Genomic DNA, 57,671 nt, shown 5'->3' with positions numbered 1-57,671 from the left:
AGAAGCAGTTGCCCGCCGCCCTCACCCTGGCCGCCATCACCCTCCTCGGCACGTTCGCCGCCACGGCCACCGCCACCTCGACCGGCGCGGCCGCGCCCGCGCTGCCCGCCAGCTCGCCCTACCCCACTTCTTCCTGGTACTCCTCGTCCGGGACGTGGTCGTCCACCTACCCGACCTGGTCGTCGACGACCGACCCGACCTGGCCCACCTGGCCGTCGAGCAGCTCGACCTGGCCCACGTGGTCGTCGTCCAGTTCCGGCAGCGCCAGCCCGACCCGCACCACCACACCGAGCACGACGACCCCGTCAACAACAACCACGCCCAGCCCCAGCACGTCCAGACCCGTCAGCACCTCGCCCACCTGGTCCACCCCGTCGGAGAACATCCCGCCACCGCAGCCAGGGGAGGACTACGCCCGCGGCGGCACCGCCATCTCCTCCTAGTCCGACGGGACCACCGACAACGTCAAGGACGGCCGCACCGACACGTACTGGTCACCCGGGTACGGCCGCAAGACAACCGACAACCCGGAGTGGGTTTACGTCCGCTGGTTGCACTACCGCGAGATCACCCGGGTCGTCGTGCACACCTCGGCGGGCGCCCCGCTGCGCGACTTCGACATCCAGGTGCTCAACCAGTCCGAGAAGTGGTGGGACACGGTCCGCACCGTCGACTACGCCACCACGACCACCTTCACCGTGACCTTCCCACCACGCGTCGCCCGCGGGGTGCGCGTCGTGGCCAAGGTCGGTCCGTCCGACCAACCCGACCAGGTGCGGGTGGCCGAGATCCAGGCTTTCGCCCGCTAGGCGCTGCCCTGCAGGTCTGGTGCGTGGGATCGGTGATCCGCGTGGCTCCTGGGCGCACGGGCGGGAAGCCGCACGTATCGGGTTGTACTTGGGCTTTCCGCCCGCGCGGCCAGGAGCCGCGCGGGCGCGGATAGCGCCTAGAGCCGTCCCTCGACGCGGTCGGCCACCGCGTGCAGGTAAGGGCCGCGCAGGTGGTGGGCGCGCGCGTTGGCCGAGTCGCTCCCGTGCCGCGCCAACATCTCCGCCAAGCGGCCGCGCAGGGTGACCGGGCCGCCCTCGGGATCGGTGGTCTGGTCGGCGTAGGCGAGCGCGTCGGAGACCGGGCTGTCCTCGTGCGGGTAGGCCGACATCAGGTGCCCGAGGCCCTGCGCTTGGGCGGTGAAGCGGGCGCCGGAGTGGTGGGCCACCAACGCGACCAGTCTGCTCGGCCACCCCAGGGCGGACAGGTGGCGGGCGCCGTCGACCGGGTGGAAGCCGGTGTCGCGGGCCGCGTACCCGATGTCGTGCAGCCACGCGGCGGCGACGAGGAGGTCGCGGTCCGCGGCGCGCACGGTGCTCGCGACCCGCTCGGCGCGGTGGGCGACGCCGATGGTGTGGTGCCAACGGGTTCCCAGCGGGGCCAGCAGGGTCGCCGCGAGGTCGACCGCCGAGACGAGCAGGGCCGTGTCGGGCACTGCTCCAGGTTGCCCAGCCCACCGGGCCGGACGGCGGCATGATCGTTAACTCCGGTGGCCGCCGCCGTGAACGGTTGGCCACACCGGCTCCGCCCCCGACCGCGGGAAGCCACAGGCGCCAACTCCGCTCACCGCGGCGGACTTGTTGTGTGTGGCACCGGTTGCGGCGACATCCTCACCGCCGGGGTGCGGACCGATCCACCCGTCGTTCCCCCGCCGCGTCGCTCACCCTCGGCGGTGGCGCGGTGGGGCTAGCCGGAACCGTGAAGCGCACGCGCGTCCCACCACCCCGCGCGGCCTCCACCCAGATCCGCCCACCGTGGCGCTCCACGATCCGGCGGCACGTGCTGAGCCCGATCCCCGTCCCCTGGTAGTCCGCACCGGCGTCCGCCCGCTGGAACAACGCGAACACCCGTTCCCGAGCATCCGCCGGGATGCCGATCCCGTTGTCGCTGGTGGTGATCGTCACCGCGCCATCAGTCCACTCGGCAGCGACGTGCACCCGCGGGGTGACCCCTGCGGCGACGTACTTCACAGCGTTGCCAAGCAGGTTCGCCATCACCTGACGCAGCAGCGTCGGGTGACCGGGAACCGCGGGCAAGCGATCACGCGTGATCTCCACCCGCGCGCTACCGGCGCTCAGCTCGGCGGCGAGGTCGTCCACGATCCCGTCGAGGTCCACCTCGCGCAGGCCGAGCGACTCGTGCGAGGAGCGCGCGTGGGCGAGCAGGTCGTCGATCATGATCGTCATCCGGTTGGCGGCGCTGGAGATGGCCGTGAGGGCCTTGCGCTCGCCGGGGCCGCGGTCGGCGATCAGGTCCGACACCACCTCGGTGTAAGCGGTGATGGCGGTGAGCGGGGACTTCAGGTCGTGCGCGACCATGGCCGTGAACCGGTCCAGCTCGTCGTTGGCGGCGGCCAGTTCGCTGTTGGCCAGGGCGACGCGCTCGCGGGCGGCCTCGCGCTCGGTGACGTCGCGCAGGAAGGCGTGGAAGCGGCGTTCGCCGCGCCAGGTGAACGAGGCCAGGCTCAGCTCCACCAGCAGACCGCTGCCGTCGCGGCGGCGGGCGGGGACCTGGACCAGACCGTCGGTCAGGCTGGGGACGCCGGTCAGGGCGCGGGCGGCGAGGCTTTCGTTGTGCGACTGGGCCAGGCGCGCCGGGATGATGAGTTCGTCGAGGCGGCGGCCGGTGGCCTGCTCGGCGGTCCAGCCGAACATGGCCTCGGCGGCCGGGTTCCACGCGGTGACCGCGCCCTGGGCGTCGGCGACGATGAAGGCGTCCGGGGCGGTGTCGAGGATCGTGGCCAGCAGCCGCTCGCGGTCGGCGAGTTCCTGGCGCTGGGCGCGCTCGACGGTCACGTCGCTCATGGAGACCACGGCGCCAAGCGGGGTGCCGTCGGCGCGCTTGAGGGCGCGGCCGGTGCACACCACGCGGACCGGCTCGCGGCCGTGCGGGGCGATGACGATCTCGACGTCGGCGACCGAGCCGTCGCTCAGCGCGCGGCGCAGCGGGACGTCCTCGGGGGCGAGCGGGGTGACGCCGTCGGCGGCGTAGAGGCTGTAGCGGTGCGACCAGTCGGCCGGGTCCAGCTCGGGGTCGGGGTCCAGGCCGTGCCAGTCGCGGGAGGCGCGGTTGAACAGGGTGAGCCTGCCGTGCTCGTCGCACGCCACGATGGCGACGTCGATGGTCTCGTGGACCGCGCTGGTCAGCTCCTGGCGGGCCTCGAGGTCGCGCGCGTAGTCCTCGGCGAGCGAGCGGGCCGACTCGGCCTCGGCGGCCAGAGCGGTGGTGACCCTGGCGTGCTTGCGCCGCTCGAACAGGCCGAGCACGACCCGGGCGAGGTCCTGCAGCGCCGCGATCTGCGCGTCGGTGAAGTCCCTGGTCTCGGTGTCGAACGCGCACAGCGTGCCGAGCACGTGGCCCTCGCGGGTGATCAGCGGCACCGAGGCGTAGCCGCGGACCTTGGCGAGTGCGCCGGTGACCCAGGGGTTGTCGGCGAAGCGGTCGTCGAGGCTGGCGTCGGGCACGTGCACGGGCACGCCGGTGGTGACGACGGTCTCGCACATCGAGTCGGCGCGCGCGGAGTCGACGCCGTCGAAGCCGACGGTGGTCAGCTGGCACTGGCGGTGCTCGTCGAGCAGGTTCAGCGTCGCGGTCGGCACCCCGGCCACGTGGGCGGCCACCCGCACCACGGCCGACAGCTCGTCGTCAGCGGGCGCGTCGAGCACGCCGTACCCGTGCAACGCCGCCAACCGCGCGATCTCGCTCACCGCCTGCCCTCCCCGATCACGGTCCCCAGTGGGATTCCTGCTCACCTGTCATCGACCGGGACCCACCCCGACATGAACGTAATGAGCGCCACCGGATCGTGTGCCCCGGGCAACTGGAACACAACCGACAACGACCCGAACCCCACCGCAGCGGCGATATCCGGACCCGCGCACCGGTTGTGTGCCCGGCCGCTCACCCAGCGTCCACAACGACTTCGCACCGGCACAGCTGGCGCATCAGCACAGCGGCGGGAGTCGCGGTCATCCCGCAGGAGGACGCCGGGCAACGCGGCGCGTCGACAGGATCGTCCTATGTGGAGGAAATGGACCCTCGCGGTCCCGGTCGCCCTCGTCGGCGCGGTGCTCACCGCCGCCCCGGCCGCGGCGACCGGGGGGATCGCGTGGCAGGAATGCGCGGCCGCCGAGTGCGGCGAGGTACGGGTACCGCTGGACTGGTCGCGTCCGGGCGGGGAGAAGATCACGCTGGCGGTGAGCCGGTTGCGGGCGACCGACCCGGCCAGGCGGATCGGGGTGCTGCTGATCAACCCGGGTGGGCCGGGCGGCCCGGGGCGGGCGCTGGTGCGCGACCACGGGGCCGAGTTGTTCCCCGCCGACCTGCGGGCGCGCTTCGACATCATCGGCCTCGACCCGCGCGGTGTCGGCGAGAGCAGGCCCGCGATCGCCTGCCCGGTGCCGCCGAACGACCCGGCGGTGACGCAGTTCCCGAGCACCCGCGCGGAGTACGACCGCTTGATCGGCTACAACCGCCGGGTCGCCGCGGGCTGCCGGGCGGCGACCGGGCCGCTCATCGATCACGTCGACACGGTCAGCGCGGCCCGCGACATCGATGTCGTGCGCTCGGCCCTGGGTGAGCAGAAGATCAGTTGGCTGGGGCTGTCGTACGGGTCGCTGCTGGGCGCGACCTACGCCGGGATGTACCCGAACCGGGTGCGCGCCGCGGTGCTCGACGGCGCGTTGGACCACACGATCGGCAGCCGCAGGCTGGCCGTCGACGAGGCCAGGGCGACCGAGGACGTGTTCGGCGCGTTCGCGCGGTGGTGCGCGGCGGAAACCTCGTGCGCCCTGCACGGCCGGGACGTGCGGGCGGAGTACAGCGCGTTGCTCGACAGCGGGGTCGGCGGGTTGACCCCGGAGCAGATCGGTTACTCCGCCTACGGCCTGCTCAGCCTCACCGACTACTGGCCGGACCTGGCGACCGCGATCCGCGACCGCGCGGGGTTCGAAGAGGGCGGCAGCGCGCCCGCGTACCGGGTGATCGCCTGCCACGACTTCCCCAGCGACATCCGCTCGTTCGCCGACATGTCGGCGCGCGTGGCGGAGGTGCGCCGGGTGGCGCCGACCACCCGCGGCCACGTCGAGGGCTGGGACGTGCAGGCGGGCTGCCTGGGCTGGCCCATCCCGGCGAAGAACCCGTGGGGTCCGACGCCGGTGCGCGGCGCGCCGCCGATCCTGGTGGTCAGCGGTGAGCACGACCCGGCGACCCCGCACTCCTGGGGGATCGGCCTCGCCTGCCAGATCTCGGGTTCCCGGCTGCTGACCTGGACGGGGGTGGGGCACACCGCGTACTTCAACGACACCGCGACCAGGCAGCGGGAGATCGACTACCTGCTGCGGCCGTGAGCTGATCCCTCGCTCGCTCCCACCCGGGGCGAGCGAGGGTTACGGCCGCTCCCCCAACGCCCAGCGGACCGCGTCCCCCAACTCCCGCACGACCGGCACGGCAAGACCTTCGGCACGGGTTTGACTGACTAGAGCGCCGCGAGTCGGGTGATAGAGCACGCAGGGAACGTCGCAAGCCTGGGCAGCGCGAATGTCGTCATCGCTATCCCCCACGATGAGCACGTCCTCAACGCCAACGGCGTCGAGATGCCTGCGCAGGTGGGGTTCTTTGCGTTGCAGCTCATCGGAACGCATGCCGTCCACTCGGTCGAAGAAGTGGGCGATCGCGTGGAACTGCGGTAAGGCAACCAGACGCTCATGCGGGTACATCGACAACAGTGACTGAGTCCTACCGGCGTCGCGCCACGCTGCTAGCGCCGCGATGGTGTGGGCGTGCAGCCTGGCCTGTTCGAGCAAGTCGGCGTAAGAGCGTTGAAAGTGCGCATTGAGGTCGAGTTGTTGTTGCGCTGTAAGAGCCTTGCCCGCCAAGCGTTCATAGAAGTCCGAGATGGGGCGGGTGAAGTTCTCCCGGTACCCGGTGACAGTGACTTCGGGCAGGCCGGTGCGGGAGAACGCCTCGATGGTGGCCCGCACCAAGGCGTCGCCGTCGTCGAAGAGGGTTCCGTTCCAGTCCCACACTATGTGGTCGATCCGCACGCGCGGCCCCCTTCCTCAGCCCCGGTCTGCGATCATGGTCGGGTGCGGCGAGCGCAGAACAGGGCCACGGCGGCCAACGTGCGCGGCTACTCGGGTGACGAGGTCGCGGGCTACCTGCGCGACCCCTACCACCGGCTGCGGCTGCGGCACGCGCTGGACATGCTCACCGAACACCTGCCCGCAGGCGCCGTGGTGGCCGACCTCGGCGCGGGTGGTGGCGAGGTAGGCGACCTGCTCGGGCGGCGCGGCCTGCGCCCCGTCGCTTGCGACGTGGTCGCCGAGGCGTGCCGGGCGGCGCTGCGGGCCGGTGTCGCGGCCGTGCGCCTGGACGTCGGGGCGCTGCTGCCGGTGCGGACCGGCTCGCTCGACGGCGTCCTCGCCGGGGAGATCATCGAGCACGTCTACGACCCGGCGCTGCTGCTGGCCGAGTGCCACCGGGTGCTGCGGCCGGGCGGGATCCTGGTGCTGACCACGCCCAACCTCGCGCCCGCGCAGGACCGGCTGCGGTTCCTGCTCGGTCAGGCGCCCCGGCAGGTCGACCCGTTCCACGAGTACCTGCACCTGCACATCCGCCCGTTCACCTACCCGCTGCTGGCCACCGGCCTGCGCGCGGCCGGGTTCGCGCCGTCGCCGCCGCGGTCCAACCACGTCGTCTGGCGGACCCGGCGCCGCGAGTTCCGCTCGCGCTGGGCCGCCCGCCGCTGGCCCACCCTCGGCGGCTCCCTCGTCGTCGCCGGGGTCCGGCTGGCGTGACCGGCTCAGAACGGCTCCTCCAGCGGCACCGCGCGCGCCTCGCGCAGCACCCCGTCGAGCTCGCCGACCTCGAAGCGGCACAGCCCGACCGCGTGCCAGAACTCGCCGGCCTGCGCTCCCTCCACTTTGTACCGGCCCTCCGGGGTCACCGCGGCCCACGCCTCGGGTAGCCCGATCATCGTCAACCGCAACCGGCGCTCGGCCACGTCCCACAGCCGGGTCGTGCCGTCGGCGGCGCCGCTGGCCAGCGTGCGGCCGTCCGGGCTGAACGCCAGCGACAGCACCCGCCGGGTGTGCCCGCTCAGCCGGGCCAGCACGGTCCCGGTCGCGGTGTCCCACAGGTAGATCACCGCGTCGTCGCCCGCGACGGCCAGCACCCGGCCGTCCTGGCTGAACGCCCCGGCCCACAGCCTGCCGCGCTGGGCGGTGAACACCCGGACCAGCGCGTGGTCGGCGACCCGCCACAGCACCGCGGTGCCGTCGTTGCTGACGCTGGCCAGCACCTGCCCGTCGGCGCTGAACCGGACGTCGTAGACCCGGTCGGTGTGCCCCTCCAGGGTGGCCAGGCAGGCGCCGGTCTCGCGGTCGAACAGCCGGACCTTCGAGTCGTCGCAGCCGGTGGCCACCAGCGAGCCGTCCGGGCTGAAGACGATCGAGCGGACCCGGCCGCGGTGCTCGAGCAGGACCAGCACCTCGCGCCCGGTCGCCTGCCACCACAGCCGGACCGTGTCGTCGTCGTTGGCGGTGGCCAGCACCTCGCCGTCCGGGGAGAACGCGCTGGCCCAGACGTACTCGGTCTCGACGTCGACCTCCTGGCCCGCGTGCCAGGTGCTCAGCTGCCACAGGTGCATGCCGCCGTCGTTGCTCGCGGTGGCCAGCAACGGCTTCACCGGGTTGAACACCGCACCGGTGAGCTGGTCGCCGCGGCCGGTGAGGACCTGGAGCCTGCGGCCGGTGACCGGGTCCCAGACCCGCACCACGCCGTCGTTGCCCGCCGCGGCGAGCAGGTCGCCCGCCGGGTTGAAGTGCACCTGGGTGACCCGGCGGCCGTGGCCGTGCACCTCGAACCGCTGCCTGCCGCTGACCGGGTCCCAGAGCCGGACCGTGCCGTCGCGGCCGGTCGTGGCCAGCTGCGCGGAGTCGGCGCGGAAGGCCAGCGGCCACACCGCGCCCCGGTGCGCGGCGAGCTCGTAGGTCTCCTGGCCGGTCGTGGTGTCCCACACGCGCACGGTGCCGTCGCTGTCGCCGCTGGCGAGCGTGCGACCGTCGGGGCTGAACGCGAGGTGGTAGACGTTGGTGGCGTGCCGGTGCTGCAAGACCTCCGAGGTAGGCCTACCGGTCGGGGGGATCTTCCAGAGCCGCACCGCGCCGGAGATGTCACCTGTCGCCAGGACGTCGAGTTCCGGGTGGAAGGTGGCCGCGTAGACGTGCCCGGTGTGTCCTTCGAGCCGGTGGGCCTCGGTGCCGGAGTCGACGTCCAGCAGCCGCAGGTGCGCGTGCTGGCCGCCGACCACGAGCAACCGCCCGTCCGGGCTGAAGTCCAGGGTGTAGACCGCCGCGCCGGGGCTGGCGAACCTATGCCGCTCGGTACCCGTCGCCAAGTCCCACAACCGCACCACACCGGACTCGTCCGCGGTGGCCAGCAGCGTGCCGCCCGGGTGGAAGGCGACCGCCCAAACCCGCTCGACGTGCCCGCCGAGCCGGTGCAGCTGCTCACCACCGGGCACCGAGCGCACGATGACCTCACCCGCGCCGTCGCCGTAAGCGACCACCGCGCCGTCCGGGGAGATCCGCAGCGGCCACACCGGCGCCGTGTGCCCGGCGCCGTCGGCGATCACCACGCCGGGCTCGCCGGTCGCCGGGTCCCAGAACCGGACGGTGCCGTCCGCGGCGACGGTGATCAGCGCGCTGTCCGGCGGGCCGAAGTCGACCGCGTACACCCGGTCCAGGTGGCCGTTGAGGGTGCGCAGCGGCAGGCCCTTCTCGGTGTCGCACAGCAGCACACCGCCGTCACCGCTGCCGACCGCGAGCAGCGAGCCGTCGGGGCTGTAGGCCAGCGGGCGGGGCAGCCGCCCGTCCTCGAAGCCGAACTGGACGCCGACCCCGGCGGGCCGCAGCCCGGTCAGCACCGGCTGCCCCGGCGTGATCGCGGCGGCCCGCAGTTCCCTGGCCGCGCGCAGCGCCGGGTCGGCGACCACGTTGATCAACGCGGCCCTGGTCCAGGTGCTGCCGGTGACCAGCACGCCGCGCAGGTCGGTCTCGGCGAGCCGGGCGCCGGTGAGGTCGGCCCCGGACAGGTCGGCGTCGCGCAGCACGGCCCGGTCCAGGCGGGCCCGGCGCAACCGGGCACCGCGCAGCGTCGCCCTGGCCAGCTTGGTGCCGATGAGCAGCGCATCGGTCAGGTCGGCGCCGGTGAGGTCCACCCCGGACAGGTCGCGGTGCGACAGGTCCTCCCCGCGCAGCACCGCCTCGCGCATGTCGGTCTTGGCCGGGGTGCGCAGCCGCTTGCTGATCTTGAGGGCGTTGGCGTCGGTGACCGGGTCGCCACCCGGGCGCGCCGCCCACTCGCGCAGCCGCCCCGGATCGCCGAGGTCGCACAGGAAGTCCACGGTGAGCTGGGAGAGCTTGCGGCGGCCGAGCAGGGCGGGCCTGCCGTCGCCGAGGCCGAGCTGGCGGGCGATCTCCTTGGCGACCAGCCACTCCATCACCGAGGCGTGGATGAACCCGAACAGGTCGTCGTCGGTGCGCACCAGCAGGCTGCCCGCGCCCACGGCGTGCGTGGCCTGCGGCGGCGACAGCGGCGTGTCGGCCAACCCGGCCAGCGCCTCGGCCACCTCGGCGACGTCGTCGAGGCGCAGCAGCACGTCGTTGGACTCCCACACCCGCAGCGCCAACGTGGTGACGGCGAAGCGCAGCTCGTCGATGGTGAGCCCCGCCTGCGCGCCGGGCGGGTGCGCGCGGCGGTGCTCGTGGGCGAGCCAGGAGGTGAGGATCTCCTCGTAGAGACCCGCGGCGCTGATGGTGTCGCGGGCGGCGACAGCGGCGAGCCGCTCCGGGTCCAGGCCCGCGACGAAGCTGAGCATCCGCGGGTTGCGCGACAGGCCGCCGAGGTCGTCGACCCGGCCGATCAGCTCGACCCGCTCCCGGGCGGCCTGCTCGTCGGCGCCGTAGCGGTTGAGCAGGTAGGCGTCGATCTGGCGCTGGCTGAAGTCCTCCAGCAGCAGGATGCGCCGCTGGGCCAGCGCGCCGACCAGCGCGCCGAGCGCGGTGCGGACCTGGGCGTCGTTCTGGAAGTGCTGGGTGCGGCTGGTGACCACGACCTTCGCCCGGCCCTCGGCCGCCGAGAGCAGGGTGGTGAGGTGGTCGGCGGCGCGGTCGTAGCTGACCCGGCTGGCCAGCTCGTCGAACCCGTCGAACAGCAGCACGACCCGGCCCTCGCGCAGCAGGTAGCGGAAGGCGCGCAGGTCGATGCGGGACTCGCCGTGGTTGGCCAGGTGCGCGGCGACCAGCCCGTCCACGCTGTGCGCCTTGTCCAGCGCGTGCAGCTCGATGAGGATCGGGGTGACCCCGGGCAGCCTGCTCGGCAGGGTCATCGCCAGGGTGCGCATGGCGAAGGTCTTGCCCCGGCCGAAGTCGCCCATCAGCAGCACGAACCGGCCCTCGTCGGCGGAGAGCAGCTCCAGCAGCTCCTCGACGACGTCCTCGCGCACGGCCGCGTCCGAGGCCGCCGTGCCCGCCGTCTCGCGGAAGCGCTGCGGCACGTAGAGCTCCGGCGGGTACACCCGGTCCTTGGCCAGCCGCTCGGTCTGCGCCGCGACGTACCCGCGCAGGTCGAGTAGCCCCTGGAACTCGGTGAAGCTGCGCACCCGGACCCCGTCGCGCAGCGCGTCGGACCGCAGCGTCAGGCCGGGGGTCGGTCCCTGGTAGACCAGCTCGGAGATCAGCTCCTCGGCGTTGCGCCTGCGGACCCTGGCCAGCGCGGCGACCTCGGCGGCGGTGGGTTCGCCGATGTGCGCGGCGATCAGGAACTGCGGCACCACGTCGCCGTCGGGGTAGCTGACCCGCAGCACCGGCGGGCGGCCGGGGAGCCTGCGGACCGCGGCGCGGGGGTGGCGGACCTCGATGACCTCGGTGATCCGGCGCAGCAACTGGTCGACCGGGTACTCGTCGTCGGTCGAGCGCGCGGGCGGCTCGCGGAACTGCGGACCGGCGCTGGACGGGGCGGTGAACGCCTGACCCGCCTCGCGCCAGGGCCGCTCGGTGTGGCCGACGCGGCGGGGGGTGTCGTCGAGCGACCAGCTCTGCGCGCCGTCACCGGTGAGGTGCAGCAACCGGGGACCCCCGCGCGGGGGGATCACGGCGAGACCGCCGGGTCCCGGCTCGATCTCGGCGGTTCCGGAACCCTCGCCGGTGAGCAGCAGGTTGAGGTGGTCGCCGAGGACGGCGTCGAACGCCTCGGCGTCGTCGAGGGCCGCGGCGCCCCTGGCCGACGGGGTGTGGCCGACCACGCCGATCCGCAGGTAACCGGCCTGTTCGTAGGCGGCGAGGGCGGTGGAGAACCAGGCGAGCTGCTCGGCGCCGAGGTGGCCGGGCTGCCCCGGGGTCAGGTGGGTGTGCACGACGGTCGAGTTGAGCGCGGCGACGGCCACGCGCAGGTCCGGGAGCTCGATGAGCGACCAGGGCTGGTTCGCGTCGAACACCGTGCCGCTCGGGTGGATCTCGCGGTGCAGGCGCTCGAAGTGCAGCCACTTGCTGAAGTACGGCGGTTCCGGGTCGATGCTCTCCGCGCGGCACTGCGCGAAATAGGCCTCGCAGGCGGGGCCGGTGATGTCGCCGCCGCCGGGCACGATCACCAGCCTGCCCGCGTCGATCCCCAGCAGGGACCGCAACCCGGTGAGGAAACCGCGGGCCTGCTCGAACTGTTCGCGGGTACCGGAGTCGGTGAGGCTGCCGCTGACGATGACCAGTTCCGGTGCAGGCAGTCCTGCCTCGCCGAGATGGGTCAACCGCGCGTCCAAAGTGGCCAGTCGATCGACCGGGTTCTCCCCGCCCGCGCCGAACCTGGGACCGGGGATGAACAGGACACCGAGTTCGTGGCGCGGACCGGCGGTGGGGGCCGTGGGCGGGAAGGTCGCCTTGGCGTGCTCGCGGCGCGGCGCGGGGATGCTCTCCCGCGGCGGTTCCGGTTGCGGGGCGGCCGTTCCGGGGTACCGCGGGTTGGCGCCGGGCTTGGCGCGGCCGGTCAGGGCGTGCTCGATGTTGCCGAGCAGCCGCGCCCTGGCCGACTCCGGGTCGTCGATGCCGACGAGGTCGACGAAGGTGATCGGGGCGAGCAGCCCGTCCGGGAAGATGTTCTCCACCCGCACCGGCAGCAGCAGTTTGGTGTCGGGGTGGTCGTGCGCGGCCTGCAACGCGGCCATCCACTCGAGCCTGCCGTACTGCGAGCGCATGTAGTCGTGCGAGAGCACGGCGATGAGCGCGCTGGACTCGCGGATTCCCCGGTCGATGAAGTCCAGGAAGTGCGTGCCGGGCACGAAGTCCCAGGCCTGGATCATCACCGAGTACCCGGCCGCCTCCAACTCGTGCGCGATCCAGGTCGCCCAGTCGTCGTCGGCCAGCGAGTAGCTGATGAAGAAGTCCACCGAGCCGGAGCGGGGCGGGCGGGGGCCGCGGACCGACGCGCGTGGGTTGGGCAACTGGGGCAAGGGTGAAGTGGATACAGCGGGCGGGACGGGCAGTGCGGAGAGAACGGGTGGGGACGGGCGGGTGGACCGGGCCAGCTGGGTCGGTTCGGGGGCCAGTTCGGTGACGGCCACGCCGAGGGCGACCGCGAGCACCGAGACCTCGCCGGGGGTGGCGCCCCGGGTGCCCGCCTCGATGGCGGTGATGGCCGCGCCGTCCAGGCCGTCCGCGCCGAGCCGGGCGCACTCGGTGGCCAGCCGGGCCACCGGCCACCCCTGCCGCCTGCGCGCCTCGGCGAGGCGTTGGGCCACATCCGACTCCACGGGGCTCACCCGGGCCTCCCATCATCCGACCCGCGCCGCGCGGGCACTGTCAGGAGTGCACTGTCCAGCGGACACGTCGGTCGTGTCGGACGCGTCGGACACGACCGGCGCGACGGACACAGCAGTCCGCTGAGCAGCGGGCGAAGAGGGGCCGCCCTGTCTGGCTATTCTCCGCGTGTCTGGCGCGAGGAATGGCTGTTGAGCCTACCGGTCGCATTTCCGCTATCGGATCCCCCGATCGGGGTCCCCGAAAAAGGTGCGGCCCCGAAAAAGGTGGTGCAGGTGCCGTAGCGGCTCATCCCGTAAACGGCGAGGCCGGGCAGGACACCGCTGAACTCGGCGGCGGGTGGCAGGTCGGAGAGGTCGATGCGGAACCCGGGGTCGACCGGCCAGGCGAGGGTGACGTGCGGGTTGAACCGGTCGGTCGCGCCGCCGTCCCACTGCTCGGTGATCTCGTCGAAGCCGAACCGGGTCAGTTGGGCGCGCCGGGCCGGGTCCTGCCGGGGGTCACCGATGAGCCCGGCGACGCTCTCGCCCGCGGGGTCGGTGTCGCGCAACCGGCCGCGCCGCAAGGGTTCGACGGCGTCGACGACCGCGCGCTGCAGCGAGATCCACTCGGCCGTCTTGCGGAAGTACACCTCCGGGGCGCCGACCGGGTTGTGCCGGTAGTACTCGCCCTCGGCGGTCAGGGCGGGCAGCCGGGCGGCCAGGTCGCGGGTGGCGGCCACGACCGCGTCGACCTCGGCCCGCTCGACCGCGAGCATGAACAGCGACACGTGCGGCGCGCACGGGCCTGCCTGGTCGAACGGGTCACCGAGGCGGAACCAGGACGGGCTGCCACCCGCCCGCATCCGCTCGGTGAGCCGGTCGCTCAGCGCCAGCGCGGTGTCGTCGAGGTGCCGTGGCAGGACCGCCACGATGTCGACCGTCTCCATCGGCGGAACTCCTCGGATCGGGAATCGCCCGGTACCCGCGGGGGCAGGCTTGCGGGGGTCAGGTTAGACCCAGGTTCGGATGCGCGACAGCCGTTCCGGATAAGTCGAATTCGCCGGTTTTCCCTCTAGTTTGCGACGTTCGAGGGACACAGTGGCCCGACCCAGGACGTCGACCGTGTCTCGACCCGCCCACGACGCGCCTGGCGGCGTTGCCGAAACGCCCAAGTACGCCCAGTACGAGGACGTTTCGGCGCCTTGCCAGCCACGCCGTGGACCCGCCGATACACGGCCAACGCCCTGGGTCGAGCCACTCGCCCATTCCGGGGACGCGCGGTGTGGTGTGGCAGCATGACGCGCATGCCAGACGAGCCGCTGGATGGCACGACCACCCGTCGGTTGCCGAAACTGCACGTGCTGGACTGGGTCGCGCTCGGCCTGCTGCTCGTGGGCGGGGTGTGCGTCCTGGTGGGGTTGCTGCCCGCGCACGACGCCGGTGCGACCGTCTCGCGGCTGGTGCCGCTGCTGCTGTTCCTCGGCTCGGTGATCATCCTGGCCGAGCTGACCGCCACCGCCGAGGTGTTCGACGTGGTGGCGACCCGGCTGTCGATCCTGGGCCGCGGCCGCTACGCCGTGCTGTTCCTGCTGTGCCTGGCGCTGGCCGCGGTGACCACGATGGGGCTCAACCTGGACACCACGGCGGTGTTGCTGACCCCGGTGCTGCTGGCGCTGGCGGCGAAGCTGCGGGTCGAGGCGCTGCCGCTGGCGATGACCACGGTGTGGCTGGCGAACACGGCGAGCCTGCTGCTGCCGGTGTCGAACCTGACGAACCTGCTGGCCGCCGACCGGGTCGCGTTGGCGCCCGCGCAGTTCGCCGCCCGGATGTGGGCGCCGCAACTGGCCGCGATCGTGGTGACCGGGGTGTTCCTGTGGGTGTGCTACTGGCGCCGAGCGGGTGAGGCGACGACCGGGTACGCCATCCCGCCCCGGCACGAGCCGCGCGACGCGGTGCTGTTCCGGGTCGCGGCGGCGGCGTGCCTGCTGTTCGTGGTGGGCATCCTCGCCGGGGTGCCGATCGGGATCGCGTCCTCGGTGGCGGCGGGGATCCTGGTCGTCGCGTTCGCGGTGCGGCGGCGCTCGGCGCTGCGGCCCGCTCTGTTGCCGTGGCGGCTGCTGGTGTTCGTGATCGGCCTGTTCCTGGTGGTGGAGACGGTGAACCGGCACGGGCTGGCCGACCTGGTGCACGCCATGATGGGTGATGCGGACGACGCCGCGGGGGCCGCCCGGGCGGCGGGCACGGGCGCGCTGCTGTCGAACCTGGTGAACAACCTGCCCGCCTACGTCGCGGGCGAATCCGTTGTGCCCCTTGGCAACCACAACCAGCTGCTGGCACTGCTGGTCGGCACGAACGTCGGCCCGATCGTGACGCCGTGGGCCTCCCTGGCGACCCTGCTCTGGTACGAGCGCTGCGTGTCCGCGGGTGTGCGGGTCCCGGTGCGCCGGTTCGTGTGGACCAGCGCAGGCCTGGCGGTCACCGCCTTGACCGCGACCGTCGCGACCCTGCTGCTCGTCAGCTAGCCGGGGACGCGGCCGTCGGCGATGGCGGCCAGGACGGCGACGGCCGCGTCGACGGTCTCCGCGCGGGTGCACGGGTGGCGCCGGACGCGGTGGCTGGTGGTGCGCAGGCCGCCCAGGGACAGGTCCACGACGTCGGTGGCGCTGCGGCCCAGGGCCACGGTGGCGACCAGGTCCTGGCCGCCGGGGATGACGGTCTCGTGGAACACACCGGCCGGTAGGCGGTAGCTCTCCCCCGCGCGGTGGGTGCTGGTGGCGGTGACGTGGGCGCGGACGTAGCGGGCGGTGGCCTCGATGGTGTCGCCGTCGGTGTCGCTGAGGACCTCGAACACCCGGTGCGTGGGGGTGGCGGCGTCGGCGACGCGGATGGTCTGGTTGCGCAGCTTGCCGACCAGCACCCAGCTCACCAGGTCCCAGCTGTGGCAGTGCGTCGGCGAGGTGGTCGGCGGCGCGACACCACGGCCGGGCTCCCACAGGTGCACGCACACCCCCTCGGCGCCGTCGCGGTGCACCGGCAGGCACAGGAAACCCAGCGGGTGCAGCACGGCCGTGACCGCCGCGGGTTCGGTGACCACGCGGTTGAGCGCGGCGCGCGCCCAGCTGAGCACCTGCTCGCCCGCGTCGCGCTCGATGGCGTCGGACAACTCGGAGTACAGCGTCATGGTGAACGCCCCGGAGTTAGGCTTGGAGTGGCGGCCAGCGTAGCAACGGGCGCGTGGGCGCTGGAAGGTCGCGCGCGGCACTGTCACGGTTCTGTCCGATACCGGCAAGTGGAACCCCGGGGGCGGGGCGGGCGTTGGAGGTGGCGTGAACACGGTCGAGCTGGTCCTGTCGCTGAGCATCCCCGCGGCGACCGCCGGCATGGTCGCGTTCGGCGTGTACGAGTTGCGCCGCCGCAAGAACCGCGGCGGTGACGGGGCGCCGGTGACCGCGACGTACGTCAACGAGTTCACCGCGATCTTCTACGGCACCAAGCGGATGGAGCTCGACCACCGCGACAGCATGTCGATGATGCGCGACGAGGACGCCCAGGGCGGCCGCCCGTGGGACCTCAGCGGCGGCATCACCATCGACCGCGGCGCGCTGGGGCGGGAGCGCACGCCCCCGCCCCCGCCCCAGCCGTGATCACCGCTGGAACGGCGTGATCAGCTCGGGCACCGTGTGCGGGACCCCGTTCTTGAGCACCCAGCGCACGTCGGCGAGCGCGGCCACGTCGGTGGTCGGGTCGCCACCGACGATGAGCAGGTCGGCGAGCTTGCCCGGTTCGACGGTCCCGAGGTCCGCCCCGACGCCGAGCTGCTTGGCGGGGTCCAGCGTCGCGGACCGCAGTGCCTGGAACGGGGTGACGCCGTACTTCACCATCGACCGCAGGTTCAGGTGCAGGCTGAGCGCGGTGGTGTCGAGCGGGGCGTCGGTCCCGGCGACGACGACCGCGCCTGCCGCCAGCAGCCGCTTGATCAGCTCGACGTCGCGGCGGGCCTGCGCCGGTGTCCCGTCGAGGAACCCGCACGGCCCCAACCCCTGCGCGCACAGCAGTTTCGCGTTGAGCGCCTGCTTGTCCTGCGTGGTGAACAGGGCCCGCACGCGGGGGTCGGTGACCATCGCCGGGTCGTCGGCGAGCAGCGTGCCCGCGCTGAACAGCGTTGAGCTGAACGGCATCCCGCCGCGCGCCGCGAGCTGCAGGACGTCCTCGTAGGGACCGCCGAGCGAGGACTCGCGGGCGAACCCGAACCCCCACTTCGACGGGCCGTACAGGTGTTCCTTCGAGTCGACGCCGTTGGCGACGGCCGGGTACAGGTAGTGCGACGTGGTCCCGACGCCCAGCCGGTGGGCGTACCCGGTGACCTTCGCCTGCCAGTCGACGCGGAAGCGCTCGTAGGTCTTGACCAGGTCGTAGTCGAGTTCCTTGATCCGGCTCAGTTCCAGGCCCAGTTGCCGCTCGTCGCGCACCGGGCGGGAGAACTCCCAGTTGACCCGGGTGCCCTCCAGCATCTCCCCGGTCATGAAGTACCGGGGTCCGACGCGGGTGCCCGCGGCCAGCGACTCGCGGTCCTCCACGGCCCGGTACACCGCGTCACCGGTCGAGCGGGTGGCGGTGATCCCGTAGGACAGCAGCAGCCGTCCTTGGCGGTCGCCGAAGGTCTTGGAGCGCATCTGCTGGTGGTTGTGCACGTCCACCAGGCCGGGGGTGACGGTCAGCTTGCTCGCGTCGATGAACCGGGCGCCGTCGCGGGGCCGGTCGGGTCGGTGCGGCTCGATCCGCCGGATGCGGTTGCCGACAACGGTGATGTCGACGTTGGTCTTCGGTTGCGCGTCGCGGCCGTCCCAGAGCCTGCCCGCGTGGATGATGATCCGGGTGTCCGGGCGTTGCTGGGTGTAGGTCAGCCGCAGCGGGACGTCCTTCACCACACCGTCCACTGTGGCCGTCCTCAGTGTCCCGTTGTGCAGGTGCAGCACGGTGCGGGAGTCGCCCGACCAGCTGGGGGCGTCGCTGGCCTCGGTGGTGATCCGCTTCGGGCGGCCGGTCGGGGTGCCGTCCGGGTCGACCGGCAGGACCCACAGCACGCTGTCCCTGGAGTAGGCCAGCCAGCGCCCGTCCGGGGAGAACACCGGCCCGTCGTCACCCCGGGTGGAGACCGAGCCCCCGGGGTCAACGATCTTGCTGGCGCCGGTCGCGAGGGTCACCAGCTGGATCTGGTTGCGCTCCGCGGCGTTCACCGCCAAGGCGAGGACCTTGCCGTCGGCCGACCAGCTCGGCTTCCCCGGCACGCTGAACGCCCCGGGCAGCACCGTGGTCACCGCGCCGGTCGCCACGTCCACGGTCAGCGTCTGGTTGGCGTGGTCCTGGAACGCCAGCGTCTTGCCGTCGGGCGACCACGCGGGGGCGAATTCAGCGCCGTCGATCGCGGTGATCCGCCGTTCCTGCCCGGACGCGATGTCGCGCACGTAGAGGTCTTCGGTGCCCGCCTTGTCGGAGGCGTAGGCGAGTTTGGTGCCGTCACGCGACCACGCCGGGTCGATCTCGTAGGCGTCGTCGTCGGTGAGCTTGCGCGGGGTTCCGCCGAGCGGGGAGAGCCACAGGTCGTTCAACGCCTTGAAGGCGACCGTGCGGCCGTCCGGGGACAAGGCAGGGCCAACGATGCCTTGGACGGGGCGTGGCTCGGTGTCGTCGAAGTCGCGGGCTTTCGGTTTGTAGCGGTCGCGGTGGAGGCGGAAGGTCGCGCGGAACGGGACGGTCTTGCTCTCGCCGGAGGCGGCCACCGTGGCGACGATCGCGCCGTTGGCGCCATAGACGAGCTCGGTCGGGGAGGACCAGCGGGCGGGGAAGGGGAACACGTCGGTGTGCGCTCCGACCTGCCGCACCACGCCCGCCTGCCACACCTGCAGCGTCCGACCGCCCGGGCCCGCGCGCAGGAAGGACAGCGACCTGCCGTCCGGCGACCAGGAGGGCGCGGCGACCTGTCCCTGCGTGGCGGGGACGAGGGTCGTGACGGCGCCGGTCGCGAGGTCGACGCTCTCGATGGTGTTGCCCTGCACGTAGGCGATGCTGCGGCCGTCGGGCGCCCAGGTCGGCTGGGTCTCGGCGGTGGTGGCCGTGGTGACGCGCCGGGGTTCGCCGCCGCGGGTGTCCACGGTCCAGATGTCCTCGCCGCCCGCGCGGTCGGAGGTGAAGGTGACGCGGGTGCCGTCCGGGGACCAGGCGGGGTAGGTGTCGTCGTGGTCACCGCGGGTCAGCGCCCGGGAAGACCGGCCGTCTTGGGTGAGCACGCGGATGTGGAACATGCCGTCGGCGAAGGACTGGACGGCGATCTGTTTGCCGTCCGGGGAGAACGACGGCCAGTACGGGTCGAGTGTGATGTCACCGATCGCGGTGGCGGTGCCGCCTTCTCGCGGCAGGGTAAACAGCTGACCTTGTAGGTCGAAGAGGATGCTGCCGTCGCGCGGCGAGGTCGCCACAGCGAGGTTGGTGCCCTCGGTGACGGTGACGTCAACTGTCTCCGTTGCGGGCGTCGGCGCCGGTTGGCTTGCCTGGGCTGTCGAGGTCGGTAGTGCGGTCGGAAGTACAGCGAGGGCGAACGCCATCGCCGCGCCACCGGCTCTGCGGGAGGTCGCGGGGGTCATGTCGCTCCAGGGCGCGCCCCGGCTGCCGGGGCCCGCACGGCCCCGGCGCCGGAGCGACTGGTCAGAGGCCGAATGCGAGCAGGACGTTGCCGTGGTCGGACGGGTAGCTGGGCCAGTACCCGGACTGGATGTAGAGCATGCCGTTGGCGACGACTGCGCCGCCGTTGCCGGAGATGGCGCTACCGCTGCCCGTTAGGCCGTTCACGCCTTGGAAGTCTCGGATCGTGTCGAACGTCCAGAGAACCTTGCCGTCTTTAGCGTCGTAGACCCGCATCTTGCCGTCGACGCTGCCTTCGTAGACAAGCCCAGGGCTGGATGTGACGGCTGGGGTATGGGCACGCTTGCAGACCGTGGGGTGCTGGGCAGCGCCACCTGTCGTGCAACCGTCGGCGGGGCTTTCGGTCTGCCATACGACATCGCCGTTGGTGGGGTTCAGCGCGAACAGGGTGCCCGGGTTGCCCCAGTTGGTCGCGACGTAGATGTTGCGGCCGTCGAAGCTGGTGCCCCACTGGATTCCGGATAGTCCGCCACCGGGCATGGGGACGGACAGTTGGCGTCGCCAGGTGGGGTTACCGGTGCGGGCGTCGAAGGCGTGGAAGACGCCGCTCTTCTGTCCGATGCCTACGTAGGTGCGACCGCGGACGTGGAACAGGGTGGGGATGGCGCCGAGGTCGTAGTCGAGCGCGGTGCCATCCTTCTGCCCGGGGCAATAGCCCTCGTTGTCGGGGAACCCGCACAGCAGACGCCAGGTGTCGGCCTTGGTGACCTGTTGCTTCCACTTGACCGCGCCGGAACGGGCATTGAGTGCCAGAAGCGTGTCGAAGTCGCCGGTGGTGCCCGAGTAGAGGTTGCCGGTGCCGACATAGAGGGTGCCGGTGCTCTCGTCGACGATCGGGCTGCTCCACACGCCCGCGCCTGCCGGTTCATACCGGGTCGCACCGCTGGGCCAGGTGCCGACGGCCTTGGGCTCGGGCACGGTGAAGTAGCGCCAGGCAAGGTCACCTGTGTTGGCGTCGAGTGCGTCGATGTGGCCGCGGAAGGTGCAACACGGGTAGTTGCGGTCTGGGCTGACGTTCTCACCACTAGAGGCACCGATGTAGATGCGGCCGTCGTGGTAGATGGGCGAACTTGTGTGCTGGCCCGCAGCGTGTGGCTCAGTGTCCTTGGCCCACACCAACTTGCCGGTTCGCTGCTCTAGCGCATAGACGTATCCGTTGGTGTCGCCGAAGTAGACCTTGCCCTTCGCTACCGCTGGACCATCGATGACCACCGCGCGCGGTGCGACGGTACTTAGGTCGAAGGACCAACGCGCAGCACCAGTACGCGCGTCTAGAGCATGGAACTTGCCGTCAGGGCTGCCGAAGTAGATGCCATCACCGACGACAGCAGGCTGACTCTTAGCCGGAAACCCGTTCTTGGGGTAAGCGAAGGCCCACTTCAGGCTCAGCTTGCCCGCGGTACGCGGGGTGATCCGACGCTCATCGGCGGCGAAACGGGACCCACCCTTGTCCCCCGTCCAGCTCGACCAATCACCGGGCCGGTGCCCACCACCCGCCGGGTCACCGGAGGCGGCGGTCTGGCCGCCGACCAGCAGCACGGCGATGGCGGACAACGCCAGCACGCGGCGTGTTCTCTGCGACACAGGCACTCCTCATGGGTCGTGCGCCACCGGAGGACTGCGCCAGCGGCGGATCCGGTCACTCGTCGGCCCAGTCTCGAACCGGGTCGGCGCGGCCGACCAATCACGCCGGGAGGATGGTCGAACGTTATCGACTGACCGAGTGACGGCCATCTTGGTGACCAACTGGCGAATCCGCTCCGGCGACCGAGGCGAGCGGGCGGGCGCCGCGGCCGCCCGCGCGGCCAACTGGGAAGAACAAGCACGGACAACTGGTTCCGGGGCGCGTCGAACCCGTTGCCGGAACGCGGTTTTTAGTCAACAAGTGGAGCCGAACGGGGGTTGACCCGGGGCACTCGGCACCGCGTTCCGACACCGGGTCCCCGGGCCGGGCGGACTCAGGTGGCGGAGAAGCCACCGTCCACGAAGATCATCTGACCGGTCACGTAGACCGCGGCGGCCGAGGAGAGGAAGACCGCGGCGCCCGCGAAGTCGGTGACCTCGCCGTTGCGGCCGACCATGGTGCGCGCGGCCAGGGCGGCGATCCGCTCCGGGGTGGAGTACAGGCCCTCGGTCAGCGGGGTCCGGACGAACCCCGGCGCGACCGAGTTGACGCACACGCCGTGGGCGGACCAGGCCTCGGCCTGGGAGCGGGTCAGCCCGGCCAGGCCCGCCTTGGCCGCACCGTAGGCGCCGCTGTTGCCGAACGCGCGGACCGCCTGCTGGGAGGTGACGTTGATGATCCGGCCCCAGCCCGCGGCGGCCATGAGCGGGCCGAACCGCTGCCCGAGCAGGAACGGGGCGTCGAGGTTGGCGCGCAGGGTCAGGTCCCAGTCGGCCTCGGTCAACTCCCCCAGCGGCGGCCGCAGGTTGATCGCGGCGGCGTTGACCAGGATGTCCGGGGCGCCGTGCCGCGCGAGGACCTCGTCGGCGACCCGGTGGACCTCGGCGCGGTCGGCCAGGTCGGCGCTGATCCAGTCGGCCGGGGCGTGCTCGCGCAGCTCAGCGGCGGTCCCCGCCAGGGTGTCGACGCGCCTGCCGACCACCAGCACCTCGGCGCCCGCCCGGCTCAGGGCCACCGCCATCCCCTTGCCGATGCCGGAGTTGCCGCCGGTGACGACGGCGCGGCGGCCGGTGAGGCCGAACAGGTGGTCTAGGTACTCGGACATGGTTCGCGGACTCCCGTGGCGGTCGCTCTAGGCGGTAGTACTTGTCGGTAGCAACGAGCCAGTATCGCACCGGGGAGGCACGTCTTGTCCGATCCACTGGTCATCAGCAACGGCATCGTGGTCACCATGAACGACGCGGGGGACGTCCTGCACGGCGGCACCGTCGTCATCGAGGGCGATCGGATCACCGGGATACACCCGGCGGGCGCGGAAGACGTACCCACCGAAGGCAGGATCATCGACGCCGAAGGCAAGGCAGTGCTACCGGGATTGATCGACCTGCACTACCACACAGCGCTCGGCAAGGGGTACAGCGATCATCTCCCCCTCTTGGAGTACCTGGAGACCTGTTGGTACCCGATCATCCGGGCGTTGGACCCGGAAGCGGCGTACTGGGCGGCTTTGGCGAGTTACAGTGAATCCCTTCGCTGCGGAGTCACGACCGTCAACGACATGTACCGGCAACTGGACTCATTAGGACGGGCAGCCCAAGAGATCGGCATCCGCGCCGTCCTGTCCAACGACGTCGCGGATGCCGAACACAACCTGGACACATTGGCGGACAACGAAACCGCCTACCAACAATGGCACGGCAAGGCCAACGGTCGGATCGAGGTCTATGTCGGCATCGAGTGGTTGCCCCTGGCATCGCCAGAACTCCTCGTCAACGCGCGCGGCCTGGCCGACGACCTGAACACCGGCATCCACATCCACCTGAACGAGTCCCTGGGCGAGGTCGAAACCGTGCGAGCCCGCTACGGCAGGCGACCGACGGAGTTGGCCTACGACACCGGCATCCTGGGCCCGGATTGCATCGCCGCGCACTGCGTGTGGCTGTCGGACACCGAGATCGCACTGATGCGGGAGACCGACACGAAGATCTCACACAACCCGACATCGAACGCCAAGCTGGGCAACGGAATCGCCCGCATACCAGAAATGCTGGCCGCCGGCCTCACAGTTGGCCTCGGCCACGACGCTGCGGAGTGCAACAACAGCCGCGACCTGTTCGAGGTGATGAAGTTCGGCTCCCTGATCCACCGAGCCAACCGAGTCGACGCCAGCCTGTTCCAGGCACCACACATGCTGTCCATGGCCACCCGCTCCGGCGCTCTAGCACTCGGCCACGACACCGGCTCTCTTGAGGTAGGCCGCAAAGCCGACGTAGTACTGGTCGACCTACACCACCAAGCATTCACCCCACTAGAGCCCGGCAACGCCGACCACCTGTACTCCCACCTGGTATTCGCCGCAGGCGGCCCCAACATCACCCACACAATCGTCAACGGCACCCTCCTCCTCAACGACGGCGTATTCACCACCATCGACGAGGACGAGGTCCTGGCCAAGGCAAACGAGTCATTCCTCCGCGTCCTTGAACGCATCCGCTAACCACCACCCCTCCCCAACCGTCGCCCCCGCCCCAGCCCCCCGCCAGGTCCGCCCAATCCACCTAGCCGACCACCGGACACTCTGAAGCTAAGGCAGCCAACCCAGCCCTTGGACACCCAGAACAGTCGGTGCCATCCCAGCCCCGCCGAGTCAGCCCTGCCAACCCAGCCCCTGGACACTCGAACCCAGCGGTGCCAACCCGCCCCTCATCAGGTCCGCCCCAACCCACCTGCTCAGCAGTCGGCCCCAGCGGTGCAAACCCAGCCCCCACCAGGTCCGCCTCAGCCCACCTACTCAGCGCCTGGACACTCGGACCCGGCGGTGCCAACCCAGCCCCCGTCAGGTCCGCCTCAGCCCACCTACTCAGCCCTTGGACACTCGGACCCGGCGGTGCCATCCCAGCCCGCCCTCGTCAGCCCACCTACCCAGCACCTGGACAGTCGGAGTCGCTGGTGCCAAATGCTCGATGGGGCGAACTTGTTTTGCGTGGGGGGACAACACCCGTAGCGTTTCCGCGCGGCAGGGCCTGCTTTTGGGCCCCTGCTTTGCGGTTCTGCGTCGGGTGTTGTAGGGGCCCCGCGCAAAACAAGTTCGCCCCATCGAGCTCGTCGCATTGTCGCGGATCGGGCCCGATGTTGCCGCCAGGCAACGAGGCGTCCCCCGGAGCCGAAGGCGGAGGCCCGAATCCCTTGCCCCGCACCCCCAACCACGGCCTACGCCAAGATCAACCTGATCGAAAGCCCCCAAATACACAGCTTACCGCGCAGCACCGACAAACCGAGCCCAGCAACCGGAGCCTGTGGACAACCAGAACCATTGTGGACAACCACAACCACGCCCACAAGATCATCCGCCACAAGAGCCCCCAATACACAGCCTACCGAGGAAGCCCGACAAACCGGCAGCACCAACCACCCCCCTGTGGACACCAGAAGACGTTGTGGGCACCAGCAGACGTTGTGGACAACCAACCACCACAACCCACTAACCTGTCCCCATGATCAATGGGAACCAATTCCTATCCACACTCTGGTCTGACATCGAGCACATCCACGCCGCCGTTCTTGCCCACCCCTTCATCACCGGCCTATCCGACGGAACCCTCCCCCGCGCCGCCTTCCGCCACTTCATCACCCAAGACGCGCACTACCTCCGCGACTACGCCCGCGTCCTGGCCCTCTGCGCCACCAAAGCCCACCACGACGCAGATGTCACCATGTTCGCCGCCCACAGCGCCAACGCCGTCGCAGCTGAGCAAGAACTCCACGCATCCCTCTTAGCTGAACTCGGCACATCCGCCACCGCCGCAGCAGCCGAACCCATCACTCCCACCACAGTCGCCTACACCAGCTACCTACTCGCCTCGGCGTACCGCGGCTCTTACGCCGAAGCAGTGGGCGCTGTCCTCCCCTGCTACTGGCTCTATGCCCGCGTAGGCGCCCACCTCCGCTCCGCAGGCTCCCCGGACCCCCTCTATGCCCGCTGGATCGACGCCTACGCCGACCCTGCCTTCCAATCCGTCACAGACCAGGTCTTGGCCGCCACCGCCCGCCTGGCTGAAGAGTCCTCCCCCGCCGAGCACGCCTTGATCCGCAAGCACAACCACACCGCAGGCCGCCACGAGTACCTCTTCTGGGACGCCGCTTGGCGCCTGGAGCAGTGGCCGGTCTAGCTAGCCACTAGTCACAGCGACCTGGCGAGCAGGCCGGGGAGGTCGGCGATGATGTGGTCCGGGCGGGTCTCGGCGGTCACCGGGGCGGAGCCGACCAGGATGGTGGGCAAGCCCGCTCTGCGACCGCCCAGGATGTCGGTGTCCGGGCGGTCGCCGATGACCACTGTCGTCAGTGGGCCGAGCCGCGATTGGGCCAGTCGGAAGATGGCGGGTTCGGGCTTGCCCACCGCGGTGGCGCTCTGGCCCAGAGCCGTCTCCACCGCAGCCAGGATCGCGCCGGTGGCGGGCCAAGGGCCGTCTGGCATGGGGAAGGTCGCGTCCCGGTTGGCGGCGAACAGCTCAGCGCCCGCAGCACCGGCTCGGCAAGCGGCGCGTAGTTCGGCGTAGGAAAAGTCGCTATGGCCTGCGACGAGGATGCGGTCGGCGGTAGAGGCATCGGCAGCAGATAGGACTACCCCGCCCGCGCGGGTCACCTCAGCCCGTAGCTCGGCCGATCCGATCACGTACACCGAAGCCCCGCCCTCGGCGACGCGTATTGCGGCCGCCCAGCCAGAGGTCACCACGGAATCGGCGGCCACGTCCAGCCCGAACCCCCGCAGCCGAGACGTGATGGAGGTTCGCGCGTACCGAGGCTCGTTGGTCAGGTACACCACCCTCTTACCCCGCCTGCTGAGTTCCCGGAGGGTGTCGACAGCGCCAGGCAGAGGTTCCCAGCCGAGGTGGACCACACCGTCGAGATCAACGATGTAGCCGTCGAATATGTCCGCGAGGCTCATGTGGATACAACGGCGACAACCCGCTCAGTGGGGTCTTCGCCGGGGGCCAAGGTCAGGTAGGTCACATTGGTGACCGTGTGCAGCCCGCGCACAAGGAACGCGTACTCCACCCCTTCCTCCAAGAGCAGCACGACAGGCTTACCGAGCGCGGAAGCCCAGCCGATCTCGATGTGGGTGCCTGGCGAGGCGGGAGAACCGGGGAACGCCACGAACACGTCGCTGGCGGTGATCTCGTCCAGGTCCAGCCGGGTGCACTCCGCCGGGGTCAGGAACTTCGCGCCCCACCCTTCGCGCCGGTGGGCGTTGTAAACCGTGTGACCAGCTGATTCCAGCCCAGCGATGATCGACTCCAACCGGGCGCGCTCGTCGGGGCGCATCACCCCGTCCGCGTCGACCAGTGCCTTGAACGGGCCACCCAGGAACACGACCGCCATCACTTCACCCCTGTCGCGATGAGGAACGGAGCGGCTACAGCCTCCGCGGGCCGCTCAACACCGAGCAACGTGCCGCCGACCAGGGCCCCGTGCTCGCGGGGGTCGAGCAGCGGGGTCGCGTACTCGACCGCGGCGAAACCCGCCCCGATCAGCACGTCGCCGTAAGTCGAACGGGGCCAGTGGTGGTCCGACAACTCCAGCACCCCGCCGCCGGGCTGGTTCAGCAGGACCCGCCGCCGCTGGCCCGTGGTGTACGACGCGCCCGGGTCGCCACTGCGGAAGGTGGCGAACTCGACGCCGGTGGTGTCGGGGTTGGTGTCCAGCACGGCGTAGCGGCCGCCGGGGCGCAGGACCCGGTGCACCTCGGCGGCGATGGCCCGGATCGCGTCGAGGTCGCCGATGTTGATGAACACGTAGCACGACATGGCCGCGTCCACGGCCCCGTCGGGCAGGAACCCGAGCTTGCCGGACTCGACGTGGTGGTAGTCCACCCTGGGGTGCGGTCTGCTGTCCTTGGCGATGCGCAGCATCCGCTCGGAGATGTCGACCGCGACCACGTCCACGTCGAACCCGCCCGCGGCCCGCAGCGCGACCTTGCCCGGACCGCAGCCGTAGTCGAGCACGGTGCGCACGTCGGGGTCGTCGAGCCGCAGCCCGCGGAAGACCTCGGGGTAGCCCAGTACCCGCTCCGGCAGGTCGTCGTAGGCGTCGAACCCGTCGGCGACCCCGGTGTCCTGCCTCCAGTCGGTGCCCAAACCGTCCCCTTAGCTCGTCGGCGCCGCGACCCGCGGCTGCCAGTGCGTGACCAGGTGTCGGTACAGCGGCGGCAGCGAGGACAGCAGGTCCCCGTCCACCACCTCGTTCGCGCGGACCCGCCGGTGCAGCTCGAGCAGCCGCGCCACGTCCGCCCAGTACTCCGGTAGATCCACAGTGGACCCGAGGTGGCCGCCGGTGCGCAGCGCCTCCTCGATCCGCAGCACTTCCCTGATGTGCGGCCAGTTGTCGCCCTCGGGCATGCTCGGGAACGACCACTCAGGGGCCGCGCGCCCGGCCGGGTCGGCCAGCACCGCGTCGACCCGCTCGGTGTCCGGGTCGTAGATGTGCAGCGACCCCACCGAGTGGACGTACTCCCCCACCCGCAACCCCAGCTCCCGCGGCATCACCTCCTGCGGGAAGGTGAACGAGAACACGTCGCTGCTCATCCCGCGGAACGCGTTCCCCCGGACCGTCGAAGTCCTACTCGGCAGGCACGTAGTCGTTGGTCACCAGCGGTCCGGCGTCGATGGGCCGTTTGACCATGCCCTCGGTGTGCAGCCAATCGGCGAACGACTGCCACTTCGCCGGGTCCATCCGACCGAACCCGCGCGGGTTGCGCAGCAGCGGGAGCGTCGCGGCCACCATCTTCTCGATGACCGCCGCGTCGTAGCCGGTCGCGACCTTGCTGATCGACGTGGTGGCGAAGCTGGGCTCCCCCTGCGCGGCGGCGACGCCCTTGCCGAGGGCGGCGACGAACCGCTTCACCGCGTCGCGGTACCCGGCGTCGTCGCGCAACCGGTCGCGGTTGGCCACCAGCACGAGCTCGTTGTACTCCGGCACCCCGGCGTCGGTCACCGGCACGATGAAGGGCTGCTTGCCCTCCTGCGCCAACTGCACGCCCTCGATGTTGCGGTAGGCACCGATGGTGGCGTCGACCTGCCCGGACAGCATGGCCGCCACCAGGTTTGAGCTGACGTTGACCTTCTTGACCGAGTTGAGGTCCACCCCGTGCTTGGCGGCGATCTGCTTGAGGTACACGTCATCGGAGGGCAACCCGGCGGTGCCGACGGTCTTGCCCGCCAGGTCCCCGGGTGACTTCACCGGCGAGGTCCCCACGGCCATCAACGAGTTCAGCGCGACCGGGACCAGCGCGGCGACGGCGACCAGCGGCAAGTCCTGCTCGGCGGCCATCAGCACGTCGGGCTCGTAGGAGATCCCGAGTTCGACCTGCTTGGCGGCGACGAGCTTGAGCGGGTCGGCCGGGTTGGACGGCGGGGTCAGCGTCACGTTGAGGTTCGCCGCGGTGAAGAACCCCTTGTCCTGGGCGGTGTAGAGGCCGACGTGGTCGGGGTTGGGGAACCAGTCCATCAGCACCCGCACCTCGGCGTTGCCGCCGGGCTGGGCGCTGTCCCCTTCCCCACACCCCGCCGCGAGCAGCGAGACGGCGAACACCGCCGCGGCCGCGCGTCGGACCACCTGTCGAGAAGCGCCGATCAAGGCGCTCACCTCCGGTTCCATCTGAGGGTGACGTTCTCCACCAGCCGCACGAGCAGGAAGAGGGCGACGGACTCGACGGTGAGCACCGCGATCGCGGCGAACACCAACGCGGTGCGCAGCTGCGGGGTGGCCTGCAGCATCACGAAACCGAGTCCGTCAGTCGAGCCGGACCACTCGCCGAACACCGCGCCGATCGGGGCGTAGGTGACCGCGACGCGCAGGCCGGAGAACAGCCGCGGTAGCGCGGAGGGGAACTCGACCTTGCTGAAGATCGCCCAGCGGGTGGCTGAGAGGGTCCGCATCAGCCGGGGCAGGTCGGGGTCGACCGAGCGCAGCCCGTCGAGGGTGTTGACGACGATCGGGAAGAAGCAGATCAACGCGACGATCACGAGCTTGGGCTCGACGCCGTAGCCGAACACGATCGCCAGGATCGGGGCCAGCACCACGATCGGCACCGTCTGCGAGGCGATGAGCAGCGGGAACACGGTCGTGCGCAGGATCGCCGAGAAGTGCAGCGCCACCGCGATCAGCAGCGCGACGACCACGGCCACCAGCAGGCCGAGCACGACCTCCGTGGTGGTGACGAGGGTGGCGGCGACGAGCAGCTCCCGGTCCTCGACGGCCGCGCGCACGATGGCGCTCGGCGCGGGGAACAGGTACGCGGGGACGTCGGCGAGCGCGGTCACCAACTCCCACAGGCCGATCAGCGCGACGACCAGCGCCGTCGCCGGTCCCCACGTGGCCACCGCGCCGCGCTGCTCGGGCCGCGCGCGAGTGGCGGGCCGCGGGGTGGTCGACACCCGGGTCACGCGCTGCCCTGCGCCAGGATGGACAGGATCCGCGCGCGCAGCGCGGTGAACGCCGGGTCGGCGATGGTCTCCGCGCGCGACACGCGCACGGGGAGGTCCACCTCGATCCTGGCCACCACGGTCGCCGGTCGCGGCGTCAGCACCACGACCTCGTGGCACAGCAACAGGGCTTCTTCGACGTCGTGGGTGACCAGGACCGCCGTGCGCGGCTCCACGGTGAGCACACCGCGCAGCCAGTCCTGCATGTCGGCGCGGGTGATGGCGTCCAAGCCGCCGAACGGCTCGTCGAGCAGCAGCACGTCCTTGTCAGCCACCAGGGTGCGCAGGAACGCCACGCGTTGCCGCATACCGCCGGACAACTCGTGTGGCCAGTGCTGTTCGAACCCACCCAGGTTGAACCGCTCGAACAGCGGCGCGACCCGGGCGCGCGCCTGTTTGCGCGGCACACCGCGGTTCTCCAGTGCCAGCGCGGCGTTGTCTATCGCGCGCCGCCACGGCAGCAGCAAATCCTTCTGCGGCATCAAAGCGCACGCGGCCAGCCTGCCCGCGGGCGCGGTCTCGGCGCCGACGCGGACGCTGCCGCCACCGGGTTCGGCCAGGCCTGCGATGAACGTCAACAGGGTGGACTTCCCGCAGCCGCTCGGCCCGATCACACCGAGGCTGCGCCGCGGTTCGACGGTGAACGCGATGTCGCGCAAGACATCCACGTCGCCGAAGCGGTGCGCGACCCCGTCAAGGCCGACCCCCGCCCCGTCCGGCGTCACCAACCGCGCCCCCTCAGCTCCGCGAACCCGGCATCACGGTCACCGTACGCGGTGTCCGGCCCACCCACCAGCGTCCGGCCCGCGTGATCGTGCCCACCCGGGTCACCGCGTTGGTCCTTGACGCCGCGGCCGCGGGTGTGCCGATCACGAGCTCTGCCACGCCCTGCCCCCGCCCCGCCCCGGTGCGCGGGCGGCGGACTCGGTCGACGCGGCGGGCGGGAACGTCCACGCTGGCACCATGAGCCGATTTCTCGAGTTGGACGGGTGCTTCAACTTCCGCGACCTGGGCGGGCACCGGACGGTGGACGGCCGTGCGGTCGCCACCGGGGTGTTGTTCCGCTCCGACGGGTTGCACCGGTTGAGCGAGACGGGGCGGGTGGCGTTCGCCGAGTTGGGCGTTGTCACGGTGCTGGACCTGCGGACGCAGCGGGAGGTCGAGCACAAGGCCTGGCGGCCCCCGCAGGGGTGGTCCGGCCGGTGGCGTCATGTGCCGCTGGTAGCGGAAACACCGGACTGGTCGACTGTGGCGCGGGATGCGTTGGACGACCCGGGGTACGCAGCTACGCACTACGCGGAGATCGCCGCCGAGGGCGCGGCCAACTTGCGTGCCTCGGTGGAGGCGTTGGTGGAGCCGGAAGGTCTACCTGCGGTGTTTCACTGTGCCGCTGGGAAGGACCGCACAGGGATTCTCGCGGCATTGATCCTGCGCCTGCTTGGTGTGCCCGTTGAGGACGTCGCCGATGACTACGCGCTAAGTGAAGAGGCCTCCGCGCGCTGGGCGGCGTCGGTAGCGGCAAGTGGTCACGATGACACTGCCGCGACCTGGCCCTACATTCCGCCGTCAATGCTGCGGTCCGAACGCGGCACCATGGTGGCCTTCTTGTCCGGCCTGGGACCGATCGAGGAGTACGCCAGGTCATTGGGTATCACTGACGACACGGTCGCCCGCCTGCGGAGCGCCCTGCTGCGCTGACCCGCTCCGCTGTGACCAACGGCGCTTGTCCACCGCGGCGTGGCGGATTTCCTTACCCGACAAAAGGACTGGGCTCACCGGGCGACGAGCGGCAGATTCTGTGAATGGTGCAACCCAGCACCACCAGATCGGCGTTTGATGGTGCGACAGGGTTGTCCTCAGGTAGGAGTGCGCATGCGCGATCACAGGCGAGGACTCCTCGCCGGGCTGGCGGTTCTGCTGGCCGCGGTAGGGGTTTTGCCGATGGGGGGCACGGCTTCGGCTCAGCCGTCGCCGTCCGTGGGGGATGTCGGGGGGAGTCGGTACCAGGTCACACTGGTGACCGGGGACCGCGTAGAGGCCGTCAAGGACAAGCAGGGACGGTGGAGTGTCGGGCTGACCCGCTCCGGGCCGGTCTCGCAGTACAGCACCTTCGCTAAGAAGCGCGGAAAGACCACTGACGTCTACCTGGTGCCTACGAAGGCGGCCAGGCTGGTGCAGGCGGGGGTGATCGACCAGGAACTGTTCAACATCACCGGGTTGATCCGGCAGCGCTTCGACGACAAGAACAGCAAGACACTGCCTCTTCTCGTGGAGTACGGGCAGGCCGCCGTTGCCGCTGCCGCACCGCGTGGTGCCGTGGTGGAGCGAACGCTACCGAGCCTCGGCTACAGCGCTCTCGCTGAGGACAAGGCCAACGCGAGCCTGTTCTGGTCGTCCGTCAGCGGCAACGGTGCCGCCGCGTCGTTGGCCGGTGGGCCCAAGAAGATCTGGCTGAACGCGCGGTTCACCGCCAACCTCGACCAGAGCGTGCCGCAGATCGGCGCGCCCGCGGCGTGGCAGGCGGGGCACACCGGCAAGGGTGTGACGGTCGCGGTGCTCGACACCGGGTACGACACCGGGCACCCCGACCTGGCCGGGAAGGTGACGCAAAGCAAGGACTTCAGCGGCAAGGGCAACGTCCAGGACGGCAACGGGCACGGAACGCACGTGGCGTCAACCGTGGCCGGTTCCGGTGCCGCCTCCGGCGGCAAGTTCAAGGGTGTCGCGCCGGACGCGTCGCTCGCGGTGGGCAAGGTCCTCGACGACGGCGGGTCGGGCTCCCTCGACGACGTCATCGCCGGGATGGAGTGGGCGTCCAGCGACGCCAAGGCGAAGGTCGTCAACCTCAGCCTCGGTAGCTACCCCACCGACGGCACGGACCCCGCCTCCCAGGTGGTGAACACGCTGACCGCGCGCAACGGCACGCTGTTCGTCATCGCCGCGGGCAACTACGGGTCTGACAACACCGTGAGCAGCCCCGCCTCGGCGGATTCGGCTCTAGCCGTCGGTAGCGTCACCAAGGGCGGTGAGCTGTCGGAGTTCTCCAGCCGCGGGCCGCGTCTGATCGACGGCGCGGTCAAGCCGGAGATCGCCGCTCCCGGCTCGGACATCGTCGCAGCGCGGGCTAAGGACACCAACCTCGGCGAGAACGTTGACGAGAACTACGCGCGGCTCTCAGGCACCTCTATGGCTACCCCGCACACGGCGGGCGCAGTGGCGATTTTGGCGCAGCAGCACCCGGACTGGACCGCAGCGAAGCTGAAGTCCGCCTTGGTGGGTACGGCGGCGCCCGTAGGCACTAACGGCGTGAACTCCGTCGGCGGTGGCCTCATCGACCTAGCGCGGGCCACGACCCAGGCTGTGCGGGCGGAGCAGGCAACGGTCAACGGCTACCTCAGGTGGCCGTCGACCGCGGTCGAGCAGCGGAAGGTGACCTACACCAACGACTCGACCACCCCGGTGACGCTGACGCTCGACCTGGCGTTGCGCGACAAGCAGGGCGTGGCGGCACCGGCGAAGCTGGCCAAGCTGTCGGCCAAGACGGTGACCGTCCCGGCGAAGGGATCCGCCGACGTCACGCTGACGTTGACCCCGCGTTCGGGCGCGCCCGCCGCCTACAGCGGCGTGCTCGCGGCGACGAGTTCGTCGGCGCAGGTCCGCACCCCGGTCGGGGTGTACGACGAGCCGGAGCACTACGACCTGGACGTGAAGTTCAAGGACCGCACCGGTGCCGACACCACCGCGGGTCACGCGTCGCTCATCAACCTCGACACCGGCGAGTGGGTGTTCGGCAACCCGGGCGACAAGCTGCGGGTCCGGCCGGGGACCTACGCGCTCAGCGGTTCCATCGAGACACCGCGCGCGGGCCAGCTGCCGATCCAAACGCTGTACAGCAACCCGAACCTCAAGGTCGGCAAGGCGAACAAGACGGTGACCTTCGACGCGCGCGAAGGCAAGCGCGTCTCGGCCAGCATCGACCAGCCCGAGGCCAGGGGCGGCGTCTGGACGAGCCGGTTCCAGTTCACGGTCAAGGACTCGCCGTACCCGTACTCGGAGCTGTGGGGCTTCGACCCCCGGTTCAACGAGGTCTACGCGTTCTCCACGCGCGGGGTGAGCAGCCCCGGCTTCGGCTACGCCGACAACTTCCGGCTCGAGCAGCCGGATGTGGAGCTGCACGGCGAGGGGAGCCAGTCGTTCGAGACGATCGCGGGCTGGCTGCGCGGATCGGCGGACTCGGCGCTCGATGACCGGCTGCCCGTCGTGCACGGCGGCGCGGGCACCCCGGAGGACCTGGCGAAGATCGACGCCAAGGGCAAGTTCGTGGTGGTGGAGGTACCTGCCACCACCACGCTCGACGAGGTGTACCAGCGTATTGCGGCAGTGAAGGTCGCAGGCGGCAAGTATGTCGGCATCCTGCCCTTGTTCAACACGAGCTTGAGTGCGCGTGCGCTGAGCGAAGACCCTTCTCCTGCTCTGCCTTCCGTCATCCTCTTTGAGGAGCCGGGTAAGAGGTTCGCCGACGCTGCCAAGGCCGGTGGGCTTACCGCGCGGTTCATCGCTCGCACGTCTAGCAAGCACCGCTACGAGCTGTCCTACCCAGCCACGGGCAAGGTTCCCGCGAACCTGACCTACAAGGAGAAGACGGCGAACCTGGCCGCGGTGCGAACGGCCTACTACGAGGGCACCGAGGCAGAGCCGCCGATCGCCTCAGCGTGGGTGGAAGGCCTCGGCGGTGAGATCGGCACCCAGTGGGGTCTCGGCGCGGTCGCCAAGGCTGAGCGCACCGAGTACTTCACGCCGGGCAAGTGGCGGCTGGTGGTCGGTGGCTACTGGGGCATCGCGGGCGACGGTGAGGAGCGAATCACCCTGGAGCGGGGCAAGTCCTACCGCGTCGAGTGGGCTGCCTCGGTCCTCGCGCCCGCCTTCCCCGGCACCATCAGCAACGACCTGGGCCAGGACCACCCGTGGGCGTGGCGCAACGTGGAGCTGATCGATGTCACGGTGCCGTTCTTCACCGACCCGGCCGGGCACGCCCGCGGCGCGGACCAGTGGACCGGCTCCGACCTCGGCACGACCTCGCTCTACCGCGAGGGCAAGCTCGTGGGCACCCACAACCAGCCCGGTCGCGGTGTGTTCATCGCGGGCGAGCCCGGCAAGTACCGGCTGACCAGCGACATCGCCCGCGACCAGCCGTGGTGGCCGACCTCGACGAAGGTGAGCGCGGACTGGTCCTTCCAGCTCCCGCGCGACATCCGGGTCGCGCTGCCGCTGCTGACCGTGGGCTTCCGCCCGCCGGTCAGCTTGGCGAACACCACCCCGGGCGGCCGCGAGGTCAGCTTCCCGGTCACGGTGGCCCGCCAGGACGGTGTCCCCACCGTCAGCACCCTCACCGTCGACGTCTCCTACGACGACGGCGCCACCTGGACCCCCACCCGCCTCGTCCGCGACGGCGCGGCGTGGAAGGCCACGGTGACCCACCCGGCCAGCGGCTTCGCGTCCCTGCGGGCCAAGGCCACCGACTCGGCGGGCAACACGGTCGACCAGACCGTGATCCGCGCCTACCGGATCGGCTGATCCAGCTAGACCGCGGGCCCCGACGTCCCCCACGGGCGCCGGGGCCCGCCCTTTTTGCTCAGTACCAGCGCTCAGCGACCTTGGGGTGCGACCGCAGCCACCCCAGCAACGCGTTCTCCCCATACGCCGACAACAGCGGGTTATCCGCGTCCTGGCTAATCCCCCGCGCCGCAGCGGCCAACTCGGCGGGCAGCTCTATAGGCTCCACCACCGCATCCAGTCGTGGCCCCAGGAAGAACGGCACCGAGTACCGATCCACCCCAGCAGGCGGCGAGATCACCCGGTGCTTGGTAGCCACTAGATACCCCTGCGTGGCAATCTCCAGCATCTCCCCGATGTTGAGGATAAAACTCCCCGGAATAGGCGTCGCATCCACCCAATCCCCGTCCGGGATCTGAACTTGCAGCCCGCCTATCTCGTCCTGCTGGAGCAAGGCCAGGAACCCGTAGTCCTTGTGCGCCCCAACTCCCTGATCACTACCGTCATCCGCCCGCCCCGGGTACCTGACAATCTTCGCGTGGGTCGCCGCCTCCTCGTCGAACCACTTGTCGAAGTACCCCTCCTCCTGCCCCAAAGCCACCGACAACGCCCGAAGCACCTCTTGACAAACCCGCTGGGCCTCCGCCTGCCACGCCAAGGCAACCTCACGCAACTCCGGCAGCCCTACCGGCCACTGATTCGGCCCAACCAACCGCAACCACGCGGGGTCACCAGCCCCCAACTCGAGCGCCTCCCGCTCCGGCCCCACATCAATCTGCTCCCGCCAGTCCCGCCTCCCCCCGGTCCGCTCGTTCCCGGTCCGCGTATACCCCCGAAAGTGCGGCGAGTTGACGTTCTCGATCGCCAACCGCTCAGCCTCGGGCAGAGCGAAGAACTCCCGCGCCACCGCGAAGATCCCGCTGGTCAACGCCTCCGGCACCCCATGGCCGATGACGTAGAAGAACCCCACCTCGTGCGCGGCCCGCCGGATCTCCGCCAGGAACGCAGCACCCCCAGAACCCCGAAACCGAGAGATGTCAATCAGTGGCAGCGCAGTCATATGCCGAGCGTAGGTCGCGTACCGCCCGGTGCGCAGTCCTCCCACATCTCGGACTGGCGCTCTTGTGCGCCTGGGGGGCGTTGGGAGTTGTCCACAGGGGCTTGCTGTTTGGGCGGTGTTGTCGGTGGGGTTGGGTATTCTGTGAATCGGGGGCTTCTCAATTAGTTGATCTTGCGTGGCGGGATTGCGGCTGGGGTCGCGACTTGCTGGGGACTGAGTTGTCCACAACGCCGTCTGCTGTCCACAGGCCGCTGCTCGATGCCCCTTTCTGTCGGCGCTACTCGGTAGGCTGTGCATTCGGGGGACTCTATTTCAGTTGATCTTGCGGATGGGCTGCTGGGCTCCTCGATTTGTCCACAACGTCTTCCGTGGTCCACAGATCGCCGCTCTTTGCTCCCATTCTGTCGGTGCGCCTCGGTAAGCTGTGTATTGGGGGGTCTTGGTTGAGTTGATCTTGCGGGAGGTGTTGTGGTGGTTGGTTGTCCACAACGCCTGCGGTTGTCCACAGGGTCTTGCTTGCTGCTCCCGGTTTGTCGGTGGTGCGCGGTAGGCTGTGTATTTGGGGGCTTTCGGTCAGGTTGATCTTGGCGTAGACCGGGGTTGGGGGTGCGGGGCAAGGGATTCGGGCCTCCGCCTTCGGCTCCGGGAAACGCCTCGTCGCCTGGCGGCAACATCGGCGGGAAACGCGGCAATGCGACAAGCTCGATGGGGCGAACTTGTTTTGCGCGGGGCCCCTACAACACCCGACGCAGAACCGCAAAGCAGGGGCCCAAAAGCAGGCCCTGCCGCGCGGAAACGCTACGGGTGTTGTCCCCCCACGCAAAACAAGTCCGCCCCATCGAGCATTTGGCACCAGCGAGTCCGACTGTCCAGGCGCTGGGAAGGTGGGCTGGGGCGGACCTGACGGCAGCCGAGTTGGCACCGCCGGGTCCGACTGTCCAGGCGCTGGGTTGGCAGGGCCGACGAGGGCGGGCTGGGATGGCACCGGCCGTTCCGAGTGTTCAGGGGCTGAGCAGGTGGGTTGGGGCGGACCTGACGGGGGGCGGGTTGGCACCGCTGGGTCCGAGCGTCCAGGGCTGGTCAGGTGGGGTTGGGGCGGACCTGACGGCAGCCGAGTTGGCACCGCCGGGTCCGGGTGTCCACGGGCTGGGTTGACGGGTTTGGGGCTGGACCTGACGGAGGGCCGGGCTGGCACCAGCGGCTTCCGAGTGACCAGGGGGGCTGGCACTGTGGGTTAGGGCAGACCTGACGGGGAGCTGGGGTGACACTTCGGTTTCCGAGTGTTCAGGGGCTGACCAAGTGGGCCGAGGCGGACCGGACGGAAACCGGGGTGGCACCTTGGCTTCCAGGGGCCGACGTCAGTGGCTTGGACAGGTCGGCGAGAGAGGCAACCAAGCGTGGAAGTGAGGGTGAAACAGCGCAATGGTGGGGGTTACTCGGGTGTCCGGAGTGTGGTACTTCCCAAGGGGTTCGACCTGCCAGAGCCGACCTCGGGAGGTCGCGGTGGGTGCGGACCGGTGGGATGATCTTGGGTATGGCTGAGGGGGTCGGGGAACTCGAGTTGACCGTCGGGCAGTTGGCGCAGCGGAGTGGGACGTCGGTGTCGGCGTTGCACTTCTACGAGCGGCAGCGGTTGATCAGCAGTCGGCGAACGGCGGGGAATCAGCGGCGGTACCACCGGGACACGTTGCGGCGGGTGGCTTTGATCCGGATCGCGCAGCGGGTCGGGATCGCGCTGGTGGAGATCCGCGCCGCGCTGGAGACGCTGCCCGAGGGGCGGGTGCCGAGCAGGCGGGACTGGAAGCGGATGTCGCAGGGGTGGCAGGACGAGTTGAGCGAGCGGATCCGGTTGCTCACGCACCTGCGCGACAACTTCGCCGACTGCGTTGGGTGCGGGTGCTTATCGATCAGCCACTGCGCTTTAGCCAACCCCGACGACCACATGGGCGTGGTCGGGTCGGGGCCGAGGGTGTTGCTACCGGAGGAGGAGACCGGGTGAGGGGACGCCCCGGACAAGGCGTCCCCTCGGCGGGCTCACGCGGTGTACGGGCGCTTGGCCCTGGCCTCACCCAGCGCCAGGGACCACCACGTGAGCTGGTCGAGCAGGGTCTTGGCGGCGGCCTCGGCCGCGGCGGGCTCTCGGAGGGTGCCGTCGGGGTCGAACCGGTCGGGGTGGTTGTGGAAGCTGATCGAGTCGCGGATGGCGACCGCGTGCAGTTCGGCGAAGACCTGCCGCAGGTGCTCCACGGCGCGCAGGCCGCCCGCCATGCCGCCGTAGGAGATGAGGGCGACCGGTTTCGCCTGCCACTGGGTGAAGTGCCAGTCGATGAAGGCCTTGAGCGAGGCCGGGTAGCTGTGGTTGTACTCGGGGGTGATCACGACGAACGCGTCCGCCCGGGTGAGCCGGGGGTCCAGGGCGCCGAGCTTGGCCCTGACGTCCGCGGTGGGGTCGTCGGTGAGCGCGGTGGGCAGGTCGAAATCGATCAGGTCGATCACGTCGACCTCGATGTCGTCGCGTTTGCCCACCTGCTCGACGAACCACCTCGCCACGGTCGGGCCGAAGCGTCCTTTTCGGACACTGCCGGTGATGACGGCGACGCGGCTGGCTGGAGTCGGCATGACGGGAGTTCCTCTCGGTTCGCGCGACCGGGGTCACGCTGGGCGCACGCTGCGCCACTCGACGTCATCGACGCTATGACCTCCACCTAACTGGAGGTCAAATCATCCGCCCGGCAGCTTGCGTAGTCCGGCAGCAGGCCCGCGGCCAACGCCTGGGCAAGGGTCGGCGCGCTCTGGTCGCGCTCGGCGAGCACCAGGGTGAGCCCGCGCGGGATGGGCAGGTCGAGCCCGGCGTCGAGCGGGGACAGCGCGGCGGCGGTGTCGTCGTCGTAAGGCGTGGAGGTCAGCCGGGTCAGCGTGGTCTCGCCCGCCAGCGCGATCGACAGGTGCCCCACCCCGGCGGGCAGGTAGAGCGCCCGGAAGTGCCGGTCGTCGAGCATCACCGAGTCCCAGCGGCCGAAGGTGGGCGACCCGACCCGGGTGTCGACGACGATGTCGAGCGATTTGCCGCGCACGCAGTAGACGTACTTCGCGGTGGGCGGCTGGTAGTGGATGCCCCGCACGACGCCCTTGCGCGAGCGGGTGGTGGCCGCCTGCGCGACCGGGAACAGCGGGTGGCCGACGGCGGCGGTGAACACGTCCTCCCGGTAGGTCGACACCGTCACACCGCGCCGGTCGCCGACCTGCTCGGTGCCGAACTCCACGGCGCCCTCGACCCGCAGTCCCCTGGATAACATGGCAACTCCTCACTCGACACGCCCCTCCCACCGATGCTGGAACCTGAACTCGGGTTCAGGTCAAGCGGCGTGACTCCACTGGCCCAGCCCGGATGTCGGTGTCGGGTGGTGCAATGGGGGCAACAGGACGCGGCACAACCAGGAGGACGGGCGTGGACGGCTTCGCCGTGGTCGACACCGAGACCACCGGGATCGACCCGACGCATCGGCACCGGATCGCCGAGGTGGCGGTCGTGCACCTGGACGCCGCGGGCGCGGTGACCGGGGAGTGGTCGACGCTGCTCAACCCCGAGCGCGACCTGGGGCCGCAGGCGATCCACCGGATCACCGCGGCCGAGGCGCGGCGGGCGCCCCGGTTCGCCGACATCGCCGGTGACCTGGTCGAACAGGTGCGCGGTCGGGTCGTGGTCGCGCACAACTGGCCGTTCGACGCGATGCACCTGCGGGCGGAGTTCGCCCGGATCGGCGTCGAGTCGCCGTTCGACGACCTCGCCGGGTTCTGCACGATGCGCGCGGCGAGCATCGTCATGCCCAACTCCCGGCGGTCCCTGGTGGCCTGCTGCACGACGGCAGGCCTACCTGCGATGCGCTGGCACACTGCTCGCGATGACGCTATGGCGGCGGGCGCGCTGTTCGGCCACATGCTCGCCCAAGCACCTGAGGTCGTGCGGCCCACCGACGAGCAGTTACAGGCCGCCGCCTGGGGTTGGCCCGCGTTAGCCCGCGATCTGGCGCCCACTGCGCAACGGCTGCCCGCCGATCACGTCGAACCGCACTTCCTCGCCCGCCTGGTGCCCTGGTTACCGCGGGACGAGGAGCCCCTCGTCGACGCCTACTTCGCGGTGCTCGACGACGCGCTGCTCGACCGCCGGATCTCGGCATCCGACGCGGATGCCCTGGTCGGGGTCGCCACGCGCCTGGGTTTGCGCCGGGAGGAGGTACTCGCCATCCACCACACCTACCTGCGCGCGTTAGCCCAGGCCGCGGTGAGCGTGGGCGAGCGGGAACTGGCCGACATCGGCTTGGTCGCTACCCTGCTGGGCCTCGACGGCGCCGCGGTCGCCGATGTGCTGACGCCGGGTGATCGGGTGCGCGTGGACCCGGCGCCGACGGTGGGTGGTCTGGTGCTCCGCCCGGGTGACAAGGTCGTGTTCACCGGCATGATGACCGCCGACCGCGATGACCTCACCGCCCGCGCGGTGGCCGCGGGTCTTCGGGTGATGACTGCTGTGAGCAGGCAGACCCGCCTGGTCGCCGCAGCGGATCCGGACACCATGTCGGTCAAGGCGAAGGATGCCCGGGTGCTGGGCGTCCCGGTCGTGACCGAGGATGCCTTCGTGCGCGCGCTAGCGGCTTTAGCGGGCTAGACGAGAGCGATCAGGAGTCCACTAAGGACTACCGTGGCCAAGGTGAGCCAGCCGAGCGGAAGACGAAACCCGGTCGTCTTGGCTGGTTTCTCCTCCGGCGAGACTACCTCGACCGTCATCGGAATGTTGCGGTGCCAGAAGTGGCCCAGCCGCCGCCATTGGGTGCGCTCATCATCGCCCGGCAGCGCGAGGTGGGCGAGCAGTGCCTGCCTATAGAGGTCGAACGCGACCTTGACCTGCCCCGCATAGAGGCGGGCAGGTGCAAGAGCGCTGCGGTAGCTCCCCCACGCCACCAGCAACCCACCCCAGTAACAAGCCAACACCAAGACAGGTCCACTACGGACGAAGGCGAGGTAAGCGCCAGAGGTGATAGCGAAGAAGCCAGCCATGGCGGAGATGGTCAGCTGGAACTCCAACTCCGTGCGGGCGGCGGTCAGCGAGGCGATCAGCTTGTCCGGCAACAGCGGGTACAGGCGCGGCCACGTCACCACCGCGTCGAGGCCGTACCGCTCGGAGGGGTAGGTCTCAGCGTCACGAAGGACGTCGCCAAGCCGCGTGGGAGTCTCTCGGCGGCGCCAACGAGTGGCCCAACCCGCCATAGCGCTACCGACCCTGCCTGACCAAAGCCCTTCGTAGGCGCGGATCAGCGAATGTGCACGCCCAGCCACAACCGCGGCCACGAGCACGGCGACAACGACAACCCCCGTGCCCAGCAGCACGCGGACCATCCCGTCCAACTTGTTCCACGTAAGAAGGACCTGCCCGGGGTTAGCGAGCGTCCCCACCACTACCGCGCCTAGACCGCCCAAGGTGGCCAGAGTCGGCAAGAGGGCGTTGATCAGGAACCGGCGGTCGAAGAGGCCACCGGTCTCTCGCGCCACGTCGGCGAGCACGGTCAGGCCTCCAAGACGAGGTCGTGGGGTGCCCGGTCCGGGTTGGCGCACCGCGGCGGCTTCTGCGGGTGCCAGTAGGCGATCGCGTTGACGTAGCCGCAGTCCGGGTACTTGCACGCCACGTGCGCCAACGGCAGCAACACCGGGCCGGGCAGGACCCCGTCCGCCGCCCCGCCCCCGATGCCCATCAGGTTCTCCGAGGGCTTGTGCGCGATCGACGCCAGATATTCCGCCACGACCGACCTAGCCACCACGCCGAACACCGCGCCGTCGCGCACCAGGACCAGGTACGGCATGTCCAGCACCAGCAACGTGATCGCGCGCGACCTGGCGAACTCGGCGACCGTCATGTCCGCGTCGACCAGCACCGACGGCCGCTGGCCCGCGCCGGTCACGGTCCCGAGCACCTCGTCGTCGGCGCCGAGCAGCACCGCGGTGCCGGAGGTGAACTCGGCCGCGGCGCGCACCAGGGTCACCTCGGTGTCGGCGACCGAGGAGAACGGGTCATCGGGTCTCATCGCCAGTCTCCGATCAGCACGAACGCGGCCCAATTGGCGGGTGGTGCGTAGATTCTCCTGGAGTAGTCCGGGGTCCCGCCCACGCCCGCGGCCAACGTGCACGCCGCGTGCGCGATCAGCAGGTCCGGGCTGTCGTCGGTCGCCAGCAGTGCCGTGTACTCGCGCAGCGCGCCCGCGAAGTCACCGGCGCGGAAGCGGGTGTCGGCGATGTCGCGGGCGGGCATCCCGGTGCGCTCGCAGTGGGCGAGCACGTCGGCCGCGGTCGCCTCCCGGACCGCGGTCTGCGCGATCCGCAGCGCCTCCGCCTTGCCCGCGCCGTCGGCCCTGGCCCGGTAGAACGCCGCCATCAGGATCGTCGTCGGCAGTTCGTCGACCGACCACAGGCTGACCAGCACGCTCGCCGCCCCCGCGTACACCAGCGCCCTGGTCAGGCCGAACAGCTCGTCCCCGGGCCTGCGGTCGGCCAGTCCGCTCTGGCAGGCGCTCAACGTGACCAGGTCCGCGGGCAGCGACATCCCCAGGATCCGCTCGGCGGTCAGCAGCCCGTCGTCAGCCCCCGACGCCGCGAGCAGGACCCGCGACCGCACGGGCTGCTCGTGGTCGAACTCGCCGTGGCAGGCGATGTGCAGGACCGACACCCCGGTACCCATGGCGTCGGCCAGGGCGGGCACAGTCGCCTCGTCGCCGACTAAGCACGTGCGAGCGCCGAGTCGCTGGGCGTGCGCGCGGGAACGCGGCAGCGGTTGGTCGGCGCGGGAGTCGGCAAGCACGACGGTGCCCGTCGCGTCGGGGCGTCGTCGCGCTTGGCTATAGCGCATCACGGTGGCGCTTGCGGTGTAGCAAACCGGGTTCCGCGCGCCCAACGGCCGCCCATCGACCTCGACGGCGTGCAACGGCAAGCCGTGTAAGAGGTCGTGCGGCACGATCCAGATCACCGCCCCTTCAGCGCACGCTTCGACCAGCGGAGCCACCAAGGGCACCAACGGGACCCGCCACCGGTCCGGGTCGCCATCACCGATCTCGCGCGCGGTCTCACCGAACTCCGCGACGATCCCGACCAGCTCGTCGCGCGTCATCGGCACCCGCACCACCCGCGGCGCGCTGTCGCCGGACCGGGCCAGGAACAGCACCACCTCGTCGACCGTGACGTGGTACTCCGCGAGCGTCGCGTCGTGCAGCGTCGCCGCGATCTCGGCGAACCCCGCGGGCTCGCCCCGGCGCAATGCCGCGTACTCCGCCGCCCGCCCGCCGTGCTCGGCCATGGCCCGCCAGGTCTCGGCGAGCTCGGCGCGGGCGGCGCGCAGCAGGGCCAGGTTCCGGGTGCGCTCACCCGGTTTCCGCGCCGCGCTCGCGCTGCGGCGCACCTGCTCGAGGTGGCGCCGTTCCCGCGCGGCGAGCTCCGGCGGCACACCGCGCGCCGCGAGCGGCGTGGAGTCGCCGAGCAGCTCCAGCAGCAGGCGCGACCGGGCCCGCTCGGCCAGGTCGAACGCGGCCGTCGCGGGCCACCGGACCTCCTGGTCGCGGGCGAGCAGCGCGATCAAGCGGCTGTGCGGGTCGTCGAACCACCCGTTGACCTGGATCCGCAGCGGCTCGTCCACCAGGTTGTCGGCGAACTGGGACCGCAGCGCCAGCGCGGCCTGGAAGGTGTCGTGCGCGGCGACCGGGTCGCGGTCGGCCTGCGCCCGGCCGAGTTCGAGCAGCACGGAGGTCGCGGGGGCCAGTTGCGCGTTGTCCGCGAGCAGGGTCGCGGCCGCGCGGAGCTCGGTCGCGGCGCGGGCGTGGTCGCCACCGCGCCAGAGGCGCTCGCCGCGGGTGATCAGCCGCCGGGCGTGGCCCTCGCCCGCTCGGAACACCGCGAGCTGGTCCGGCGCGTCCCGCGGCGCGTGCTCCGGCAGCGGGTTCCACGGCGGGTCCGCCAAGGGGTGGACCGGCGGCAGCGGGCCCAGCGGACCGGGGAGGTCTGCCCCGGCAAGCCTGCGCACGGCCGGGGGCAGGGCGTCGTTCGCGGCGATCGCCGCGCGGACCGGCGCCGGGTCGGGCACCAGCCTGGCCTCCGCCAGCCGGGCGAGCGCGGCCAGTGCGGGCAGGTCGGCCTCGGTGAACGCGGCCGCGGCCGCCCGGTACGCGGCCAGCGCGGCACCGCGGTGGGTATGGACCTCGCTGATCTGCCCCTGGGTGAACAGGCAGTCGCCCCTGGCCGCGACCAGTGCCGGGGCGGAGTCGACCAACTGCTTCGCCACGTCCAACCAGACCTGGGCGGTCCGCACCGCCTGCCTGCTCGGCGGCCACCCGGCGGCGGTCAGCTCCTTCCTGGCCCTGGCCGCCAGCGCGTGCGGCACCGCCGGGTCCGGCGCGTACAGCCAAGCCCCGCGAGCACGGGCGCCGTCGGCGGTGCGCGGTTGGAACACCGAGGTGTCGGACAACCGCGCCCACCACGGGGACCGCACCTGGACCGCCACCGCGACCAGCCCGACCGAGGCGAACGCGACGCTGGTCCAGAGGAGCTCGACCTCGTGCCGGAGCGGGTAGCCGAGCACGGCGTAGAACAACGCTTGGCCGTTGAGCACGGGGCCGAGGGACTGGGTGACGGAGAGCGCCGAGCGGCTGCCGGTGCGGCGCAGCCGCCAGGTCAGCGCGATCTGGGCGGCGAGGATGAACGGGGCGAGGACCACCCAGACCTGCGTCGAGCGCGCGAAGACCGAGCCGTTGTTCAGCATCATCAACACCCACAGCAGGTGCACCTGCGCCTCGGTGAACAGCAGGGACCGCCTCGGGTACCGGCTGAACGGGCGCGCGCGCCACGCCGCCCCCCACGCCACCGCGGTCGCCGCCGCACCGGCGGCGATCAGCACCGGTGTCCGCCCAGTCGTGAGCACCACGGCGATGGCGGTCACCAGCGGCAGCGCCACCACCAGCCAGTAGCCGTACGTCGCGATCAGCACCGATGGCTCCGGCGCGATACCGGGTCGGCCCTGGTCGCCGCGACGGAGCCGCCGCCCGTACCAGAACATGTCCCAGTGGTGCGTGACCCACTGCCGCCGCGCCAACCAGGACACCCCGAAGCTCCCGAGCGCCACGTACAGCGCGAGCGTCGTCGACGGGAGCCCGCTGATCGCCGAGGCAAGGACGTACGCCGCGGCGGCCCAGGGGAGACCGACTCCGGCCACGGCGACGTACACCGAGAACAGCAGCCACCCGACCGGACCCGTCGCGGGCAGGTCGGCGAACGACCCGGTCACCGCGAACGCGACACCGATCAGGATCTGCGCGGCCCGCAACACCTGATCATCATGGCAGCGCGGACCGGCCGCCGGGGGCGAAGTCGACCCACTCCGGCGACACCCCGTAACGCGGTGGCCACCGGGGGCGACCAGACCTCACGTGGCCCCGCTCGCGCAGCCCTCGACCCTGGCGGAGGTGCTGCTGGTCTGCGCCGCCGTCGTGTTCGCCGAACTCCGCCGCCGCGAGTCCCTCCGCGTCCCGCTGACCCGCTCCCCGCTCTGGTACTCGGCCGACGTCCTGCTGGCGATCGCGCTGCCGCTGGTCGCGGGCCCGCTCGGGTCGCTCCCGGTCGCGGTCGTCGCCGTGGTCGGGCTGCTGCTCGGTGTGGCGGGGATGGCGACCACCGGCCTGGTCTGCGCGCTCGTGTTCACCTTCGGCTCGAACCCGTTGGCGACGTGGCTGGTGGCGCCGCTGCTGCTCGGGGTCGCGTTGCGCAACCTGCGGCTGCCCCCGGACCTGTGGGTCTTCGGACCCGAACCCCGCACCGACCCCATCTTCCCCGCCGCGCCCGACATCTTCTGGGGAGTGGCCGCGCGGGCCGTGTGCGTGCTGCCGCTGCTGGGTGTGCTGCTGATCCCCGGCCCGGCCCCCTGGCTGCGCGTCGCGGGCGCCGCGGCGGTCGGACTGGTCCTCTACAGCGCCGACCGCGGCCGCCGCCCGCTGCTCATGCCGCACCGCAGGACCGCCCGGATGGGCACCGTGGGCCTGCTGGCGGCGCTGGCCGTGGTCGCCGCCGGTCCGCTGGGTGAGTGGACCGCGCGCTGGTGGGCCGAGACCCCGTCGTTCACCGCGTGGGAGGTCTCCCGGTACATGTTCTACGCGTGCGGGGCCGAACTCATCGCGGGCCCGGCCTTCCACGGCACCCGGCTGGGGGTGGTCAGGATCCGCGTGCTGCAGGCCGTGTTCGGCGCGCTGCCGCTGGTCACCATCGTCTCGGTGACCCCGTTCCTACTGGTCGGGGTGTTCCACCCGAGCCACGAGCCGCTGGTCGCCGCCACCGCGGGGCTGGGCATCGGTCTGCTGTGGGTGTTCGCGGCGCACCTGCCCGCCAGGAAGAACCGGCTGGCCGCCGACGTGATCACCCTGCTGGGTGCCAACCCCCGGGTGCGCGGCAACCTGCTGCAGGCCTGGACCACCGACACCTTCCAGCGCCAACGCGGTTGGATCCGCCGCCCCTGGGACTACTCACTGGTGCACGCCTGCACCGAACTGGCCGTGCGCTGCTCCCGCGCCGCGCGCCTGACCACCGGCGTGGAGGTCCAACTCCCCTGGGCCAAGCACGTCCGGCTGACGCACCACGACACCACCCGGCTGCTCGCGCTCGCCGAGGAGGTCCTCGACTGGATCGGCACCCGCTTCCCCCCGGTCGACGACCAGAAGACCCTGCTGGGCCACCGCCAACTCACCGCCCGCGCCCACCTGGCCGCCAAGACCGCCGAGGTGGCCCAGAACCTCGACGACCCGCAAACCGCCTACACCGCCACCCGCCAACGGGTCGACCTCCTGCTGGAAGCGGGCGCCCGAACCCACGCCGCGCTGGCCCTCGTCGAAGGCGCGAACTACGCGGTCTGGCTGGACGACCAGGACACCGCGACCGAGCTGCTCATGGCGGCGGGCGAGCTCGACCTTCCCCCCGCGGTGCGCCGCTTGCTGCTGATCAACTGGGCTCACGTGGACAACGAAGCGGGGCTACCGGGGGCGCGGGAGCGGTGGGCGGCCGCACTCGCCCTGCGCGAACGCTCCGCCACGGCCCTGAAAGCGGCGATCGAGGCCGACCCGGTGCCGTTCGAGGAACAGGAGCGCCCGTCGGAGGTGCACAAGGCGGTGGCTCAACTGGAACTGCACCTGGAGCGCACCTTCACCTCCTGACGCCCCAACGGAAAGAGGCGGCGACGGGAGACCCGTCACCGCCTCCGATCGAGCGGGATCAGCCCTGCGGGACCTGGACGAACCGCAGGTACGGCCGGACCTCGTCCACCTCGCCGAACTTGCCGCGCGCGTCCTCAGTGGACACGGTCGGCGGCACGATGACCCGGTCGCCTGCGCGCCAGTCGACCGGGGTCGAGACCGCGACCCGGTCGGTCAGCTGGAGGGCGTCGAGGGCGCGCAGGATCTCGTCGAAGTTGCGCCCGACGCTCTTGGGGTAGGTGAGGGTGAGGCGGACCTTGTCGGCCGGGTCGATGATGTAGACGACGCGGACCGAGGAGGTGTCGCCCTCGTTGGGGTGGATCATCCCGTAGAGCTGGGCGACGGTCTTGTCCGGGTCGGCGATGATCGGGTACTCGACGGTGGTGTCGCTGACCTCGTTGATGTCGGGGACCCACTTGGCGTGGTCGGCGACGGAGTCGACCGACAGCGCGATGGTCTTGGTGCCGCGGGCGGCCCACTCGTCGCGCAGTTGGGCGACGCGGCCCAACTCCGTCGTGCAGACCGGGGTGAAGTCGGCGGGGTGGCTGAACAGCACCGCCCACGAGCCCTTCTTCCACTCCCGGAACTCGATGGGTCCGGCCGTGGTGTCGGCCTGGAAGTCCGGCGCGGTGTCGCCCAGTTGCAAAGCCACCAGGGGGTCCTCTTCTCCGATGTCAGGACATTTTGTCGGGATTCTAGGGATGGCGGCGCGACGCGGAACAGGATCCCGACTCAGATCACAGTTGCCAACTCGACCCCGGCCGCCAGGGCGGCCGCCTGGTAGGGCGGCAGGTCCTCCCCCGCGAGCACGACCTCCAGCAGGGCGCCGTCCATGCCCCAGTGCAGCGCGGCCTGGGCGTTGGCGACACTGCCCCCGGCCAGCTCGACCACGTAGACGAGCTGGTCCCCCGCCACCCGCCTGGCCCGCAGCACCCGCCGCAGGGTCGGGTAGGTGGCCGTCGTCGCCCGGACCTGATCATCCACTGTGGACTCAGCGGGTTCCGGCACGAACCGGGTGTCGGCGGCGGCAGGGGGCGGCAGGTCCGCGATGATCGGGCTGTCCACCCGCACACCCTCCCCCGCGAGCAGTTCCCGCTCCACGTCGGTCAAGCCGACGCCGTGGTCGGCCAGGGCGAACAGCAGGGTCCGCTCGAGGTCGGCCAGCTCACCGGCCCCCAGGGTGGCGCGCAGCACGGCCAGGTCGTCGTCCGGCAGGCGCCCCGCGAGGCGGCGGAGCACGGTCACCCAGGCGTTCACGGTCAACACCCTGCCACCGGGACGGGCGAGCCCGGTATCGGGACCCCCGCGAGGTCGGTGGTGTAGACGACCGGGTTGCCCGATTGGTCCAGCGCGGGCCGCCCATCACGCGCTACCGCCGGGTACTCCCAGGTGTCAGCGGTCTGGTTGTAGCGCGGCGGAAACGTCCGGGCTCCGTTGAGCTGGGGGTCGGCGGGCGGGCTCGGCGGGTTCTTGAAGATGGTTCGATCGTCGAGAGTCGTCGTCTTGTCGACGTGGACCTGATCGCGAGTGGCGATCTTGTTGGGTCCTGCTCCTCTATCTGACGGGTAGCCGTTCCTGAACACGCCGTCTTCATAGACATAGAGGTCCAGTTCGACGGTGATCCCCTTGACCGTCGCCTGCCCCAGGTAGCGCCAAGACCACACCTGCGCGTTCATGTGGTTGCGGTCGGCGCGAGGGTCATTGGTGGGCTGGAGCTGCTTGTCGACTGTGTTGCCTTGGTCGACAACCTGCGCGATGGCTTCCTTGATGTCGTCAGGCGTCCAAGCCTTGGGAAACTCGGTCTTGTTCGGCCCACCCGCGCCCGAAGCGTGTCCGCCTCGATCCTGCTTGCCGGGGTTGGCCGGGTCGTACGGGTCGCCTTGGAGCATGTGCTCGAAGTTGGGGGCGGTGTAGACGAGGTCCTTACTGGTTGGCTTCTTCGTTGGCGCTGCCGTGGGCCGTTGGTGCAAGAGGGCCCGCACGTCGTCGACACCGAAGACGTACCTGCCGCCCGGTACATGCGCTCGAGTGAGCCTGTTGGCGACCATCAGCTCGGCTATAGCCGGTTCCCCGGTGGCGTCACGAAGCAGATCGATCAGTCGCTTGCCGCCCGCGGTGTGCAAGCTGAGCTGGTCGACCAGGATGTTGCGCTGGACCTGGCCGTAGGCGGGGAACGCGTCACCGAAGTCGAGGACGAGGACCTTGGCGAGGCCGGTGGTGTCGACGCCCGCGAACGCCTGGACGCCCTTGTCGACCGCGTCGTACACCCGCTGGTCGCGGTCCTCCGGGTTGGTCACCGACGCGATCGAGTAGACCCGCTTGGCCTGCGCGTCGACCAGCAACCCCTTGTCCACCCGCAGCGTGTTCGGCGTCCGCCCGCCCTCCTGGGCCAGCTGCGACAACAACGACAACGCCTGCCTCGCGGCCAACCGCTCGGGCCCCTTGCCCTTCACCGCCGCCCTCGCGAGCGCGATCGCCGGGCTGGGCGCACCCGCGTCCACCGCGATCGCCGGGTGCTTGGCGAGCACGGTCAGCAGGCTCAGCAGCCGGGCGTCACCGGACTTCTGCACGATGCCGACGACCTCGTCGAGCAGCGGGTCGCCCTGCCTGGCGAACCCCGCGACCGCGGGCCCCGGCGTGGACAGCTTGTCGATCACCGAGTTGACGTCCGGCCCGGCGACCGCCGGCTTGCCCGGCACCGGCCGGTTCGGGTCCACGCCGCGCTCGTGCAGTCGCTTCCCGGTGTCCAGATCCGGCCCCGCCACCGCCGTGACCTGCGCGAACGCGGTGACCGTGTACGGCCGGGTGCAGGTCTGGGTGCAACTGGACGCCGGGTTGAGCACCTGGAAGACCTGCTGGGTGGACTGCAGCGGGCCGAGGGAGATCGGCAGCACTCCCCCGCCGCCGCTGGTCGAGGTCACCGAGAGCATGCCGGTGGCGGTCTCGTCACCGGCGTTGCGGACCTCGACCGCGGTGGGGCACATCGGGGTCATGCACGTCCCGGAAGGCAGCACCGTGACGGAGATGCTCGGCCCGTGGTTGGGCTCGGGCACCGGCGGCGGCGCCGGGGCGGTCGCCGCCTGCTGCTGGGCATCGGCGAGGGCGCGGCCGGTGCTCTCCCGGCACGGGTCGTCCACGCCGCTGGTGCTGACCAACGCGTACGGGAAGTTCGCCGCTTGAGCGCGGCCACCGAGTTTGCGGAGTTTGTCGCCGGTGGCCGCCAATGGTCCGCCGACGCCGAGCAGCCGGGTGCCACCCTCAGTAGCCAGGTACACCGTCCACGGCGACCCCCGTGGGGACAGCGCCATCGCGCGGGTGCCGTCTACGTAGACGGTCGGCTCGGCGGTCCAGTCGTCGCCCGCGAACATGTCGCGCAACCGCTTGCCCGACAACGCCGTCAGCATCCCGATCGGGAAGCCCATGTCCTCGGTCGCCTTGACCCACTTGCCCGCGATCTGGTGGGCGTAGACCGGCACGGTGTTGAGCCACCACGCGGCGTTGGCGTTGACCACGACCCGGTCGTCCACCGCGACGAAGGTGGCGGCCCCGCCCGCGCCGTCGGTGACCGACGCGGTGGTCTCCCCGCCCGCGAGCGCGACGACATCGATGCCGAGCCCGATGCCGCCCTCGGTTTCCAGGGTGCCGCGCAGCCTCAGGTCGCCGAGCTCGGCCAGTCGACCGAGCGCGGACGCCCCGAGATCCGCGGCGGCCGCCGCGCTCGGCCGCCCCACCACCCGGCCCGGCTCGGCGAACACCGAGACGAGCACGGCGGCGACCACCGCCAACACGACGACCGCCAGCGGCGCGCGCCGCGACGGTGGTCGCCGCGAAAGTTGACGCATCACCAGACCCCCGATCCGGATTCCCGGGTCGGTCACGCTCGACCCGTGCCCCCGCATTGTGCTCTCGGGGTACGACAATTCGGGTGGGGCCACGCCACACTGTCCGGTTGACACAGAGTGGACACTTTCGGGGCCGCGTCAGTGGTTCGCGTGATAGTGACGCCGGATCTGGGCGTCACTCAGCTGGGACCCGTAGACCGCGTACTCGTCCAGGGCCCCGACGAGGTAGTCGCTGATCGGTCGGTTGGGGTAGTTGGTGAGGATGCCGCCACCCCATCGCCAGTACCCGGTGTAGTTCTGCGCTGTCGTAGTTGCCGCGTCCTGTGCGACAAGCACTCCGTCGACATAGAGCTTCATGCCCGCTGAGCCGAGGCTAGCCGCCATGTGGTGCCATGTGCCGTCGTTGTACGAAGCCACCGAGTTGACCGATTTGATCCCACCGGCCGGGTTGACGGCGAACGTCACCCGACCGGCGCTGTCTAAGTACACAACCCTGTCTCTGGCGGTACTGCTAACGCTGACCGTGTCGAAGAAGCCCCCGATCAGCCCGCCCCAGTTGCCGCTTACCTTGAACCAGGCCTCGATCGTGAAGTTCGTGGGGTTGGCGAAGCTGGTCAAGTTGGTCGCGTTGGTCGTTCCGTTGAACCCGGTCGCCGTACTGGAGCTCTGCCCTTGCTGCGCACCTTGCAGCGCACCGGGTTGAGCCGCGTTCATGGGCGACAGAGCCCCCGCGACCGGGAGCGCGGCCGGAGCGGGCGCGCCAGCGTTGTAGAGATTCTGCACCTGCGCGGTCGACAGACCCGCCTGGATGGTGCGGACCTTGTCGATGATGCCGTCGAAGTAGTCCATCTGGCTGCCGCTGCGCAGCGCGCGACCGACCTGCAACGGGTTGGTCGCGTTCCAGGCGCCGGGATGCGAGACGCTGCCCTGGAGGACGCCGTCGACGTAGAACCGCATGAGCTGGGAGCCCGCGAAGAACACGCCAACGAGGTGGTACCAACGGTTTTGGGTAGCGTCGGCTGTGCTGTAGACCGTGTCGTAGGTGGGCGAGTTGCCATCGGTTCTTGGCATGCGGAACACCCACTTCACGGATGCGATGTCCGCGCCAAGCATGAACGCGCTGCCTATCGTGCCCTGTTGAGACACTACGGCGCGGTCCTGCGACGGTGTTGTCATATAGACCCACGCGGACGCGGTGAAGGTGAAGTCGGTGCGGATCGCGGGCGACTGGCTGACGGTCCAGCTGCTCGACCCGTTGTAGATGCCCGCAGTGCCTTCGTAGCCGGAATCAGTCCACTGCACGGCATTGAGCGCGCCGGTGTTGCCGTTGCCCGAGGAGTCGGACACGGTCGTGGCGATGTTGTCGTTGAACTGCCAGTCAAGCGTGGGCCGGGTGTAGGCGTCTTCCACGTCGGACGAGCTGAGCACGCGGTTGTAGAGGGCGACGTCATCGATTCGCCCGGGCCAGTAGTCGACGTAAGAACCGCTGCGCTGGCCGCGACCGATAGAGATGGATCCGAGTCCGTTCCACCCACCGGTCCGACTGACCGTGGACTCCAAGGTGCCGTTGAGGTAGATACGCATCTGCCCCGCGGCCGCGTCCCACACCCCGAGAACGTTCATCCACGCGTTGGCCACCGCCGGGTTGCTCGTGGTCGCGGAGACGGTGGCCGAGCCGACTGTGTCGGACGTGGGCATGATGAAGGCGAACTTGCCCGTCGAGGCCACGTAGGTCAGGGAGAAGCTGCTGTTGTTGACGCTGTCTTTGGACAGAATTGTCCTGTCAACGCCACCCGAGCTGCTGATGTACATCCATGCCGACGCCGTGAAGCTGGTGTCGGTGCGCAGCGAGAAGTGCGACGCGGTGACGTAGTCATCCACGCCGTCGAAGGTCAGCGATCGAGTGGTGTGGCCGTTGGTGTTCCAGGTCGCACCGCTGATGGTGCCGTTGTAACCGTTGGGGCCGGAGTCGGTCAGTACCGATCCGCTCTGCTCGAAGGCGTACTGCGCGTTAGGCGCCGTGGCCGCGCCCATGATGCCGGAGATCTCGCTGGCACCAAGCACGCGCGAGTAGACCCGCACGTCATCGATAGAGCCTGCCCACGGGTACAGCCACGACCCATTGATGAGCACGCCGCCTGCCGCCATGACGCCCCCGGCTCGCCACTCGTAGGAGTCCGAGCGAGGGCCGCTGGCCTCCAGAGAACCGTTGACATAGATGCGGAAAGCGTTGTTGGGGTCGTCGTACACACCGACGATGTGGGTCCACGTGTTGGAAGCAACCGAGGTCGACGAGATTACATAGTCTTCGGTGGGGTTCGCGACATCACTTCGAGGCAGGCCGAAGCGCCACTTGCCGCTCTGGGTATAGATGTACCAGGCGTTGTGGGTGTTGCCTGCCTGCGACAGGGCTACCGCGGTCGACGAGGCGGTACTGGTCCTTACCCACACGGAGACACTGAAGCTGGTGTCGGTGTTGGCGGACGGGCCGGTACTGACGACACGGTCGTTGACTCCATCGAAGGTCACCGCGGACCCGGTCAGCCCGGTCGACCACGTGGGACCGTTGATCAGGGTGCCCGAGTTGGCGCCGCCGGAACTGTCCGACGCCGCGATGCCGCTGGCGTCGTCGAAACGCCAGTAAGTGTAAGGCCCGTTGGTGGGCGCGTTGTACTGACCGGGACGGCTGTTTCCCGATGAGTCAGCCGCTGTGCTGGTAGCCGAAGAGGACTGAGCCTCGTCCTGCCGGTGGTAGAACAACGGGCTGTCGCCGGTGACCGAGGCCGAGTACGTAGGGAAGGATGCCGCAGTGCCAAGGGCGTTACCGGACGTCGTACTCGTGGAAACAAACTTGGCGAATCCACCGCTCTCCAGCACGATCGCCAGAATGACGCCTAGCGCTACCGTGGCGGAAACGCGCTTATCCGTCCGACGCCTGGTGACGTCGAACGGATGCTTGCGATGCCTGCCCGAAGTGGGCGGTAGATCTGTCGGGGGCGGTTGCCCGCGACTACGGCGTTCCCAAGCAAGTACGACCAGCCCACCGAGGGCGACAAGGCTCGCACCTAGCGCGAACCAGTTCTTGGTCTGTGCCCAGTAGGCGGGCAACCCGACCCACGGCACCCGCAGTCTGCCCTGACCGAGGACGTCGTCCTCGGTCACGGGAGTGCTGTCGGCCTCCGGGTTGGCATCACCCTTGGTCACGAAGGTGGCATCGTCGTTGAGCTTGATGATGCGGTGCATCAAGACGCGGTTGTCGTGCGCGGGGTCATCGAACGCGATAACGGCGCCCGCAGCGGGGTGATCGGTGAGCAGCGTGCCCACGATGACAACATCACCTGTGCGGATAGCAGGCGCCATCGAACCCGACAGCACCACGTAGGAGTGCCAGGAGACGATGTAGGGCAGTACGCACCACGCGAGCAGCCACACCAAAGTGGACAACACCGCTTGCGCCAAGAACGCCGCGACCGTGGGCACATAGCCCAGCAGTCGAGCGGCGTTCTTGGCGTTCACAGCGTCCTCCAGCACTCACTTAAGTGAGTGTTCTCAGTCTTCCAAGTGGTCTTACGTGCTCTGGGCTTCCCAGGTGAACCCGATGCCGGCGCTCTTGCTCTGGGCGCTGTTGTTGTCCTGCAGCGTGTAGGTGAACTGGAAGGTCTTCTTGGTGCCGTTGGTCGACGGCGTCCAAGTACCGATCCCGTTGCTGAAGTTCGTGTAGCCCGAGGAGAACGTGGCCAAGGTGCCGTTGTGCAGGGGGCCACCGCCGTCGGCGACGAACCCGGTGCAGTCGGCGTAGGTGCCGCCGGTGCCCTGGCGGACCACGAAGTCCAGGTACGGGCCGAGGGTGCCGGTGTACGAGGCCCCGGTCGTGTAGAGCTTGACCGAGGACGCCACGTTGCCGGTGAAGGTCACCTCGATGCAGCGCGATCCGGTGTCACCCGGCTTGAGGCCGGACACGTTGAAGAGCACCCCGTTGGAGTCGTCGTCGGAGATCGACACCGAACCCGAGTTGAACGAGTTGCCGCTGTTGGTCGTACTGGCGGAGAAGGCCGCGTAGCTGCTGAACCAGATGACCAGAGCGCTGGCGACCAAGCCGGTCGCCACCACCGCCGCTGCCTTGAGCCCGGACCTGTTCTTCTTGACCTGCATCGTCACTCACCCTCCTGTCTCTGCCCCACTGTCGGTCGACAACGCCCCACGATTAGGTGGTTCCGTTGTGAGGTGGTTGCTACTTCGGGTGCTCAACGGTTGCTCGATAGCGGAAGTGAGGGTGTTCACAGTCACCCCGCGGTGTTCCTCAGTTCGGTGTGGGCGCGGTCGATCACGCCACCATAGGAAGACACGGCGTCCCGCAAGGGCACTGGAAGGTGGCAACGATGTTCCTCGGCAGGGCCAAGGTCGGCACCCGGCTCGGCGGATCCTTCGCGATCCTGGTCTTGTTCATCGTCTTCGCCGCGTGCGCGGGGTGGTGGGGCCTGGCCAAGCAGGACGACATCAGCGGCCGCCTCGACACCCTGCGCCAGGTCCAGGACGACATCGACCTCATCAAGTACGACGCCGCCGACGTGACCGGCTGGCAGGCCCTGGTCATCGCCGACACCGGCGCCTACGGCGTCGCCGTCGCCACCGCCCCCGACGCGTACAACCACGCCGCGGAGCTCAAGGCCAAGAACGCCGTCTACACCCACCTCGACGCCAGCCACGTCGCGGCCATGACCGACACCGAGCAGGCCCTGTTCGCGCAACTGCGCCCGGCGTGGGACGAGTTCTTCGACTGGGACACCAAGATCATGGCGTGGCTGCAGGACGGCACCCAGGCCAGCATCGCCCGGTCCATGGACAGCATCAACGGCGGCGAGGCCTCCGCGGCCTACGGCAAGGTCCTCGACGTCACCACCGAGCTGACCAAGTCGATCGACGCCAGGATGGCCGACCTCAAGGCCGAGGCCGACAGCGCGCAGAACGGCAGCACGTGGGCCCTGGTCATCACCCTGGCCGTGGCGCTGCTGCTGGCCGCGGTGCTCAGCGTGTGGGCCACCCGCTCGGTCGTGCGCCCGCTCGCCGCGGTCGTGCGCGCCCTGGGCAAGCTCGAGCACGGCGACCTGACCACCCGCGTCGACCTGCGCACCACCGACGAGATCGGCCAGGTCGGCACCGCGGTCGACAGCACCATCGAGTCCCTGCGCAGCACCGTCACCAGCCTGTCGGCGCACGCCGAGTCGCTGTCCACCGCGGCCGACGAGCTCACCAGGGTCTCCACCGACATCGCGGGCTCGGCGAACAACGCCAGCACCCAGGCTGGCGCGGTCAGCGTCGCCGCCGAGCAGGTCCTGCAGAACGTCGACATCGTCGCCACCGGCGGCACCGAGATGGGCGAGTCGATCCGCCAGATCGCCAACAACGCCAGCGAGGCGGCCGAGGTCGCCAGCAAGGCGGTCACCGTGGCCGAGCAGACCAACCAGACCGTCGCCAAGCTGGGCGTGTCCTCCTCGGAGATCGGCAACGTGGTCAAGGTGATCACCTCGATCGCCGAGCAGACCAACCTGCTCGCGTTGAACGCCACCATCGAGGCCGCCCGCGCGGGCGACGCGGGCAAGGGCTTCGCCGTCGTCGCCGGTGAGGTCAAGGACCTCGCCCAGGAGACCGCCAAGGCCACCGAGGACATCATCAGCCGCGTCGAGGCCATCCAGTCCGACACCGCGAACGCCATCTCCGCCATCGGCGAGATCGTCAACACCGTCGGCCGCATCAGCGACTTCCAGATCGTCATCGCCGCCGCCGTCGAGGAGCAGACGGCCACCACCAACGAGATGAACCGCAACCTGGCCGAAGCCGCCTCCAGCAGCCGAGCCATCACCACCAACATCACCGGCGTCGCGAACGCCACCAACACCACCACCGACGGCGTCCACCAGTGGCAGCGCGCCGCAACGGAACTCTCCCAGATGAGCAGCGAAATGCACGCCACGGTGGCGAAGTTCCAGCTGTGAGCTTGGTGCCCGCCGGTCCACTGGGGGTCCGGCGGGCACCTCTTTCTCCCCACTCGCTCGGCATACACGAGTCGCTGCACCAACCCAGCGGCCGTCAGGCCCGCCTCAACCCGCCTGCTCAGCCGCTGGACACTCGGAACGGCCGGTGCCATCCCAGCCCGCCCTCGTCAGCCCTGCCAACCCAGCACCTGGACACTCGGACCCGGCGGTGCCAACCGGCCTTCCGTCAGGTCCGCCCCAGCCCACCTTCCCAGCACCTGGACAGTCGGACTCGCTGGTGCCAAATGCTCGATGGGGTGGACCTGTTTTGTGTGGGGG

Annotated in this window: 40 protein-coding genes and 1 pseudogene (1 of these 41 running past the window's edge); 14 read left to right on the top strand and 27 right to left on the bottom strand. The window is 70.4% G+C overall.

The features are described 5' to 3' along the window. On the top strand, window positions 1-443 hold the 3' portion of the coding sequence (locus LV75_RS02925) for a hypothetical protein (protein ID WP_253885053.1). 16 nt of this gene lie to the left of the window's left edge; the window shows 443 of its 459 coding nt (coding positions 17-459); its start codon lies off the left edge, out of view; the stop codon is at window positions 441-443. Window positions 444-464: 21 nt separating this feature from the next. Then, window positions 465-809 (top strand): annotated as a pseudogene (locus LV75_RS02920) (galactose-binding domain-containing protein); the annotation flags it as partial. A gap of 137 nt (window positions 810-946) precedes the next feature. Here the strand turns inward: LV75_RS02920 and LV75_RS02915 are convergent. Together LV75_RS02915 and LV75_RS02910 are read right to left on the bottom strand one after the other, a co-directional pair. Next, entirely contained in the window at window positions 947-1,483 is a 537-nt protein-coding gene (locus tag LV75_RS02915) for an HDIG domain-containing metalloprotein (protein WP_253885052.1), read from the bottom strand. A gap of 175 nt (window positions 1,484-1,658) precedes the next feature. Then, window positions 1,659-3,755, bottom strand: coding sequence for an ATP-binding protein (locus LV75_RS02910; protein WP_253885051.1), 2,097 nt, complete (start codon window positions 3,753-3,755; stop codon window positions 1,659-1,661). Between the two features lie 312 nt (window positions 3,756-4,067). Here LV75_RS02910 and LV75_RS02905 point away from each other — a divergent pair, with 312 nt between their 5' ends. Next, a complete protein-coding gene (locus LV75_RS02905; protein ID WP_253885050.1) occupies window positions 4,068-5,396 on the top strand; it encodes an alpha/beta hydrolase in 1,329 nt (442 codons plus the stop codon). 39 nt (window positions 5,397-5,435) lie between these two features. Here the strand turns inward: LV75_RS02905 and LV75_RS02900 are convergent, their stop codons facing one another. Continuing rightward, entirely contained in the window at window positions 5,436-6,092 is a 657-nt protein-coding gene (locus tag LV75_RS02900; protein ID WP_253885049.1) for an HAD family hydrolase, read from the bottom strand. Between the two features lie 42 nt (window positions 6,093-6,134). Here LV75_RS02900 and LV75_RS02895 point away from each other — a divergent pair, with 42 nt between their 5' ends. Then, on the top strand, window positions 6,135-6,845 hold the full coding sequence (locus tag LV75_RS02895; RefSeq protein ID WP_253885048.1) for a class I SAM-dependent methyltransferase: 711 nt from the start codon (window positions 6,135-6,137) through the stop codon (window positions 6,843-6,845). A 5-nt stretch (window positions 6,846-6,850) separates the two neighbouring features. On the opposite strand, the gene LV75_RS02890 is transcribed toward LV75_RS02895, so the two are convergent. Next, the gene (locus LV75_RS02890; RefSeq protein ID WP_253885047.1) at window positions 6,851-12,859 is read right to left on the bottom strand and encodes a WD40 domain-containing protein; all 6,009 of its coding nucleotides are present in this window, start codon (window positions 12,857-12,859) and stop codon (window positions 6,851-6,853) included. 155 nt (window positions 12,860-13,014) lie between these two features. Further along, on the bottom strand, window positions 13,015-13,785 hold the full coding sequence (locus LV75_RS02885) for a hypothetical protein (protein ID WP_253885046.1): 771 nt from the start codon (window positions 13,783-13,785) through the stop codon (window positions 13,015-13,017). A gap of 348 nt (window positions 13,786-14,133) precedes the next feature. Here LV75_RS02885 and LV75_RS02880 point away from each other — a divergent pair, with 348 nt between their 5' ends. Beyond that, complete coding sequence (locus LV75_RS02880) at window positions 14,134-15,360, top strand: ArsB/NhaD family transporter (protein WP_253885045.1); 1,227 nt, start codon at window positions 14,134-14,136, stop codon at window positions 15,358-15,360. On the opposite strand, the gene LV75_RS02875 is transcribed toward LV75_RS02880, so the two are convergent. Then, on the bottom strand, window positions 15,357-16,019 hold the full coding sequence (locus LV75_RS02875) for a hypothetical protein (RefSeq protein ID WP_253885044.1): 663 nt from the start codon (window positions 16,017-16,019) through the stop codon (window positions 15,357-15,359). The genes LV75_RS02880 and LV75_RS02875 overlap by 4 nt on opposite strands. A gap of 145 nt (window positions 16,020-16,164) precedes the next feature. On the opposite strand from LV75_RS02875, the gene LV75_RS02870 reads away from it, so the two are divergent. Beyond that, window positions 16,165-16,482: a DUF6191 domain-containing protein gene (locus tag LV75_RS02870; protein WP_253885043.1), complete on the top strand. Its 318-nt coding sequence runs from the start codon at window positions 16,165-16,167 to the stop codon at window positions 16,480-16,482. On the opposite strand, the gene LV75_RS02865 is transcribed toward LV75_RS02870, so the two are convergent. From LV75_RS02865 to LV75_RS02855, 3 genes are all read right to left on the bottom strand, one after another. Then, window positions 16,483-19,479, bottom strand: coding sequence for an amidohydrolase family protein (locus tag LV75_RS02865; protein WP_253885042.1), 2,997 nt, complete (start codon window positions 19,477-19,479; stop codon window positions 16,483-16,485). Between the two features lie 61 nt (window positions 19,480-19,540). After that, window positions 19,541-21,121: an outer membrane protein assembly factor BamB family protein gene (locus tag LV75_RS02860; RefSeq protein WP_253885041.1), complete on the bottom strand. Its 1,581-nt coding sequence runs from the start codon at window positions 21,119-21,121 to the stop codon at window positions 19,541-19,543. A gap of 374 nt (window positions 21,122-21,495) precedes the next feature. Beyond that, window positions 21,496-22,266, bottom strand: coding sequence for an SDR family NAD(P)-dependent oxidoreductase (locus LV75_RS02855; protein WP_253885040.1), 771 nt, complete (start codon window positions 22,264-22,266; stop codon window positions 21,496-21,498). Window positions 22,267-22,350: 84 nt separating this feature from the next. Here LV75_RS02855 and LV75_RS02850 point away from each other — a divergent pair, with 84 nt between their 5' ends. Next, entirely contained in the window at window positions 22,351-23,658 is a 1,308-nt protein-coding gene (locus LV75_RS02850) for an amidohydrolase family protein (RefSeq protein WP_253885039.1), read from the top strand. 997 nt (window positions 23,659-24,655) lie between these two features. Beyond that, the gene (tenA, locus tag LV75_RS02845; RefSeq protein WP_253885038.1) at window positions 24,656-25,330 is read left to right on the top strand and encodes a thiaminase II; all 675 of its coding nucleotides are present in this window, start codon (window positions 24,656-24,658) and stop codon (window positions 25,328-25,330) included. Between the two features lie 11 nt (window positions 25,331-25,341). On the opposite strand, the gene LV75_RS02840 is transcribed toward tenA, so the two are convergent. Genes LV75_RS02840 through LV75_RS02810 form a run of 7 tightly spaced genes read right to left on the bottom strand, consistent with a single transcriptional unit; the run spans window position 25,342 to window position 30,366 of the window. Then, a complete protein-coding gene (locus LV75_RS02840; protein ID WP_253885037.1) occupies window positions 25,342-26,106 on the bottom strand; it encodes an HAD-IIA family hydrolase in 765 nt (254 codons plus the stop codon). After that, a complete protein-coding gene (locus LV75_RS02835) occupies window positions 26,103-26,540 on the bottom strand; it encodes a nucleoside 2-deoxyribosyltransferase (protein ID WP_253885036.1) in 438 nt (145 codons plus the stop codon). Before LV75_RS02835 ends, LV75_RS02840 begins: the two co-directional genes overlap by 4 nt. Continuing rightward, complete coding sequence (locus LV75_RS02830; RefSeq protein WP_253885035.1) at window positions 26,540-27,295, bottom strand: class I SAM-dependent methyltransferase; 756 nt, start codon at window positions 27,293-27,295, stop codon at window positions 26,540-26,542. The genes LV75_RS02835 and LV75_RS02830 overlap by 1 nt, the downstream gene beginning before the upstream one ends. A gap of 9 nt (window positions 27,296-27,304) precedes the next feature. Next, window positions 27,305-27,742: a hypothetical protein gene (locus tag LV75_RS02825; RefSeq protein WP_253885034.1), complete on the bottom strand. Its 438-nt coding sequence runs from the start codon at window positions 27,740-27,742 to the stop codon at window positions 27,305-27,307. Window positions 27,743-27,776: 34 nt separating this feature from the next. Further along, on the bottom strand, window positions 27,777-28,802 hold the full coding sequence (locus LV75_RS02820) for an ABC transporter substrate-binding protein (RefSeq protein WP_253885033.1): 1,026 nt from the start codon (window positions 28,800-28,802) through the stop codon (window positions 27,777-27,779). Then, the gene (locus tag LV75_RS02815) at window positions 28,799-29,602 is read right to left on the bottom strand and encodes an ABC transporter permease (protein WP_253885032.1); all 804 of its coding nucleotides are present in this window, start codon (window positions 29,600-29,602) and stop codon (window positions 28,799-28,801) included. Before LV75_RS02815 ends, LV75_RS02820 begins: the two co-directional genes overlap by 4 nt. Further along, the gene (locus LV75_RS02810) at window positions 29,599-30,366 is read right to left on the bottom strand and encodes an ABC transporter ATP-binding protein (protein WP_253885031.1); all 768 of its coding nucleotides are present in this window, start codon (window positions 30,364-30,366) and stop codon (window positions 29,599-29,601) included. The genes LV75_RS02815 and LV75_RS02810 overlap by 4 nt, the downstream gene beginning before the upstream one ends. A gap of 238 nt (window positions 30,367-30,604) precedes the next feature. Between LV75_RS02810 and LV75_RS02805 the strand changes: the two genes are divergently transcribed. Together LV75_RS02805 and LV75_RS02800 are read left to right on the top strand one after the other, a co-directional pair. Continuing rightward, complete coding sequence (locus tag LV75_RS02805) at window positions 30,605-31,339, top strand: tyrosine-protein phosphatase (protein ID WP_253885030.1); 735 nt, start codon at window positions 30,605-30,607, stop codon at window positions 31,337-31,339. Window positions 31,340-31,657: 318 nt separating this feature from the next. Further along, a complete protein-coding gene (locus LV75_RS02800) occupies window positions 31,658-35,215 on the top strand; it encodes a S8 family serine peptidase (RefSeq protein ID WP_253885029.1) in 3,558 nt (1,185 codons plus the stop codon). A gap of 58 nt (window positions 35,216-35,273) precedes the next feature. Here LV75_RS02800 and LV75_RS02795 read toward each other — a convergent pair whose 3' ends face one another. After that, window positions 35,274-36,254, bottom strand: coding sequence for an isopenicillin N synthase family dioxygenase (locus LV75_RS02795; RefSeq protein WP_253885028.1), 981 nt, complete (start codon window positions 36,252-36,254; stop codon window positions 35,274-35,276). Between the two features lie 1,534 nt (window positions 36,255-37,788). On the opposite strand from LV75_RS02795, the gene soxR reads away from it, so the two are divergent. Beyond that, window positions 37,789-38,253, top strand: a complete 465-nt coding sequence (gene soxR, locus LV75_RS02790; protein ID WP_253885027.1) for a redox-sensitive transcriptional activator SoxR — start codon at window positions 37,789-37,791, stop codon at window positions 38,251-38,253. Between the two features lie 35 nt (window positions 38,254-38,288). On the opposite strand, the gene LV75_RS02785 is transcribed toward soxR, so the two are convergent. Continuing rightward, the gene (locus tag LV75_RS02785) at window positions 38,289-38,873 is read right to left on the bottom strand and encodes an NADPH-dependent FMN reductase (RefSeq protein ID WP_253885026.1); all 585 of its coding nucleotides are present in this window, start codon (window positions 38,871-38,873) and stop codon (window positions 38,289-38,291) included. Between the two features lie 86 nt (window positions 38,874-38,959). After that, window positions 38,960-39,550, bottom strand: a complete 591-nt coding sequence (locus tag LV75_RS02780) for a dTDP-4-dehydrorhamnose 3,5-epimerase family protein (RefSeq protein ID WP_253885025.1) — start codon at window positions 39,548-39,550, stop codon at window positions 38,960-38,962. 152 nt (window positions 39,551-39,702) lie between these two features. Here LV75_RS02780 and LV75_RS02775 point away from each other — a divergent pair, with 152 nt between their 5' ends. Further along, window positions 39,703-40,917: an exonuclease domain-containing protein gene (locus tag LV75_RS02775; RefSeq protein WP_253885024.1), complete on the top strand. Its 1,215-nt coding sequence runs from the start codon at window positions 39,703-39,705 to the stop codon at window positions 40,915-40,917. On the opposite strand, the gene LV75_RS02770 is transcribed toward LV75_RS02775, so the two are convergent. The 3 genes from LV75_RS02770 to LV75_RS02760 are packed head-to-tail and all read right to left on the bottom strand — an operon-like array spanning window position 40,914 to window position 45,609. Next, the gene (locus LV75_RS02770; RefSeq protein ID WP_253885023.1) at window positions 40,914-41,810 is read right to left on the bottom strand and encodes a hypothetical protein; all 897 of its coding nucleotides are present in this window, start codon (window positions 41,808-41,810) and stop codon (window positions 40,914-40,916) included. The genes LV75_RS02775 and LV75_RS02770 overlap by 4 nt on opposite strands. Before the next feature lie 2 nt (window positions 41,811-41,812). Continuing rightward, window positions 41,813-42,328: a hypothetical protein gene (locus LV75_RS02765; protein WP_253885022.1), complete on the bottom strand. Its 516-nt coding sequence runs from the start codon at window positions 42,326-42,328 to the stop codon at window positions 41,813-41,815. Beyond that, on the bottom strand, window positions 42,325-45,609 hold the full coding sequence (locus LV75_RS02760) for a CHAT domain-containing protein (RefSeq protein ID WP_253885021.1): 3,285 nt from the start codon (window positions 45,607-45,609) through the stop codon (window positions 42,325-42,327). The genes LV75_RS02765 and LV75_RS02760 overlap by 4 nt, the downstream gene beginning before the upstream one ends. Window positions 45,610-45,709: 100 nt before the next feature. On the opposite strand from LV75_RS02760, the gene LV75_RS02755 reads away from it, so the two are divergent. After that, complete coding sequence (locus LV75_RS02755) at window positions 45,710-47,479, top strand: hypothetical protein (protein ID WP_253885020.1); 1,770 nt, start codon at window positions 45,710-45,712, stop codon at window positions 47,477-47,479. A 58-nt stretch (window positions 47,480-47,537) separates the two neighbouring features. Here LV75_RS02755 and LV75_RS02750 read toward each other — a convergent pair whose 3' ends face one another. The 5 genes from LV75_RS02750 to LV75_RS02730 all read right to left on the bottom strand — a co-directional run bounded on the left by LV75_RS02750 (window position 47,538) and on the right by LV75_RS02730 (window position 55,512). After that, window positions 47,538-48,170 carry a peroxiredoxin gene (locus tag LV75_RS02750; RefSeq protein WP_253885019.1) on the bottom strand — a complete coding sequence of 211 codons (633 nt, stop codon included), beginning with the start codon at window positions 48,168-48,170 and terminating at the stop codon, window positions 47,538-47,540. A gap of 80 nt (window positions 48,171-48,250) precedes the next feature. Further along, window positions 48,251-48,775: a hypothetical protein gene (locus LV75_RS02745; RefSeq protein WP_253885018.1), complete on the bottom strand. Its 525-nt coding sequence runs from the start codon at window positions 48,773-48,775 to the stop codon at window positions 48,251-48,253. Between the two features lie 2 nt (window positions 48,776-48,777). Further along, window positions 48,778-51,360, bottom strand: coding sequence for an EndoU domain-containing protein (locus LV75_RS02740; RefSeq protein WP_253885017.1), 2,583 nt, complete (start codon window positions 51,358-51,360; stop codon window positions 48,778-48,780). 138 nt (window positions 51,361-51,498) lie between these two features. Next, a complete protein-coding gene (locus LV75_RS02735) occupies window positions 51,499-54,891 on the bottom strand; it encodes a signal peptidase I (RefSeq protein WP_253885016.1) in 3,393 nt (1,130 codons plus the stop codon). Window positions 54,892-54,927: 36 nt separating this feature from the next. Continuing rightward, a complete protein-coding gene (locus LV75_RS02730) occupies window positions 54,928-55,512 on the bottom strand; it encodes a TasA family protein (RefSeq protein ID WP_253885447.1) in 585 nt (194 codons plus the stop codon). A 227-nt stretch (window positions 55,513-55,739) separates the two neighbouring features. On the opposite strand from LV75_RS02730, the gene LV75_RS02725 reads away from it, so the two are divergent. Next, window positions 55,740-57,353, top strand: coding sequence for a methyl-accepting chemotaxis protein (locus LV75_RS02725; RefSeq protein ID WP_253885015.1), 1,614 nt, complete (start codon window positions 55,740-55,742; stop codon window positions 57,351-57,353). Window positions 57,354-57,671: the final 318 nt, after the last annotated feature.

Source organism: Actinokineospora diospyrosa (assembly GCF_024171925.1).
Taxonomy (GTDB): Bacteria; Actinomycetota; Actinomycetes; order Mycobacteriales; family Pseudonocardiaceae; genus Actinokineospora; species Actinokineospora diospyrosa.
This window is presented reverse-complemented; position numbering and strand designations above follow the sequence as displayed.

Excerpts from the sequence above, each read along its gene's own strand:
- LV75_RS02905 (WP_253885050.1), top strand. The coding sequence starts at position 4,068 with ATGTGGAGGAAATGGACCCTCGCGGTCCCGGTCGCCCTCGTCGGCGCG.
- LV75_RS02885 (WP_253885046.1), bottom strand. The coding sequence starts at position 13,785 with ATGGAGACGGTCGACATCGTGGCGGTCCTGCCACGGCACCTCGACGAC.
- LV75_RS02880 (WP_253885045.1), top strand. The coding sequence starts at position 14,134 with ATGACGCGCATGCCAGACGAGCCGCTGGATGGCACGACCACCCGTCGG.
- LV75_RS02875 (WP_253885044.1), bottom strand. The coding sequence starts at position 16,019 with ATGACGCTGTACTCCGAGTTGTCCGACGCCATCGAGCGCGACGCGGGC.
- LV75_RS02865 (WP_253885042.1), bottom strand. The coding sequence starts at position 19,479 with ATGACCCCCGCGACCTCCCGCAGAGCCGGTGGCGCGGCGATGGCGTTC.
- LV75_RS02855 (WP_253885040.1), bottom strand. The coding sequence starts at position 22,266 with ATGTCCGAGTACCTAGACCACCTGTTCGGCCTCACCGGCCGCCGCGCC.
- tenA (WP_253885038.1), top strand. The coding sequence starts at position 24,656 with ATGATCAATGGGAACCAATTCCTATCCACACTCTGGTCTGACATCGAG.
- LV75_RS02840 (WP_253885037.1), bottom strand. The coding sequence starts at position 26,106 with ATGAGCCTCGCGGACATATTCGACGGCTACATCGTTGATCTCGACGGT.
- LV75_RS02835 (WP_253885036.1), bottom strand. The coding sequence starts at position 26,540 with ATGGCGGTCGTGTTCCTGGGTGGCCCGTTCAAGGCACTGGTCGACGCG.
- LV75_RS02825 (WP_253885034.1), bottom strand. The coding sequence starts at position 27,742 with ATGAGCAGCGACGTGTTCTCGTTCACCTTCCCGCAGGAGGTGATGCCG.
- LV75_RS02805 (WP_253885030.1), top strand. The coding sequence starts at position 30,605 with ATGAGCCGATTTCTCGAGTTGGACGGGTGCTTCAACTTCCGCGACCTG.
- LV75_RS02795 (WP_253885028.1), bottom strand. The coding sequence starts at position 36,254 with ATGACTGCGCTGCCACTGATTGACATCTCTCGGTTTCGGGGTTCTGGG.
- soxR (WP_253885027.1), top strand. The coding sequence starts at position 37,789 with ATGGCTGAGGGGGTCGGGGAACTCGAGTTGACCGTCGGGCAGTTGGCG.
- LV75_RS02785 (WP_253885026.1), bottom strand. The coding sequence starts at position 38,873 with ATGCCGACTCCAGCCAGCCGCGTCGCCGTCATCACCGGCAGTGTCCGA.
- LV75_RS02780 (WP_253885025.1), bottom strand. The coding sequence starts at position 39,550 with ATGTTATCCAGGGGACTGCGGGTCGAGGGCGCCGTGGAGTTCGGCACC.
- LV75_RS02765 (WP_253885022.1), bottom strand. The coding sequence starts at position 42,328 with ATGAGACCCGATGACCCGTTCTCCTCGGTCGCCGACACCGAGGTGACC.
- LV75_RS02740 (WP_253885017.1), bottom strand. The coding sequence starts at position 51,360 with ATGCGTCAACTTTCGCGGCGACCACCGTCGCGGCGCGCGCCGCTGGCG.
- LV75_RS02730 (WP_253885447.1), bottom strand. The coding sequence starts at position 55,512 with ATGCAGGTCAAGAAGAACAGGTCCGGGCTCAAGGCAGCGGCGGTGGTG.
- LV75_RS02725 (WP_253885015.1), top strand. The coding sequence starts at position 55,740 with ATGTTCCTCGGCAGGGCCAAGGTCGGCACCCGGCTCGGCGGATCCTTC.